Consider the following 50,206-nt stretch of genomic DNA (forward strand, 5'->3'; position numbering starts at 1 on the left):
GCAGGGAGGTGGGCGGGCTTCGCCTGGGGCTGTGGCCCCGGTGGGGCTTCGGTGTGGCCGTTCGCTGGGTCGGCACACGGTGGTGCGTCGCCCGGCTGTCTCAGGGGCCTCTGGGAGCGCCCGCCGACCTGCCTCGCCTGGGAGGGAGCCGGGCGCCCTCCGAAGGAAGGCGCCGGCCGGGTGCCCCTCGGGAAGTCCCGAGGGGCGGCGCGGACGAGGGGTCAGTCGGTTTCCGGGGAAGCGCCCGGGTCGTCGGGGCCGGCGGCGAGGGCGCCGCCGATGGCGCCGATGGTGTGGGTGAGGCGGACGCCGGAGCCGTCGCGGCGCCCGATCTCGTCCGGGAGCGGCACCGGCTTGCCGACCGAGGAGACGGCCTTGGCCGGGGCCGGCCCGGCCCAGGCGAGCAGCAGGACGTCCTCGCCCTTGAGGAAGCGCTGGGCGCGCACGCCGCCCGTGGCCCGCCCCTTGGCGGGGAACTCGGCGTAGTCGGACACCTTGCCGCCACCCACCTGGGTGCCCGGCAGCGCGGTGGAGGAGCCGGCGACGGTGACCACCTGGCCGGGCCGGGACGGGTCGACGACGCCGAACCAGATCACCCGGGCCCCGCCGTCGAGCCGGATGCCCGCCATGCCGCCCGCGGGCCGCCCCTGGGGCCGTACGTGCGCCGCCTGGTAGCGCAGGAGCTGGGCGTCGGAGCTGATGAACACCAGGTCGTGATCCTCGGACTCGAGCTCGGCCGCGCCCACCACGAGGTCGCCGTCCTTGAGGGTGATCACCTCGAAGTCGTCGCGGTTGGCCGGATAGTCGGGCACCACCCGTTTCACCACGCCCTGGGCGGTGCCCAGCGCCAGCCCGGGGCCATCGGGATCGAGGGAGCCCAGGCCGACCACGGTCTCGTCGGGCTGGAGGGACACGTACTCGGCGACGGGATGCCCGCCCGACAGCGACGGCGGGCTGGCCGACGGCGGGAGGGTGGGCAGGTCGACCACCTGGACGCGGATGAGCCGGCCCAGCGACGTGACGACACCCACCTCGCCCCTGACGGTCGTGCGCACCACGGAGACCAGCACGTCGTGCGCGGTGCGGTCACCGGTGGCGGGCAGCGGGTCGGCGGCGGAGGTGCGGGCCAGCAGGCCCGTGGACGACAGCAGCGCCAGGCACGGGTCGTCGGCCACCTGCAGCTCGACCGTCGCGGTGCGGGTGACGCCGGACGCCTCCAGCAGCACCGTGCGGCGCGGCGTGGCGTATTTCTTGGCCACGTCGGCCAGCTCGGCGGAGACGACCTGACGCAGCCGGGTCTCCGACGACAGGATGCCCGTCAGCTCGGCGATCTCGTCGGTCAGCGTCTCCTTCTCGCGGTCGAGCTCCAGCTTGTCGTAGCGGGTCAGGCGGCGCAGCGGGGTGTCGAGGATGTAGGCGGCCTGGATGTCGGTCAGGTCGAAGACCTCCATCAGGCGCGCGCGGGCCTGCCCGGAGTCGTCGGAGGTGCGGATGACCTGGATGACCTCGTCGATGTTGAGCAGCGCGACGATGAGGCCGTCGACCAGGTGGAGGCGGTCCTCGCGCTTGCGGCGCCGGTATTCGGAGCGGCGGCGGACGACCTCGATGCGGTGGTTGACGTAGACCTGCAGCAGCTCGCGCAGGCCCAGCGTGCGCGGTTCGCCGTCGACCAGCGCGACGTTGTTGATGCCGAAGGTCTCCTCCATCGGCGTCAGCCGGTAGAGCTCGTCGAGCACCGCCTCGGGGATGAAGCCGTTCTTGATCTCGATGACCAGGCGCAGGCCCTTGTGCCGGTCGGTGAGGTCCTTGAGGTCGGCGATGCCCTGCAGCTTCTTGCTGGTCACCAACTCTTTGATCTTGGTGACCACGCGCTCGGGGCCCACGTTGTAGGGCAGCTCGGTGACGATGATGCCCTTGCGGCGCGGCGTGATCTGCTCGACCGCGCACTTGGCCCGCATCCGGAACGTGCCGCGTCCGCTCTCGTAGGCGTCACGCACCCCCTGCAGGCCGATGATCGTGCCGCCGGTCGGCAGGTCGGGCCCGGGCACGAACTTCATCAGCTCGTCGAGGGTGGCGTCGGGCTTCTTGATCAGATGACGCGCGGCGGCCACGACCTCGGCCAGGTTGTGCGGGGCCATGTTGGTCGCCATGCCGACCGCGATGCCTGTCGTGCCGTTGACCAGCAGGTTGGGGAACGCCGACGGCATGACCGTGGGCTCGGTCTCCTGGCCGTCGTAGTTGGGCTTGAAGTCGACGGTGTCCTCGTCGAGCGACTCCACCATGAGCATCGCGGCCGGGGCCAGCCTGGCCTCGGTGTAACGCATGGCGGCGGGCAGGTCGTCGGGCGAGCCGAAGTTGCCGTGCCCGTCGACCAGCGGCAGCCGCATCGAGAACGGCTGCGCCAGGCGCACCACCGCGTCGTAGATGGCGGTGTCGCCGTGCGGATGGAGCTTGCCCATCACGTCTCCGACGACCCGGGAGGACTTGACGTGCCCCCGGTCGGGGCGCAGGCCCATCTCGCTCATCGAGTAGAGGATGCGCCGCTGCACCGGCTTGAGACCGTCACGGGCGTCGGGCAGCGCACGCTGGTAGATCACCGAATACGCGTACTCGAGGAAGCTCGTGCGCATCTCCGAGGAGACGTCGATGTCGACGATCCGCTCTTCGAAATCCTCAGTCGGGGGTGCAGGGGTACGTCGGGCCATGTCGAACATTGTGCCGAAGAGACGTGGGTGCCCGCGACTTCATCGCGGGTTGGCGTGCGGATCGGGCGGCGACATGATCACTTTTATGGCTGATCTTGGGACGAATCGCCCGCGTCTCGCGCGCGATCAGCGCCCGCGAGCCCTCGCGGAAGCGCGTCCGCAGGCGCGAACCGTCGGGGAAACCTGGTAACAAGGACACATGATTGACGCCCCCGACGCCGCGATGCTGCGCGAAGAGGCCGAGGCCAAACTGCGCGCGCTGGCCGGCGAGCACGCCCGCCTCCGCGACGACCAGTGGAAGGCCATCGAGGCGCTGGTCGTCGACCGGCGGCGGGTGCTCGTGGTGCAGCGCACCGGCTGGGGCAAGTCGGCCGTCTACTTCGTGGCCACCGCCCTGCTGCGCGAGCTCGGCGAGGGGCCGACCGTCATCGTGTCGCCGCTGCTGGCCCTCATGCGCAACCAGATCGCCGCCGCCGAGCGCGCCGGCATCCGCGCCGTGACCATCAACTCGGCCAACCCCGAGGCGTGGGAGGAGGTCTACGGCCAGGTCGCCGACGGCCTCGTCGACGTGCTGCTGGTCAGCCCCGAACGGCTCAACAACCCCGACTTCCGCGACAACGTGCTGCCCGAGCTGGCCGAGAGCGCCGGGCTGGTGGTCGTCGACGAGGCCCACTGCATCTCCGACTGGGGCCACGACTTCCGGCCCGACTACCGCAGGCTGGCCACCCTCTTCGAGGAGCTGCCGCCCGGCATCCCGGTGCTGGCCACCACCGCCACGGCCAACGCCCGCGTCACCCGCGACGTGGCCGAGCAGATGGGCGAGGACACCCTGGTGCTGCGCGGCCCGCTGGAGCGCGAGAGCCTCCACCTGGGCGTCGTGCGGCTCCCGTCGGCCGAGCAGCGGCTGGCCTGGCTGGCGCAGACGCTGCGCGAGCTGCCCGGCTCCGGCATCGTCTACACGCTCACCGTGGCCGCCGCCCACGAGATCGCGAGCTACCTGCGTGAGCAGGGTCACGAGGTGGCCGCCTACTCCGGCCAGACCGACCCGGCCGAGCGGCTGGCGGCCGAGGAGGCGCTGCTCAACAACAAGATCAAGGCGCTGGTCGCCACCAGCGCGCTCGGGATGGGGTTCGACAAGCCCGACCTGGGGTTCGTCGTGCACGTGGGCGCGCCGCAGTCGCCGGTCGCCTACTACCAGCAGGTCGGCCGCGCCGGGCGCGGGGTGGAGCGGGCCGAGGTCATCCTGCTGCCCGGCACCGAGGACCGCGACATCTGGGCCTACTTCACGTCGCTGGCGTTCCCGCCGGAGCCGGTGGTGCGCACCGTGCTGGAGACGCTGGCCGAGCGGGGCGTCATGTCCACCCAGGCCCTGGAGACCGCCGTCGACCTCAGCCGCAGCCGGCTGGAGATGATGCTCAAGGTCCTCGACGTCGACGGCGCGGTGCGCAGGGTCAAGGGCGGCTGGGAGGCCACCGGCGAGGAGTGGGCCTACGACGCCGAGCGCTACGCCCGCATCGCCGCCGAGCGCAAGGCCGAGCAGGACGCCATGCTCGGCTACCTCACCACCACCGACTGCCGCGAGGAATACCTGCGCAGGCGGCTCGACGACGAGGCCGCCCGGCCGTGCGGGCGCTGCGACAACTGCACCGGGCGGCACCGCTCACCGGAGATCGCCGCCGGGGCCGTCGAGACCGCCCGTGAGCGGCTGAGCAGGCCCGGCGTCGACATCGAGGCCCGCAAGCAGTGGCCGACCGGGCTGGCCGACCTGTCCGGCCGGATCAAGCCCGAGCTGGGCGCCGAGCCGGGCCGGGCGCTGGGCCGGCTCACCGACATCGGCTGGGGCAACCGGCTGCGCGAGCTGTTCGCCGGGGCCGACGGGCCGATGGCCGACGACATGTTCGCGGCCGTGATCAAGGTCCTGTCCGCCTGGGAGTGGCGCGAGCGGCCGGTGGCCGTGGTCAGCCTGCCGTCGGCGTCGCGGCCGCTGCTGGTACGCGGCTTCGCCGAGCGGCTCGCGCAGGTGGGGCGGCTGTCCTACCTGGGTGAGCTCGGCTACCGGTCGGGGCCGCCGGGGCAGCAGTTCAACAGCGCCAAGCGGGTGCAGGCCGTCCGGGCGACGCTGGCCATGCCGCGCGAGGTGGGCGCCGCCGTGGCCGCCTGCGGCGGGCCGGTGCTGCTGATCGACGACCGGGTCGACACCGGCTGGACGATGACGCTGGCCGCAGCCCTGGTGCGTCACGCGGGCGCGCCCGCCGTCCTCCCGCTCGTCCTGGCCACCACGTCCTGACCCGTCCGGCACCGGAAGGCAGCTCCGGGCCCGCAAGCCCGGCGCGGGCTAGAGGCGGAGGCGGGCGCCGAGGTGCACGATCGCCTTGGCGGCCAGGGCACAGCCGGCCCCCAGCGACTCCGCCGGCGGCTTGCCCGCCAGCCAGGCCGGCAGGAACCCGGCGCAGAACGCGTCACCCGCGCCCGTGCCGTCGACGATCCGGTCGACCGGCTCGGCCGGCACATGGACCGGCTCGGGCCGCCCGTTGCCGAACCACAGCGCGCCCTCGGCGGTCATCTTGATGACCACCTGCGGGAACCACGCCGTGAGCACCTTGGCCGCGGCCTCCGGATCGTCACGCCCGGTCAGCACCTTGGCCTGGTCGATGTTGGCGAACAGCAGCTTGGCGCCGTTGGTCCACTCCAGGAACGGCTCGGCCCCCGTACGCTCCAGAGGCGCTGACGAGGCGCAGTCGACGGAGATCGACATCCCCGAGCGGCGGGCCATGTCGAGCGCGGCGAGGCCCGCGTCACGCGAGCCCTCGTTGATCAGCGTGTAGCCCGACAGGTGCAGGTGGCCGCCGCCGTTGAACAGGTCACGCGGCAGGTCCTCCGGCGACAGGGCGGCGTTGGCGCCCGGGTCGGACAGCATGGTGCGCTCGCCCTTGTGCGTGACGAGCACCACGCAGGTGCCGGTCGGCCGCTCAGGGTCCATGACGAGCCGGGCGTCGACGCCGTAGCCCATCAGCTCCATGTCGCGGTTGCGCCCCGTGATGTCGGCGCCCCGGCGGCCGATGAAGGCCACCTCCGCGCCCTCGACGGCTAGCCACGAGGCGATGTTGGCCCCGGAGCCGCCACCGTGCATCGTGACGATCGCCGGGGTGTCGCTCGCCCTGGCGAGCGCATAACGGGCGCGCGCCACCGCGTCGGTCATGAGATCGCCCACCACGACGACCCGCGTCATGATGCCACCACCTTGCTGCCTACAGATCGAGCCTGGCCACGGCAAAACTAACAGCTTCCAGCCGGTTCGTGTGGCGGACCCCCGACACCGGGCCTGAGTCGATGCACAAGCGTTGCCCAACTTCTTGGGATGTGGGACGCGGGTTTACGCTCGGGACTGTGGAGGCACAGTATCCGGCCCATTGGGAAGCCGACGTCGTCCTGGCCGACGGAGGCACCGCGCACGTGCGCCCGATCAGGCCCGCGGACGCAGACCGGTTGCGCGCCTTCTACTCGCGGCTGTCGGCGGAGTCGATCTACTTCCGGTTCTTCGGGCCGCGGCCCCGGCTGTCGGACCGGGAGGTCGCCTGGTTCACCACCGTCGACTACGAGAGCCGCGTCGCCCTGATCGCCACGATCGGGACGGAGATGGTGGCGGTCATCCGTTACGACCGCACCGGCCCGGGCGAGGCCGAGGTGGCCTTCCTCGTCGAGGACGCCCACCAGGGCAGGGGAGTGGCCTCCGTGCTGCTCGAACACCTGGCCGCCACCGCCCGCGAACGCGGCATCGAGCGTTTCGTCGCCGACGTGCTGCCCGCCAACATGAAGATGATGGGCGTGCTGCGCCAGGCCGGCTACACCGCCGAGAGCAGCTTCGCGGACGGCGTCGTGCGCATGACGCTCGACCTCACCCCGACCGAGACCGCCACCGAGGTCACCGCCGCCCGCGAGCACCGCGCCGAGGCCCGCTCGATCGCCCGGCTGCTCACGCCCGGCTCGGTCGCCGTCATCGGCGCCTCCCGCGAGCCGGGCGGCGTCGGCCAGACCGTGCTGCGCAACCTGCTCGCCGCCGACTTCACCGGGCCCGTCTACCCCGTGCACCGCGAGGTCCGCGCGATGGCCGGGGTGCGCGCCTACCCGAGCGTGTCCGCCATCGACGACGAGGTGGACCTCGCCATCGTCGCCGTGCCCGCCGAGAGCGTCCTCGACGTGGTCAAGGAGTGCGCCGAGAAGGGCGTGCACGGCCTCGTCGTGGTGTCGTCCGGGTTCGGCGAGACCGGCAGCCGGGGCCGGGCCAGGCAGGACGAGCTCGCCCGCATCGCCCGCTCCTACGGCCTGCGCGTGGTCGGCCCCAACTGCCTGGGCATCGCCAACACCGACCCCGCCGTCAAGCTGAACGCCACCCTCGCCGCCACCGTACCCGGCCGAGGGCGGGTCGGCTTCTTCAGCCAGTCGGGCGCCCTCGGCACCGCGCTCCTGCAGCGCGTCAAGCAGCGCGGCATGGGCATCTCGTCGTTCGTCTCGGCGGGCAACCGGGCCGACGTGTCGGGCAACGACCTGCTCCAGTACTGGGAGGAGGACGAGGCGACCGAGGTGATCCTGCTCTACCTGGAGTCCCTGGGCAACCCGCGCAAGTTCACCCGCCTGGCGCGGCGCATCGCGCGCACCAAGCCCATCGTCGTGGTCAAGAGCGGCGGCACCCCGGCCGGCCACTCCGCCGAGGAGCTCGGGCTGCCCGACTCCGCCGTCAGCTCGCTGTTCGAGCAGGCCGGGCTGATCCGGGTCGCCGACCTCATCGAGCTCTTCGACGTCGGCCAGCTCCTGGCCTACCAGCCGCTGCCCGCGGGGCCGCGCGTCGCCCTGGTCACCAACTCCGACGCGCTCGGCCTGCTCGCCGCCGACGCCTGCGTCGCCGCCGGCCTCGCGCCGCGCCCCCCGGCCAACCTCGGGCCCGCCGCCGGGGCCGCCGAATTCGGTACGGCTCTCGCGGCGGAGCTGGCCTCACCCGAGGTGGACGCGGCGGTCGTGATCTACATGCCGCCCATCCCCGGTGACGCCGCCGGGATCGCGGCCCGGCTCCTGGAGGTTTCGCAGGGTTCGGCCAAGCCCGTCCTCGCCACCTTCCAGGGGCATCTCGGCATGCACTCCTGCCTGCGGACCGGCCCGGTCCCCTCGCGCGGCTCCATCCCCTCCTACGCGGCCCCGGAGGAGGCGGTACGCGCCCTGTCCCACGCGGTCCGCTACGCGGCCTGGCGCGCCCGCCCCGCAGTCCCCCCGACGGACCTGGAGGACATCGACACCGCCCGCGCCCAAGCCCTCGTCCACCGCACCCTCAGCCCCGAGCCGGGCGGCACCGAGAAGACCACCCCCGCAGAGCCCGCCGCCGGGTCGCCTTACGGCGCCGCGTCTCCGGGCGGCTCCCCCCGCGATCCGGGCCCGTCCGGTCAGGCAGCAGGGGCGGAGGTGGGGGCCTTCGCGGAGGCCGGGCCGCCGGTGCAGGCCGACGCGGCCGAACTGCTCGCCTGTTACGGGCTAGGCGTGTGGCCGGCCGAGGTGGTGCGGTCGCCGGACGAGGCCGTGGCCGCCGCCGAGCGCCTCGGGTGGCCGGTGGTGCTCAAGGTCGCCGACCCCGGCGCGTCCCGCCGGGCCGGGACCGTACGCCTCGGCCTGTCCACCGCCGGGAGCGTGCGGCACGCGTACACCGAGTTCGCCCGGCAGTTCGGCGACGCCACGGAGCTGGCCGTGCAGCGGATGGCCCCGCAGCCCGCCGTGCCCACGGTCGTGAGCGTCGTCGAGGACCCGGCGTTCGGGCCCGTCGTGTCGTTCGGGCTGGGCGAGGTGACCGCGCGCCTCCTCCTCGACCAGGGGTTCCGGCTCGCGCCGCTCACCCGCGAGGACGCCGCCGGCCTGGTGCGCTCCGTACGTGCCGCGCCGCTGCTCTTCGGCGAGTACGGCTACCCGCCGGTCGCCGTCGACGCCCTGGAGGATCTCCTGGTCAGGGTGGGCCGCCTCGCGCACGACCTGCCGGAGCTGGCCAGGCTGGACCTGGACCAGGTCCTGGTCGGCGAGAGCGGCGTCATCGTCCTCGGCGCCCGGGCGATCCTCCGCACCCCCCCCGGTCCCCGGCTCGACGGCGGCCCGCGCCGCCTGGGCTGACCCGCTCGTCCCGCCCGGGAACCCCCGGTCACGCGCTCCTGCCCCGGCCGATGAGGCGAAATATCAGTATTGAAGACGTTATAGAGCGTTATATCTGGCGGGTGAGTGCACTGCGAGGCCCTGGCAAACTGGATCCATGAGGGAAACCCGAGTCTCAGCCGCGGGCCTGCGTGAAGCGATCGAACGCAGCGGCTATTATCCCGACCTCGTCACCGATGCGGTCGAATCCGCGCTGGGCAAGGAGGCCGTGACCGCGTTCGTGGTCCATCACGAGGCCACCTTCGATCCCGCGATGGAGGTGCGCCGGCACGTCACCGTGCTGGTGCTCACGGGCACGAGGCTGCTGGTGTGCCACACCGACGAGCACCCGGCGGTGGAGGGGGTCTCGACGGCGCACGCGTCCACGACCACGGAGGCGGTGCGGCTGAGCCGGGTCCAGTCGGTCGCGGTGACCCGGGTGGTCCCCGACCCGGCCTCCTACGTCCCCGGCGTGCCGCCCACCGAGGCGACGCTCACCATCGGCTGGGGCGCCATCTCCCACGTCGACCTGGAGCCCGCCACGTGCGGCGACGAGAACTGCGAGGCCGACCACGGCTACACCGGCGCCATCACCGCCGACGACCTCTCCCTGCGCGTCAGCGAGGCCGCCGACGGCCCCGAGGCGGTCACCCACGTCCTCGCCTTCGCCAAGGCCCTGTCGGAGGCCACGGCCCGCGCCGCCGCCTGAGCCGCACGGCACGGCCGAGCCCTGGGTGGGCGGCGCCGCGGTGGCTAGGATCGGGGCATGCGACGCGTGCCGCTGGTGCCGGCCTACGGCGGGGCCTCCCTGCCGGATCTCGCCCGTTCCCTGCTGGCGGCGCTCGGCCTCGACGAGCCCAACCCGCTGGCGATCGCGCCCGCCACGCGCACCTGCCTGTTCCTCGTCGACGGCCTCGGCGCGGAGCTCCTGCGCGCCCACGCCGGCACCGCCCCCTTCCTCACAGCCGCCGCCGAATCAGCCGCAGCCAAGACAGCCGCGGCCGCCGCCGCACCCGCCCGTGCCGCCGGGACGGCCCTCGCGACGCCCGCCACCCTGACCGCCGGCTTTCCCGCGACGACCGTGACGAGCCTGTGCTCGCTGGGGACGGGGCTGCCGCCGGGCGAGCACGGCATGCTCGGCCTCACGCTCGCCGTGCCCGGCGCCGGACGGCTGTTCAACTGCCTGCGCTGGACCGGGATGCCGATGGACCCGGCCGAGTGGCAGCCGAGCCCCACCGTCTACCAGCGGGCCGCCGCGGCCGGGATCGAGCCGGCGTACGTGGCCCCCGCCGAGTTCGAGGGCAGCGGCCTGACCGGCGCCGTCTACCGGGGCGTCCGCTACGCGCCGGCCGAGACCGCGGACGACCGGGTCACCAGGGCCCTGGCGGAGCTGGCGAGGCCACGCGCCCACGTCACGGTCTACTACGGCGACCTCGACGCGGCCGGGCACCTGACCGGGTGGGGCAGCGACGAGTGGCTGCGCGAGCTGGCGATCGTCGACCGCATGGCGGCGCGGCTGGCCGAGGGCCTGCCCGACGGCGCCGCCCTGTACGTGACCGCCGACCACGGCATGGTCAACGCCACCGACAAGCTCGACGCCGAGGCGACACCGGAGCTGACCCGCGGCGTGGCGATGCTCGGCGGCGAGGCCCGCGCCCGGCACGTCTACGCCGAGCCGGGCGCCGCCGCGGACGTGCTCGACGCGTGGGAGGCGACGTTACGGGGGCGGGCCTGGGTGGTGCCGCGCGAGGAGGCGGTCGAGGCCGGCTGGTTCGGGCCGAAAGTGCGCGACGAGTGGCTCGGCCGCATCGGTGACGTGGTCGCCGTCCCCTACACTGACCTGGCGATCATCGCCCCGGCCGCGCATCGGATCGAGGCGCTCTTCACCGGTTACCACGGCTCCATGACCGCCGCCGAGCAACTCGTACCACTTGTGGAGGTATCCCGCCGATGAGCCCGCTGATCACTCCGCTGGTCACCCCGGAGGACCTGGCCGCGCTGGGCGGCACGGTGAGCGTGCTCGACGTGCGCTGGCGGCTCGGCGGCCCGCCCGGGATCGGGCTCTACCGTGAGGGCCACGTGCCCGGCGCCGTCTACTGCGACCTCGACGCCGACCTGGCCGGGCCGCCCGGCGCGGGCGGGCGGCACCCGCTGCCCGGCGCGGAGGAGTTCGGGCGGGCGATGCGGCGGCTCGGCGTGTCCGGCGGGCGGCCCGTGGTGGTGTACGACGACGCGGGCGCCACCGTGGCCGCGCGGGCCTGGTGGACGCTGCGTTACTTCGGCCACCCCGACGTGCGGGTGCTCGACGGCGGCCTGCCGGCCTGGATCGCGGCCGGGCTGCCGGTGACCAAGGACGAGCCCGGGCCGGAGCCCGGCGACTTCACCGCCACGCCGGGCGGGATGCCGGTGCTCGACGCCGACCAGGCCGCGGCGCTGGCCGGTTCCGGCGTGCTGCTCGACGCCCGGGCGGAGGAGCGCTACCGGGGCGAGACGGAGCCGATCGACCCGGTGGCCGGGCACATCCCCGGCGCCGTCAGCGCCCCGACCACCGCGAACGTCGGCCCCGACGGCCGCTTCCCAGCACCCGACGTGCTGCGGGTCCGCTTCGCCGGGCTGGGCGTGACCGCAGGCGTGCCGGTCGGCGCCTACTGCGGGTCCGGCGTGACGGCCGCCCACGAGGTGCTCGCCCTGGCCGTCGCCGGGATCGACGCCGCCCTCTACGTGGGCTCGTGGTCCAGCTGGGTCGCCGACCCCACCAGGCCCGTCGCCACCGGCTGACCGCCCCCACCGGCAGCCGCCCCGTCCAGCGCGGCCGGCGCGGCCCGCTCGTGCAGCGCGGCGGGCCGGACGAGTGGCTGGTGACCGGCGCCGAAGCAGACGAAGCCCGGCACCCCCGTCGCCGCCGAGGCGGAGGCCAGAGCCTCGGCGGGCGGACGACCGGTGGCGAGCAGCTCGTGGAAGCTCGTCATGAGCGCCAGCGCGTCCTCGTCGCCCACCGGCACCATCCCCGCCACCACGCAGGCGGCCCCCCGGGCCAGGAACGTGCCGGCCAGCCCGAGCGGCGCCCCGTCGGCGGGCGTGCGCGCCATCCCCGAGTCGCAGGACGACAGCACCACCAGCCTCGGCGCCCGCGTCACCTGCAGCAGGTCGTACGCCATGAGCGGGCCGTCCGCCAGCGTGATCCCGGACAGCAGCGGGCTGCGCGCGTGGAACACGCCGTGAGCGGCCAGGTGCAGCACGTCCGCGCCGGCCAGCGCCTCCAGCACGGCGTCCCGGCGCGCGGGCACCGGGCGGGCGCCGGGGTGGCGGGCGAGCACCCGCCGCACCTCCTCCTCGGCGTGCGCGAGCCCCGGCCCGGCCGCCGCGACCACGGACGGCGGCCCGCTCACGGCGGCCCGCCCGCTCGCCGCCAGCCACCCGGCCGCGCTCGCCGCCACGCTCACCGGACGTTCGCGCAGGTACGGCAACGCGCCCCAGGGCAGCGTGTGCAGCACCCCGGTCGGCACCAGGACGAGCGGCCGGTCACCGAGCTCGTCGGCGAGGGGCCCGAGCAGCTGACGTCCGAGCTCGGCCCCGATGGCGTCGATCGGCTGCGGCGGGCCGGCGCCGCCCTCGCGCAGGCTGGCGCGGCGCAGCGAGTAGCGCAGCCGGACGAGCGTCTCGGCCACGGCACGCAGCCCGCCGAGCCGCCGCAGCGTCACCCGCTCGCCGGTGACGACCACGGCCAGCAGCGTCCCCTCGTCGGTGACGTACTCCACCAGCGCGGCCCGGCCCAGCGCGCCGCGCAGCGGCCCGGGGCCGGTCAGCGGGCGGGCGTGCGCCGGCGCGGCCACCGCCCGCCACCGCTCGGCCCACTCGAACACCTCGTCGGCGCCGCCGTCGCGGACGGCCAGCCGCAGCCCGAACGCCGCCAGCCGCTCGCCCGAGCGGGCCGCGTGGGCGCGCAGCGACGGGTCGTCGAGGGTGTCCATCTGCCCGCCCATCTCGGCCAGGCCGTCCCGGATCGCGCGGAAGGCGCCCGGAACGTCCTCCTGCAGCGACGCCTCCAGAGCCAGCGCGTGCTGCCGCACCACGGCGGGCACCTGAGCCGCCTGCGCGAGCTGCCGGTCCTGCTGCTCACAGGACAGCGGCGTCAGCCGGGTGCCCGCCGGCATCCACCGCTCGCGCGGCCTGGCGTGCATGGTGAGCCGGGCGAGCTGGGCCGACGCCGTCGGATGGTCGTCGACGGCCAGCGCGGTCTCGGCCGCCACCAGCCGCAGCGCCGCCGCCCCGGCCAGGTGGGCGGCGTCGCGTTCCAGCTCACCCGCGCACCCGATCAGCTCGGTGAGCAGCTCGGGCGTCGGCGGCTCCAGCGTCAGCCTGGCCCGCAGCACGACCTCCCTGGCCAGCGGCAGCCACGTGTGCCGCTCCTGCTCCATGAGCTCACGGCCGGCCCGCTCGGCCACCGCGATCGCCTCGCGGGCATCGCCGGTCAGCAGCTCGACCTGCGCGAGCTTGAGCCGCGCCTCGGCCAGCGCCACGCGCCCGCCGGACTTCTCCAGGTCGGGCACGGCCAGGCTGAGCAGCGCCCGGGCCTCGCCGGGCAGGTGGGCGGCCAGCAGGGCGCCGGCGAAGTCGGCGCGCATCGTGGCCAGCCGCTCGGTGAAGCCGAACAGGGTGTCCTGGGCGGCGCGGTAATGGGCGAACGCCTCGCCGACGTCGCCGCGTCGTACGGCGAGAAAGGGGAGGTTGGCGGCGGCGAGCCGGGCCAGGTGGTGGAGCCCGGCGTGCCGGGCGATCTCCAGGCAGGCGCTGATGTCGCGCATCGCGTCGTCCCAGTCGCCCCGGTAGGCGTGCACCAGCCCCCGGTTGAGCAGCCCGCCCGCCAGGAACCTGCGGTCGTCGACCGTGCCGGGGGCGGCCACCAGCGCCCGCAGCGCCCGGTCGCAGGAGGCCACCGCCTCCTGGTAGCGGCCCAGGCACGCCAGCGCGACCGCCCGCTGCGTGTCGAGCTTGGCGCGGTCGAGCGGCGACAGGTAGGCCCACGCGAGCGCGGCGACGCGCAGCGCCTGCAGCGGGTGCCCGCGCTCGGTGCGCACCGTGACCAGCGAGAGCCGGGCCTGCGCGAGCCGCTCGCCGGGCGCCCCGACGGTGCCGATCGCCTGCCTGAGGTGCTCCTCGGCCGCCCGCAGGTCGCCGAGCTCGCGCTCGGCCAGCCCCATCGCCCGCAGCGCCACCACCGTCGCCTCGGCGCTGCCTGCCGTGGCCGCGGCCGTCTTCAGGATCGTACGGCCGGCGCGCAGGGCCTGCTCCGGGTCCACCACGGAACGCAGCACCGCCATCTCCGCCGCGCGCACGAGCATGGCGACGACCGGGGACGCGGCCCGCGGGTGGTCCGGTGTCGTCACGTCAGCCTCGGCGTTCAAGGGCGGATGCGGACCCACCGGGTCTGGATGGGGGCGTGACCGGGGCGGTGGCACACCACGCTGAGCCAGCCCGGCGGCAGCCCGGTGACCGCGAAGTGGCCGCCGTGCGCCAGCCGCCTGCTGAGCGTCAGATGCGGGGTGCGTACCTCGACGAGGGTGCCGTCGACGGGAGCCGGGCACACCTGCCCCGCCACGTCGATGAGCCCGTCGCCCACCGTCACCTCCAGGTCGAAGGTGAGCCCGGCGGCGACGAAGCGGACCATCTGCGGCCCCTCCGCCCCCCGCACGCCGCGCGTGGCGGCGCACTCGGCGGGGACGGCGGTGACCGCGCTGGGGACCCGGAGCCGGAAGAGGTCGCGGGCGGCCGCGCTCACGTGCCCCGGGATCGGATCGCTCCCGGCGGCCAGTCTGAGCGCCGCCAGGAAGTATTCGTCGTTGATCATTGCACCGTCTCCTGTAGTGAGATCAGGGTGCGCAGTTTTTCCAGGCAGCGCGCCCTCGTAGGGCCGACGCTGCCGATCGGGACGCCCAGGCGCTGGGCCATCTGCCGGCTGCCGAGATCGGTCGCGACCAGCCGGAGGAGGGTGCGGCAGGGCTCGTGCAGGGTGGAGACCGTCTGCCACAGCAGGCGGTTGCCGTCGGCCTCCAGCACGGCCGAGGCCGGGTCCGGGGCGGCCGGGGGCTCCGCGGCCGGGCTGTGCGGCGGCTTCCGGAGGAGCTGGAGCGCTTCGCGACGGGTCGTCGTGGCCAGCCACGCGCCCACCGCCGCGGGCTCCCTGATCGCGTGAAGGTGCTCCAGCAGGCGCAGCCACGCGCCCTGGACCACGTCCGCCGCGTCGCTGTCGCCGAGACCGCAGGAACGGGCCACCGCCCACATCCGCGGCCCGAACCGGAACACGAGCTGGTCCCAGGCTTGCTGGTCGCCGCCGGCCGCCGCCGCGAGCAGCTCCGCTGGATCGCGCGTGTCGTGCATACGGCCTCCTTCCCGACCTTGCCGGGGAGGCTTCCTGCCTCCACGTGATCGCCTGGGGACTGAGCGTAAACTCTACAGACTCGACGGGACGAGAACTCCCAGATCGGGAATTTGCCGGGTGGCCTGGGGATCCAGCACCAGCTTCGCCGCCTGGGCCGCCGGCATGTCGCGCGCGGCGTCCGCGATGGCCCCCGCGACCAGGGCCGCGGCGAACGACGTGCCGCTCCACGAGGCGTAGCCGGCGAACTCGCCCCGCTGCAGGAAGGCGCTGGTCAGCCACTCGCCGCGGGCGCAGGCGTCGACCCACTCGCCGTAGGCCGAGAACGGGGCGCGGCGCTGCTGGGTGTCGTCCACCGCGCCCACCGCCACCACGTGCCCGAGCGCGGCCGGGTAGAAGGGGCGGTCGGAGGCGGTGTTGCCGGCGCACGCGACCACGACCGTGCCGGGCAGCTCGCCCAGCGCGTCTGCCAGCAGCGGCGGCGGCCGGCCGTCGAAGGTGTGGCAGCCGAACGACAGGTTGAGCACGTCCGGCGGCCGGTCACGCAGCCGGTGCAGCGCCCGTACCACGGTGGCCTCGTCGCCCACGCCCGAGCCGTCGAGCACCCGGCTCACCCGCAGCGACACGCCCGGCGCCTGAAGCGTCAGCAGACCGGCCAGGAACGTTCCATGCCCCGCCTGGCAGCCCTCGGCCGCGTCGTCGTCATCGTCGCGCCGCCCGGCGTACCAGTCGCTCCCGGACCACCAGCGGTGCTCCGCGACGCCCGTGTCGAGCAGCGCGACCACCACCGGCGACCTGGTGCGGCCCGGGCGGTAGGCGATGGGCGGGGCGGGGAACGGCCGCGACGCCGGCCCGCCGAAGAACAGCGGCTGCCCCGCCAGCACGTGGTTGGGGGAGGCGCGGAAGCCGTGCTCGCGCAGGTCGGCGGTCAGTTCGCACGGGTCGACGCCGTCGGACAGATGGATCACGCAGACGCCGTCGGCTTCCGAGACGGCCTGCGTCCAGCGCGAGGCGGCGGACAGCGCGCTGCGGTCGGTCAGCAGCTGACCTGGGCGGATGAGCGCGTCGCCGACTTGTTGGATGTTCATGAGCGGGTATCTTTCCCCGTCGGCCGCGCTGTCACGTGCCACACGCGCACCAACTTGGTATGGCCCCCCTCTGGTGTCGGATTGCGACCGACGGTAGTCTCTCCCTAGTCACTTGTGATCATCCCGGGGCGAGGCCGTTGGGGAAGGCGCACCTCGTACCGAAACGGGAGGTCCGGTGTCTGCTCGTGGCGTGCTGTACGTCCACTCGGCTCAGCCCGCGCTGTGCCCTCATATCGAATGGGCAGTCGCGGGTGTCCTTGGCGTGCCCGTTGATCTTACCTGGACGCCGCAACCGGCCGCGCCCAATGTGGTGCGCGCGCAGGCCGAATGGGAAGGCCGGGCCGGCATCGCCGCCGCCATCGCCTCCTCCCTCATGGGCTGGCAGCGCCTCAGATTCGAGATCACCGAGGACGCCTCGCCGGGCGTCGACGGCACCCGGCATGCCTACACGCCGACGCTCGGCGCCTTCAGCGCGGTCATCGGCGCCGCGGGCGACATCATGATCCCCGAAGACCGGCTGCGCGCCGTGATGCTGACCGCCGGCCAGGGCCGCTGCGTGCTGGAGGAGGAGCTCGACAAGCTGCTCGGCAGACCGTGGGACGAGGAGCTTGAGCCGTTCCGCTACGCGGGCGACGGCGCCCCGGTCCGCTGGCTGCACGCGGCGGTGTGACACGCGCCGGCGTCCCGGCAGACACGAAGGGGCCCCGCACCGGTTCCGGTGCGGGGCCCCTTGACGCCTGGACTACAGCGGGATGTTCCCGTGCGCGCCCCTTGCAGGAGTGGCCTGGGCCAGGACCTTGATGATCGCGCCGCGAGTCTCCTCGGGCTTGATCACCTCGTCGACCACGCCCAGCTCCTGCGCGCGGGTGAGCCCGCCCGCGAGCTTCTCGTGCTCCCCGGCGAGCCGCTGCTCCAGCTCCGCGCGCTCCTCCTCGGGCGCGGCCGCGAGCTCGCGGCGCTTGAGGATGCGGACCGCGGCGACCGGGCCCATGACCGCGATCTCGGTCGTCGGCCAGGCGAACACCTTGGTCGCGCCGAGGGCGCGGGAGTTCATGGCGATGTAGGCGCCGCCGTAGGCCTTGCGGGTGTAGAGCGTGATCCGCGGCACCGACGCCTCGGCGAAGGCGTGCAGCAGCTTGGCGCCGCGGCGCACCACGCCGTCGTGCTCCTGGCCGACACCCGGCAGGTAACCCGGCACGTCCACCAGGACAACCAGCGGCACCCCGAAGGCGTCACACATGCGCACGAAGCGAGCGGCCTTCTCGGCGGACGTGGCGTCGAGGCAGCCGCCCAGCCGCATCGGGTTGTTGGCGATCACGCCGACGGTCCGGCCGCCGAGCCGGCCCAGCGACGTGACGATGTTGGGCGCCCACTTGGGGTGCAGCTCCAGGCCGGGCTCGTCGAGCAGCCCGTTGACCAGCGGCTTGACATCGTAGGCGCGGCGCGGCGAGTCAGGCAGCAACGTGGCGAAGTCGAGCTCCGCGACCTCGCCGATCTCCGACGAGCGCACCCGGCCCTGGTGGCCGAGCAGCACGGCGAGCTGGCGGGCCTTCAGCAGCGCGTCGGTCTCGTTCTTGGTGACGACGTGCACGACGCCGCTGCGCTTGCTGTGCGGCTCGGGGCCGCCCAGGGCGGCGCCGTCGACGTCCTCGCCGGTGACGCTGCGGACCACGTCGGGGCCGGTGACGAAGATGCGGCCGGAGTCGGCCAGGATCACCAGGTCGGTCAGCGCCGGGCCGTAGGCGGCGCCGCCGGCGGCCGGGCCGACGACCACGGAGATCTGCGGCACGACGCCCGACGCCTTGGTCATGGCGGCGAACACCCGGCCGACGGCGTGCAGCGACTCGACGCCTTCGGCGAGTCGCGCACCGCCGGAGTGCCAGATCCCGAGGATCGGCACCCGCTCACGGACGGCCACGTCATAGGCGTGCACGATGTGCTCGCAGCCTTCGCTGCCCATCGCGCCGCCCTGGAAACGGGCGTCACTGCAGAAGGCGACGACGGGGACACCCTCGACGCGGCCCATGGCGGCCAGCACGCCGCTCTTGTCCTCGGGGGTGATCAGCCGCACCGATCCCTCGTCGAGCAGGGCGGCGAGACGGATGGCGGGGTCGCGGGGATCGGCGGGCTCCTGTTCGGAACCCTCGGTCGCCACGCGGTTGTCGAGCACGGTCATTTAAGCCCCCTTGAACACGACGGTCACGTTGTGGCCGCCGAAGCCGAACGAGTTGTTGACCGCGGCGATGTCGCCCGCCGGCAGGGCGCGGTTGGCGCCGTGCACGAGATCCACCTCGATGCCGTCGTCGACGTTGTCGAGGTTGATGGTGGCGGGGACGACGCGCTCCTGCAGCGCCTTGACGGTGAAGACGGACTCGATGCCGCCGGCGCCGCCCAGGAGATGGCCGGTCATGGACTTGGTCGAGGTGACCAGCGGGTGGTTGCCGATGGCCTTGGCCATGGCCTGCACCTCGATGACGTCGCCTGCCGGGGTGGAGGTGGCGTGCGCGTTGACGTGCTTGACGTCCTGGCCGGTGAGGCCGGCGTCGGTGAGCGCCTGCGTCATCGCCATGATGATGCCCCGGCCCTCGGGCTCGGGCTGCGTGATGTGGTGGGAGTCGGCCGAGTAGCCGACACCCGAGGCATAGGCGTAGATGCGCGCCTCGCGGGCGCGGGCGTGCTCCTCCGACTCCAGGACGAGGATGCCGGCGCCCTCGCCCAGGACGAACCCGTCGCGGTCGCGGTCCCATGGCCGGGAGGCGCCCTGCGGGTCGTCGTTGCGGGTGGACATGGCACGGGCGGCGGCGAAGGCCGCCACGTTGAGCCCGTGGATGGCGGCCTCGGTGCCGCCGGCGATCACCACGTCGGCCCGGCCGGACCTGATCATGTCCATCGCGTATCCGATGGCCTCCGCGCCGGAGGCGCAGGCGGACACCGTGGCGTGCACCCCGGCCTGGGCGCCCCGGTCGAGACCGATCCAGGCGGCGGGGCCGTTGGGCATGAGCATCGGCACCGTGAAGGGCGACAGCCGGTTCCAGCCGCGCTCCTTGTAGGTGTCGTAGGCGGACAGGGTGGTGTTGATGCCGCCGATGCCGCTGGACACGACGACGCCCAGCCGCTCGGGCGCCACCTCGGGCGCGCCCGCGTCCTGCCACGCCTCACGCGCGGCGACCATCGCGAACTGCTCGCTGCGGTCGAGACGGCGGGACTCGGGCCGGGGCAGCACCTCGGTCGGGTCGACCGCGGCCGTCCCCGCGAAGGTCACGGGGACGGTGTCGATCCAGTCCTCGGTGAGCGTCCTTACACCCGACTGACCGGCGAGGAGAGCCGACCAGGACGAGGCGACGTCTCCACCGACGGGCGTCGTCGCGCCGAGCCCGGTGACGACGACACGTACCCGGTTTGCACTCACGTTTCGCACTCCTTGTCGATCAGGGGTATGGGCGTTCTAGTTCTGGATGAAGGTGAGGACGTCCTTGACCGTCTTCAGGTTCTTGAGCTGGTCGTCGGGGATCTCGACGCCGAACTCGTCCTGGGCGGCCACGGCGATCTCGACCATGGACAGGGAGTCGATGTCGAGGTCGTCCACGAAGCTCTTCTCGGGGGTGACCTCGGCGGCCGGGATGCCGGTGATCTCGTTGATGATCTTGCCGAGGCCCTCGAGGATGTCCTGCTCGGTGGCAGCCATGTCGCTAGTTCTCCTTAGTTTTCCTGAATCTGCACGGCTTCGCCGTACAAGCTTTTTCTTACGGGATCTCGATGACCTGACCCGCGTAGGTCAGACCGGCGCCGAAGCCCAGGATGAGCGCGAGCTCACCCGAGCGGACCTCGCCGCGCTCCAGCATGCGCGAGAGCGCGAGCGGGATGGAGGCTGCGGAGGTGTTGCCAGCGGTGACGATGTCGCGGGCCACGATCGCCTGCTCGGCACCCAGCCGGCGGGCGATCGACTCGATGATACGCAGGTTGGCCTGATGCGGGATGAACGCGGCCAGCTCGGAAGGGTCGACGCCGGCGCGCTCGCACGCCTGCTTGGCGACCGGGTGCAGCGCGGTGGTGGCCCACCGGAAGACCGTCTGGCCCTCCTGGTGGAGCGAGCTGTGGCGGTCGTCGATGCGGATGGCCTCGGACTTGTCACCGGAGCTGCCCCACACGACCGGGCCGATCCCGGGGGCGTCGGAGGGGCCGACGACCGCGGCGCCGGCGCCGTCGGCGAAGATCACCGCGGTGGAGCGGTCGGTCCAGTCGATCCACTGCGACAGCTTCTCGGCGCCGATGACCAGCACGTTGCGGGCCGAGCCGGCGCGGATGGCGGCGTCGGCGGTGCCGAGCGCGTAGCAGAAGCCGGCGCAGGCGGCGTTGACGTCGAAGGCGCCGGGGGCGTCGATGCCGAGCCGGTGCGCCACGACGGCGGCGGCGTTGGGGATCTGCGACTCCAGGGTGCAGGTCGCCACGATCACCAGGTCGATGTCGGTCGCGGCCAGGCCGCTGGCCGCCAGGGCCTTGCCGCCCGCCTGGGCCGCCATGTCCTCCAGCGTCTCGCCGTCGGGGGCGATCCGGCGCTCCTTGATGCCGACGCGGGACTGGATCCACTCGTCGCTGGTGTCCATGGTCTTGGTCAGGTCGTCGTTGGTGACGACGCGGGCCGGCTGGTAGTGGCCGAGGGCCAGCACCCTGGCGCCGGGGGCGGTGTCGAGGATCCTCACTTGATCAGCTCCCTGGCCGCGTCGAGATCGTCGGGGGTCTTGACCGCCACGGTCTTCACGCCCCGCAGCCCGCGCCTGGCGAGGCCGGTCAGCGTGCCGCCGGGCAGCAGCTCGATCATCCTGGTGACGCCCAGCTCCGCCATCGTGGCCATGCAGGAGTCCCAGCGCACGGGGTTGCTCACCTGGTCGACCAGGCGGCGCATGACCTCGGCGCCGCCGGTCACGACCTGGCCGTCGGCGTTCGACAGCAGCCGCACTCCCGGGTCGGCGGGCGTGACCTGGGCGGCCGCCTCGCGCAGCCGCTCGACCGCCGGGGCCATGTGGGCGGTGTGGAAGGCGCCGGCCACCGCCAGCGGGCGGAGCCGGGCGCCGGGCGGGCCGTCGTCGGCGAAGGCGGCGAGCTGCTCCAGCGTGCCGCCGGCGACGATCTGGCCGGAGCCGTTGATGTTGGCGGGGGTCAGGCCGTGCTTGTCGATGACGGCCAGCACGTCGCCCTCGTCGCCGCCGAGCACGGCGGTCATGCCGGTCTCGGTGACGGAGGCGGCCTCGGCCATGGCCCGGCCGCGCTCGCGGACCAGGGTCAGCGCCTGCTCGGGAGTGATCACCCCGGCCAGGGCGGCGGTGGCGAACTCGCCGACGCTGTGCCCGGCCAGCAGGTCGGGGGCCACGCCGAGCGCCTCGGCGCTGGCCAGCGCGGCCGCCACGAGCAGGGGCTGGGCGACGGCGGTGTCGCGGATCGCGTCGGCGTCCGCGGTGGTGCCGAACGCGATCAGGTCCAGCTCGGCGACCTCGGACCAGGCGGCGAGCCGGTCGGCCAGGCCGGGCAGCTCCAGCCACGGGGTGAGGAAACCTGGGGTTTGGGCGCCTTGGCCCGGCGCGACGACTACAAGCACGAAATCCACCATGCCCTGTAGAACTTCGACACGCCGATGAAGATCTGAACGAACTTTGTCCAGGCTGTTTTGTAGGAACCCCACAGTAGGGGTTTCGGGAAGATTACGTTAGGGCCCGCCACATTTCCGCGCTGTCCGAGAGCCGCCCCAGGATGAGCCCCACCTGCAGGGTGAAGGCCGAACGGCCCTCGGTGGGCTGGTAGCCGGTCAGTTCGGTGATCTTCTTGAGCCGGTAGCGGACGGTGTTGGGATGGACGAACAGCAGCCGCGCCGTCGCCTCCAGGGAGGTGCCCTGCTCCAGATAGGTCGCCAGCGTATCGAGGAGCGGGGTGCCCGCGAGGGGCAGATAGACGTTTTCGACGAGCTGCTCCCTGGCGTCCTCGTCGCCGTCGAGCGCCCGCTCGGCCAGCAGGTCCTCGGCGTGCACCGGGCGGGGCGCGTCGGGCCAGCCGGATGACGCCTTGAGCCCGGCCAGCGCGGCCCTGGCCGACCTGGCGGCCGCGTGCAGGTCGGGCACCTCGGGGCCGATCACGATCGGGCCCTCGCCGAACCGGGCGACGACCTGCCGGGCCGCGTCGTTCACGCTCTCCGCGCCGCCGACTATGACGATCAGCCGGTCGGCCTGGACGCCGGCGAGCAGATCCATGCCGATGCGGCGGCCTCGCTCGCGCAGCCCGTCGATGACGGCCCGCGGGTCGCCTTCGGGGGCGTGGCCCGCGATCACCACCACCGGCGAGGACGTCCAGCCGAGCGCGGCGGCCCAGGAGTGCAGCCCGTCGTCCACCTCGCCGCGCACCAGCGCGTCGACGATCAGCGCCTCCAGACGCGCGTCCCAGGAGCCTCTGGCCTCGGCCTCACGGGCGTAGACGTGCGCGGCGGCGAACGCCACGTCACGGGTGTAGCGGAGCATGGCCTGCTGGAGCTGGTCCTCGCCGCCGGGCGCCGCCAGCTCGTCGGTCTGCGCCTCGACGACCTGGACGACGACCCTGACGATGTCGACCGTCTGCTGCAGCGAGATCGAGCGCTTCAGCTCGCGCGGGGCGGTGCCGAAGAACTCGATGCTGGGCGTGGGCCGGTCCTCGCCCGCGTGCTGGAACCATTCGACGAACGCGGCGATGCCCGCCTGCGCCACCAGCCCCACCCAGGATCGGTCCTCGGCGCTGAGCGCGCGGAACCACGGCAACTGGTCGTCCATGCGCCCCATCGCCGCCGTGCCGAGCGCGCCCATCGCGCGCTCGAGCCTGCGTGTGGTGTCCTCCCGGGTCCGGTCTGTCACGTCTCCTAGAGTGCCAGGTGATTTCAGATGACCGCGACGGCGGTTATCAGGCCGATCGCAATGTGGGTGACGGCCAGCAGCCGGGCGCCCGGCTGCAGCTCGGGCTCCTTGACCAGGTCGCGTACGGAGATGCCGACCACCCGGTCGAACAGCAGCATCGCCAGCGTCTGCACCACGATGCCGACCAGGCCGAACACGGCGGTGCCCGCCAGCCCGTCGGTCAGCCGGCCCCCGGACCCCCAGATGGAGGCGGCCACGATCAGCCCGACCGCGGCCAGCGCGGAGGTGGCCAGCAGGGTCGCGTTGGGATTGCGTTCGGTGCGGATGACGTGGCTCAGCTTGCCCGGGGTGGCCAGGTCGATCACGTAGAAGCCGATGATCATCAGGATGACGCCGACCGCGGCGTAGGAGGCGATGGCGCCGGCGCCGCGGGCGAGGTGCTCCAGCAGGGTGGTGGTCACGGTCACTCGATTCGGTGAGGTACGAAGGAAGAGGTGTCGTCGGTGATCAGGCCGGTCGTCTCCCGGATGCCCAGGCCGGCCGGCTCGTCGGCGATGACCCAGGCGCCCAGGACCGGCCGCTGGCCGCCGAACTCCGGCAACGCCTCGAAGCCCTGATAGACATACCCCTCCTGGCCATAGGAACCGGGCGTCTCCAGGCCGCCCGACGGGGTGACGATCCGCATGGAGGCGCCCTCCCGGCCGAGCAGCGGCTTGGCGATGTACGAGCCGAGGTCACGGGGCCCGTCGAGGTAGGCGGGCAGCAGGTTGGGATGGCCGGGATACAGTTCCCACAGCACGGCCAGCAGCGCCTTGTTCGACAGCAGGGCCTTCCACAGCGGCTCGATCCAGGTCGCGTGGCGCACCGCGTGCCGGCCGAACGGCTCGGCGAGCATCCACTCCCACGGGTAGAGCTTGAAGGCCGAGCGGATCATCCGCTCCTCGACGTCGACGAAGCGGCGGTTGAGGGAGTCCCAGCCGATGTCCTCCATGGCGACGGCCACGGTCTCCAGCCCGGCCTGCTCGGCGGTCTCCTGCAGGTAGGCCAGGGTCATGGCCTCCTCGCCGGTCTCGTCGCCGCTGGTCCAGGCGAAGTGGGTGGGGCCGGGCGGCAGCCGCATCTCCCGCCAGCGGTCGATGAGCCGCTCGTGGATGGAGTTCCACTGGTCGCCGCCGGGATGGGTGTCCTGCAGCCAGAACCACTGCACCACCGACGACTCCAGCAGCGAGGTCGGCGTGTCGGCGTTGTACTCCAGCAGCTTGGCCGGCCCGGTGCCGTCGTAACGCAGGTCGAAGCGGGCGTAGAGGTGCGCGTCGCGCCGCTCCCAGGAGCGCGCCACCTCCTCCGCGGCCCAACCGGGGATGGCCAGATCGGCGAAGCGGCCGGTGGAGACCACGTGCTCGGCGGCCCGCAGGCACATCCCGTGCAGCTCCTCGACCTGCTCCTCCAGCGACTCCACCTCGTCCATGGAGAACACGTAGTGGACGGACTCGTCCCAGTAGGGCCTGCTCAGCCCCTCGGGGTGGGCCGCACGGTGGTAGGCCAGGCCCTGGCCCTCGATCGTCTTCTCCCAGCCGTCGCGGGGAGCGCCCCGCTCGCGCCGCACCGGTCAGCTCCCGCTGCTGCGGCCGCTGCCGAAGCCGCCGCGCTGGATCTCGCGGCCGGCACGGCTGGAGATGGTGACGTCGGAGGGACGCAGGCTGGTGCCGCCGCGCACCCGGGTGCCGTGCCTGGTGCCGCCGTAATACCAGTGGTAGGCGCCCCGGGAGCCGACGTAGTAGTGGGAGTGCCCGTCGTCGTCGCAGTAGTCTTCGTCGACGACCTGGTAGGAGCCGTCTTCCAGCTGCCGGCTCATGTCGACGCAGTCGGCGGTGACCTCGTCGTCGTCCTGGGTGGCCGCGCAGTAGCCCACCACCATGACCGAGACGACGCCGATGACGGTGAGAGTGATCACCTTCGACGAGCGCTGCTTCGCCGGGGGTGGGGACGGCTGGTGGGGCAATCGAGCTCCTTCGTGGGTCGCACAGCCTATCGGGGGTTCCGCCCGGCCATCAATTCCCCGTGATCGGACGGTGACATGCCCTTTGATATTCATGAACGTATGGAACCGGTCGAGGCGTTCCGCGAAATCGCCTTCTTGCTGGAGCGGGCCGGCGAGCCCGCCTATCGTGTGCGCGCCTTCCGCCGCGCGGCCTCCGTCGTGGCGGACCTGCCACGCGAGGAGCTGCTGCGGCGCGCGGAGTCGGGCGGGCTCGCCGACCTGCCCGGCATCGGCAAGGTGACCGCGCTGGTGGTCTCCGAGGCGCTGGCCGGTCAGGTGCCCACCTATCTGCGCCGGTTGCGCGCCACCGAGGGCGCCGACCTCGACGACGAGACGGCCGCGCTGCGGGCGGCGCTCAAGGGCGACCTGCACAGCCACTCCGACTGGTCGGACGGCGGCTCGCCGATCGAGGAGATGGCCGAGGCGGCCAAGTCGCTGGGCCACGAATACCTCGCCCTGACCGACCACTCGCCGCGGCTGACCGTCGCCCGCGGGCTGCCCGCGGCCCGGCTGCGCGAGCAGCTGGACGTGGTCGACGCGCTCAACCGGCGGCTGGCGCCGTTCCGGATCCTGACCGGCATCGAGGTCGACATCAACCTCGACGGCAGCCTCGACCAGGAGCCCGAGCTGCTGGAACGGCTCGACGTGGTGGTCGCCAGCGTGCACTCCAAGCTGCGCATGCCCGGCCCCGAGATGACCCGCCGGATGGTGACGGCCATCGCCAACCCGCTGGTGGACGTGCTCGGCCACTGCACCGGCCGGGTCGTGCGGGCCGGGGGAGCGCGTGGCTCCCGCAGGCCGGAGTCGGAGTTCGAGGCCGACCTGGTCTTCGAGGCGTGCCGCCGGTTCGGGGTGGCCGTCGAGATCAACTCGCGGCCGGACCGGCTCGACCCGCCCAAGCGGCTGCTGCGCCAGGCCTACGAGCAGGGGTGCGTGTTCGCGATCGACTCCGACGCGCACGCCCCGGGCCAGCTCGACTGGCAGCGCTTCGGCTGCGAGCGGGCGGCCCGGTGCGGCGTCGAGGCGGACCGGATCGTCAACACCTGGCCGCTGGAGAGGCTGCTCGACTGGGCCCGCTGACCATTTCGGCGGGCCGGAATCCCCTGCGCACTGGGGATTGTCGGTGCCCGCGCGTAGCGTCGCGGGTGTGAACCGTACCGACCGGCTCTACGCGCTCGTCGAGGACCTGCGCGCCATCGCGCCCCGCTGCCGCTCGGCCCGCGAGCTGGCCGGCAGGTTCGAGGTGAGCGTGCGCACGATCGAGCGCGACATCACCGCCCTGCAGGAGTCCGGGGTGCCGATCTACGCCGAGACGGGGCGCAAGGGCGGCTACGCGATCGACAAGAAGATGTCCCTGCCACCGCTCAACTTCACCCCGGCCGAGGCGGTGGCCATCGCGGTCGCGCTCAGCCGGGCCGGTGACCAGCCGTTCGGCAGGCAGGCGCGCAGCGCGTTGCGCAAGGTCGTCGCCGCCATGCCCGGCCGCGAGGGCGAGCTGGCCAGGGAGCTGGCGCGGCGGGTGGTGCACGTGTCCGAGCCGGCCGAGCCCGGCGACGGCATCCGGCCGCTCGGCGGCGAGGGCATCTCCCGGGCCATCGAGGAGGCGCTGCTGCGCCGGCGGGTGCTCCGGCTCGACTACGCCGACGCCAAGGGCGCGCTGACCTCCCGCGACGTCGAGCCCGGGGTGTTCCTGGGCGGCCGCGGCGGGTTCTGGTATCTGGTGGCGTGGTGCCGGCTCCGCGACGACGTGCGCGTCTTCCGGCTCGACCGCATCGCCACCGCCTCGGTCACCGCCGAGCGCTGTCCCGACCGTCCGCTGGAGGGCTACGCCACCGACGTCCCGGAGATGCTCGTGCACGGCACTGTGCTCGATTAGTCAAGCGAAAACACCGACATAGGGTTGTCGCCCTGCCGTTAGATCGTTGTCTTGTTCGAAAACATTGAGGAGCTGGCGATGCAAGACAACACGGTCAACTGGTTCGAGGTGGCGACCGACGACCCGGAGAGCGCCGAGCGCTTCTACGGCGAGCTGTTCGGCTGGACCTTCGCTCCGGAGGACGACGGCGGCCTCGACTACCGGCTGATCCGCTATCCCGGCGGCGAGCCCGTCGGCGGCCTGTTCGGCACCAAGGGGGAGCTTCCCGCGCACGCGGTGTTCCACGTGCAGGTGGCCGACGTGGAGGAGACCTGCCGGCGCGGGGAGGAGCTGGGCGGCAAGGTCCTGACGAAGGTCGTCGGCGACGCGCCGGGCACCGACTTCGCCTATGTGCGCGACCAGTCGGGCAGCGTCTTCGGCGTCTACCGGCGGCGCCAGTGATCCCCCATGAGCCTGCTGTGACTCCTCTGTGATCGTCGCGGGCCGGGAGCCGCCTTCCCCGCGCCCCGGTCCCGCGCGGGCCGCTCAGCCGAGCGGCCACCCCTGCCCTGGACACGCCGCCGACCGCCGAGTGGCGGCGCGTCCAGGGCGCGTCCAGGGCGCGTACGTCAGGCTGCCGGGCAGGAGGCGCCGCGCTCCGGCACGTCGCCCTTGAGCAGATAGCCGTCCACCAGCTCGGCGACGCACTTGCTGCCCGACAGGTAGGCGCCGTGCCCCTCGCCCTCGTAGCTGACCAGCGTGGCCGTCTTGAGCTGCGCCGTCAGCCTGGGCGCCCACTCGTACGGGGTGGCGGGGTCGTTCTTGCCGCCCACCACGAGGATCGGCGCCGAGCCGGTGGCGTTCACCTTCCTGGCCTCGTCACTGCCCTTGACCGGCCACACGTCGCACAGCGCGCCCGAGCCCGCGCCGCCGAACAGCGGCGAGATCTTCAGCGAGGCCGTCTCGGTGCGCCGCAGCGTGGCCTCGTCGGGACGTTCGGCCGTGTCGACGCAGGTGACCGCCGGGAAGCTGGTCGTCTGCGTGGTGTAGGAGCCGTCCTCGCCGCGGCCGGTGTAGGTGTCGGCCAGGTAGAGCAGCGCCGCCCCGTTGCCCTTGAGCGCCTGGCCGAGCGCGCTCTCCAGGAACGGCCACGTCAGCTCCGAGTACAGCGCGGCCGCGACGCCGGTGGCGGCCAGCCCCTGGGTGAGCTCGCGCCGGAAGACCTTGAGCGGTCGGGCGGCGAGCTGGTTCATCAGCTTCTCGACGTTCGCGCCGGCGGCGGCGACGTCCTCGCCGACCTCGCACTTGTCCTTCACGCAGTCCTTCAGGAAGCTCTCGTACGCCCGCTGGAAGCCCTTGGTCTGGGCCAGCGTGCGTTCCTCGAAGGTGACGGTCGGGTCCAGGGGCGCGTCGAGCACCATCCGGCCCACGTTCTCCGGGAACTGCGTGGCGTACACGGCGCCGAGCTGGGTGCCGTACGACATGCCGACGTAGTTGAGCTTCTCGTCGCCCAGGGCGGCGCGGATGCGGTCCATGTCGCGGGCGGCGTTGACGGTGCCGACGTAGGGCAGGATCTTGCCGGAGTCGCGCCCGCAGAGCTCGGCGAAGCGCCGGTTGGCGGCCTCGATCTCGCCGCGGGTCCGCGCGTTGGCGGGCAGCGTGTCGAGCGAGGTGAAGCGGTCGAGGTCGGCGGTGCCGCCGCAGCGCACGCCGGAGCTGCGCTCGACGCCGCGCGGGTCGAAGCTGATCAGGTCGTAGCGGGTGCGCAGCGTGCCGAGCGACTTGCCCGCCTGGTCGAGGGTGTCGACGCCGGACGCGCCGGGGCCGCCGAAGTTGAACAGCAGCGAGCCGATCCGCTTCTTCTGGTCCGTGGCCGCCAGTTTGATCAGCGCGAGCTCGATCTTCTCCCCGGCGGGTTCGGCGTAGTTCAGCGGGACGCTGAGCTTGCCGCAGCGGACCGTCGCGTCCTGCTCGGCGGGCGGTTCCCCGTCCGGGCGGGCCACGTCCGTGCAGGGCCCCCACACGATCTTGTCTGTTTCCGGAATCACATCGGTGGCGGGCTTGGCCGTGCTGACACAGCCCGTGGTTGCGGCGGTCAGGACTGCGGCGGCCAGTACGCGGCGCATGCGACATTTCCCCTCGTCAGCTCAGGGGGAAGTAGTGCCCACAATACGTGACGCTTCACCGGAACCGGCGAGGCGGCGCGTACCCCTCCCGACGCGCCGCCCCACGGCGAGCGCCCCCGCGACAGGTTCTTCGCGGGGGCGCTCCTGGTGGATGTCTCAGACGCCCATCGACTGGGTGTCGTTGCTCTCGGCGCCACCGGCCTCGGTCACGCCGTTCTTCAGGTGGTAGCGGGCGATCGCCTCGCGCAGCACCTCGCCGTCGAGCTCACCCCGCTTGACCAGGCTGGTCAGCACGGCCAGCGTGATCGAGGCGGCGTCGACATGGAAGTGGCGGCGCAGCGCCGAGCGGGTGTCGGACAGGCCGAACCCGTCGGTGCCCAGCGAGGACCAGTCACCCGGCACCCACTGCGCGATCTGGTCCTGGACGGCCTTCATGTAGTCGCTGACGCCCACGAACGGGCCCTGCGCCTGCGACAGCACCTCGGTCACGTACGGGACGCGCTGCTCGGCGTCGGGGTTGAGCAGGTTGTGCTCCTCGCACGCCAGAGCGTCGCGGCGCAGCTCGGTCCAGGACGTGGCCGACCACACGTCGGCCGACACGCCCCACTCCTCGGCCAGCAGTCGCTGGGCCTCCATCGCCCACGGGCCCGCGACGCCGGAGGACAGGATGTTGGCCTTCGGCCCCTGCGTCTGCGGCCCCTCGGCGAACCGGTAGAGGCCCTTGAGCAGGCCCTCCACGTCGACGTTCGCCGGCTGGGCCGGCTGCAGGTAGGGCTCGTTGTAGACGGTGAGGTAGTAGAACACGTCCTCCGGCTGCTCGCCGTACATGCGCCGCAGGCCGTCCTTGACGATGTGCGCGACCTCGAACGCCCACGACGGGTCGTAGGAGACCGCCGCCGGGTTGGTCGAGGCGATGAGCGGCGTGTGGCCGTCCTCGTGCTGCAGGCCCTCACCGTTGAGCGTGGTGCGGCCGGCCGTGGCGCCCAGCAGGAAGCCGCGCGTCATCTGGTCGGCCATCTGCCACATCTGGTCGCCGGTGCGCTGCCAGCCGAACATCGAGTAGAAGATGTAGATCGGGATCATGTGCTCGCCGTGCGTGGCGTACGAGGTGCCGGCGGCGATCGCCGATGCCATCGAGCCCGACTCGCTGATGCCCTCGTGCAGGATCTGCCCCTGCACCGACTCCTTGTACGACAGCAGCAGTTCCCTGTCGACGGCCTCGTACGTCTGGCCGTGCGGCGAGTAGATCTTCGCCGTCGGGAACATCGCGTCGAGGCCGAACGTACGCGCCTCGTCCGGGATGATCGGCACGAACCGGTGGCCGACCTCCTTGTCGCGCATGAGGTCCTTCAGCAGCCGGACGAACGCCATCGTGGTGGCGACCTGCTGCTTGCCGGAGCCCTTGGCGAAGGTCTGGTAGGCGGCGTCACCGGGCAGCTTGACGGGCTTGGCGCGCACCACGCGCTTGGGCAGCACGCCGCCGAGCGCCGCGCGGCGCTCCTTCATGTACGCGATCTCGGGGTCGTTCTCGCCCGGGTGGAAGTACGGGGGCAGGTCGCCCTCCAGCGCCGAGTCCGGGATCGGCAGGTAGAGCCGGTCGCGGAACTCCTTCAGCTCGGCCTTGGTGAGCTTCTTCATCTGGTGGGTGGCGTTGCGCGCCTCGAAGTCCTTGCCGAGCGTCCAGCCCTTGATGGTCTGGGCCAGGATGACCGTCGGCTGGCCGACGTGCTCGCGCGCGGACTTGAACGCCGCGTAGACCTTGTGGTAGTCGTGCCCGCCGCGCGACAGCTTGCGGATTTCGTCGTCGGTCAGGTGCTCGACCATCTTGCGCAGGCGCGGGTCGCCGCCGAAGAAGTTCTCCCGGATGTAGCCGCCCGACTCGACCGAGTAGGTCTGGAACTGGCCGTCGGGGGTGGTGTTCATCTGGTTGACCAGCACGCCGTCGACGTCGGCCGCGAGAAGCGGGTCCCAGTCGCGGCCCCAGACGACCTTGATGACGTTCCAGCCGGCGCCGCGGAAGTAGGACTCCAGCTCCTGAATGATCTTGCCGTTGCCGCGCACCGGGCCGTCGAGCCGCTGCAGGTTGCAGTTGATGACGAAGGTGAGGTTGTCGAGCTCCTCGCGCGCGGCCACGCCGATGGCGCCCAGCGACTCGGGCTCGTCCATCTCGCCGTCGCCCAGGAACGCCCATACGTGGCTGCGGCTGGTGTCCTTGATCTGGCGGTTGAGCAGGTAGCGGTTGAACCGCGCCTGATAGATCGCCCCGATCGGCCCCAGACCCATCGAGACCGTGGGGAACTCCCAGAAGTCCGGCATGAGCCGCGGATGCGGGTAGGACGGCAGGCCGTGGAAGCCGTGCGACAGCTCCTGGCGGAAGGCGTCGAGCTGGGCCTCGTTGAGGCGGCCCTCCAGGAAGGCGCGGGCGTAGATGCCCGGCGCGGCGTGCCCCTGGAAGAAGACCTGGTCGCCCGACTCGCCGTGGTCCTTGCCGCGGAAGAAGTGATTGAAACCGACCTCGTACAGGGACGCGGCCGAGGCGTAGGTGGCGATGTGGCCGCCCACGTTGGTGCGGGCGTTCGCGCGCGACACCATGATCGCCGCGTTCCAGCGGATGTAGGCCCGGATGCGCCGCTCGACGTGCTCGTCGCCGGGGAACCAGGGCTCACGCTCCGGCGGGATCGTGTTGATGTAGTCGGTGCTGCGCAGGCCCGGCACGCCGACCTGGTGCTCGCGCGCCCGCTCCAGCATGCGGAGCATCAGGTAGCGGGCTCTGGTGCGGCCCTCCGTCTTGACGACGTTGTCGAGGGACTCGAGCCACTCGTTGGTCTCACTGGGGTCGACATCAGGCAGCTGGCTGGGTAGGCCGTCGCTGATGATCGAGAAACGCTGGCGTCCGGAAGCCACTGGGTCTCGCCTTCCGAGGATGACTGATGTCTGGTCTGGGTCGCTTTCCATCCTGGTCGCTCGGAGTGGAAAGTGCATCTCTACTCACGGGTAACCAGGGTGTCGCTGCTGGCAGGGGTGCTACAGGTGGCCTAGACCACCGATGGTAGGACGAATCAAACGCATAGGTTACATCCGTCCCGCATTTTAACAAGACGGGAAAAGCTACGAATTTTTGCCTTCCGCCCCTGAGTATCCCCCGGGGAGGCGGATGCGTCACTCCCGGGGGCGGCGGAGGCGCCGCGCGGAGTCTAACGGCAGCGATCCGGGGCCTTCGCGCGGGCCGTTCTCAGCGAACTCTCAGGTAACGGTTCGGTCATGATTGCGGCGGCTGTCCCGCCACTCCGGCCGATCCCCTCTTTTCGAACGGCGCTGTCCGTACGAGGCTGTAGCTATGAATGCGACGGTAGGAGACCGGCTCCTCGTGCACGGGAATACCGTTGGCGAAAGGGACCGGAGCGGAGTGATCACCGAGGTCCAGGGCGTGGACGGCGGGCCCCCGTACATCGTGCGCTTCGACGACGGGCACACCGGGCTGGTGTTTCCCGGCCCTGATGCGGTCATTGTGCCTCAGTAGAATTTCCCCGTGAGATCAGAACTCATCTCGGTGGCCACCGGTTCACGCGAGACGGTGCACGACATCACCGGGGAATGCGCCGAATTCGTCCGCGCGCGTGGTGGGGACGGGCTGCTGCACGTCTTCGTCCCGCACGCGACGGCCGGCGTGGCGCTGCTGGAGCTGGGCTCGGGCAGCGACGACGACCTGCTGTCCGCGCTGCGTGACCTGCTGCCGTCCGACGACCGGTGGCGGCACGCCCACGGCTCGCGCGGGCACGGCAGGTCACACGTCATGCCGGCGCTGATCCCGCCGTACGCCACGGTTCCCGTGCTCGGCGGCAGATTGGCGCTGGGCACCTGGCAGTCCATAGCGCTGGTGGACCTCAACGTCGACAACCCGCAACGTCAGGTTCGCCTGTCATTTTTGTCTGATTGATTCTGGCCGAGTACGGCCGTACCCGTGGCGACCGTTGACGACTGAGGGTCACAGCGTGTGGACTGTCCCGAAGCGATAAACCGCATATGCGGGGCCACTCAAGCAGGAGGGATAAACGTGAGCGCGACCGCGGGTCAGGCGCAGGGCGAACGCGGCCTGGCCGAACGACTCGGCCTCAAGCCGGGTCAGGTGGTGCAGGAGATCGGCTGGGACGAGGACGTCGATGACGAGCTTCGCGACTCCATCGAGAACCTGACCGGCAACGAACTGCTGGACGAAGACACCGACGACGTCGTCGACGTGGTGCTGCTGTGGTGGCGCGACGGCGACGGGGACCTGTTCGACGTCCTGAGCGGCGACGCCATGCGAGCACTCGCCGACGGTGGCCAGATCTGGTTGCTGACTCCGAAGGCGGGGCGTGACGGCCACGTGGAGCCGAGCGACATCGGGGAGGATGCCACCACCGCCGGTCTCTCGCAGACCAGCAGCATCTCCGCGGCCCCCGACTGGTCGGGGACGAGGCTCGTCGCCCCGAAGGGCCGGCGATAGGAAGCACGGACACCAGCCGTACGGCAGGATGGAAGCGTGAACGGGCATCCTGCCGGCGTCGGCGCCCCGGCTCCCGGCTTCGAGCTACGGGACCAGCACGGCACTCCGGTGAGACTCACTCAGTTCCGGGGCAGGAAGGTCGTGCTGGTCTTCTACCCGCTGGCCTTCAGCGGGGTCTGTCATCGCGAGCTGTCGGAGCTGCGCGACTTCTCCGCCGGCGACGCACAGATCCTCACCGTCTCGGTCGACTCGATGTTCACGCATCGTGCCTGGGCGGACCAGGAGGGTTACATTTTTCCCCTGCTCTCCGATTTCTGGCCACATGGACAGGTGGCCCGGGCGTACGGTGTGTTCGACGAGACGAAGGGCGTCGCACGGCGGGGCAGCTTCGTCATCGACGGCGAGGGTGTGATCCGCTGGTCGGTGGTCAATCCGGCCGGTGAGGCGCGCGACGTCGCCGACTACGCCAAGGCACTCGCCGACATCTCGTAACGGAGGAAACGATGCCCTGCTACCGCTGCGGGGCCCGGCAGACCGACCCCGTGCGCGGGGCCAGTCCCTGGAAGCGCGCGGTGCGCCGGGAGACGCAGGTGCTGATCTGCCCGGACTGCCAGCGCCTGCACGATCTCGACCTGGAGGCGTGCGGCTCCTGCGGGTCCACGACGCTGATCTGCCGGCTCGGCGAGGTCGAGTGCCGCTCCTGCGGCGCCGTGCGGACGGCCCGGACCCTGGTCGACCCCGAGGCCCTGATCGGCTCGGGCGCCCCGCCGGGGCTCTCCGCGGAGGTCGAGGCGGCACTCAATCGAGTGCTCGGCCGCGCTTGATCTTGCAGGACTTTTCCAGACATTTGCTGAGCTGCGCTATCGTTCCTTTTCGTGTCCTCAACTAGTTCGTTCGTCGTCGCGCTGGACGTCGGTGGCACGTCCATGAAGGGCGGCCTGGTCAGCGAGACCGGCGCGGTGCTGCTGAGCGAGCGTCGCTCCACCCCGCGCGCCGAGGGTCCCGAGGCGGTCGTGGCCGCCATCCGCGCCTTCATCGGCCACCTGGCCGCCTCCGGCGACGGCACGCCCGCGGGCGTCGGCCTGGCCGTGCCCGGTCTGGTCTCCGAGGACACCGCCCTCTACGCCGCCAACCTCGGCTGGCGCGACGTGCCCGCCACCGACTTCACCGAGCTCGACGTCCCGGTCATCCTCGGCCACGACGTCCGCACCGGCGGCCTCGCCGAGAGCGTCCTCGGCGCCGGCCGCGGCGTGCCGGACTTCCTCTTCCTCCCCATCGGCACCGGCATCGCCGGCGCCATGATCATCCATGGCGAGCCGTACGGCGGCGCGTCCGGCTGGGGCGGCGAGATCGGCCACATCCCCGTCTTCCCCGACGGCGAGCAGTGCGCCTGCGGCCAGTTCGGCTGCCTGGAGACCTACGCCTCCGCCGCCTCGGTCGGCCGCCGTTACAGCCTGCGCGCCGGCCTGGAGGACGTACGCGCCGAGCAGGTCGTCGCCTCCGACGACCCCCTGGCCATCGAGGTCTGGGACGACGCCGTCGAGGCCCTCTCCCTCGCCCTGGCCACGTACACGCTCCTGCTGGACCCCTCGATGATCGTCCTGGGCGGCGGTCTCGCCGAGGCGGGCCCCGCCCTCTTCGACCCGGTCCGCACCCGCCTCGTCAAACGCCTCACCTTCCGCGACGCCCCGCCGCTCCTGCCGGCCGCCCTGGGTGTCGACGCGGGCATGCTCGGCGCCGCCCTCCTCGGCTGGCGCGCCGCCGGCCGCCCGGACCTGGGCCCCGGGTGGGAAGTGGATGTGCGATCGGCTCCGTTGGTGTCGTAAGGTGTAGTGCCGATCAGGGGCGGTTAGCTCAGCGGTAGAGCACTCGCCTTACAAGCGAGGGGTCACTGGTTCGAACCCAGTACCGCCCACCAGCGAAAAGAAGCCCGGTAGCGATCTTGCTGCCGGGCTTCGTGCCGTTAGCGTGCCATTAGCTCACGCGGGTAGCGCTCCCGAAGATTCATCGTCATCGTCCGGGTTGCTCTCGGTGATCTTGGCGTTCGTGGCGTCTGCGATCCCTCCGCCGCGCCGTGCTGGTACATCATCGCGGCGATCGTGTTCTCGCCCGCTTGGCCATGCGGAGGCACTCGGCCGCAGGAAGCTCGTACGACGAAACGTAGGCGTCGCTAAACATCACTGCGTCATACATTTCAACCGGAGTGCCGTCGGTGGCGCAGCGGTGCGTACCAAATGGAACACTGGCACACCGGGAGCGAGAGGTTACCCGACTCTTCGGGGCCGGGATTGAGCAGTTCGGCCACCGATGCCGATGACATCACTTCGGTGATCTCGCTGAACCCCACGGACGGCTTTCCGCTCGCCCCTTCCGTCTCGGCCATGAACGGCCGCCTTGCCTTGATCACGATGGCGATGCGTGAACCCGATGGTCGCGTTCGATCACCTGATGCGGGTGATCGGCGCGCTGGTGGAAGACGGCCCGGTCACTCCTCGGGTCCAGGCCCGGCAAAGTGAGCGATTCGGACACTGGCCAACCCCTCTGCTCGTACATACGTGTACTACCGTCTTGCGCATCGCGGAGGCAGGCTGCTGCAGCACCATGACGCGCACTCTGTCAGCGTGGCATGCGTGATCACCGATAACCAAGGACGCGTACTGCTCACCGAGCCTCGCGACAACGGCCATGGGGAAGCGCTGGGCGGAGTGTCGGACCTGTCCGAAGACATCGCCACGGGCCTCCTGCATGAGGTAGAGGATGAGACCGGCCTTCAGGTTGAACCCATCGTTCTGACCGGTGTCTGCAAGAATATTCAGCACGGCGTCGTGGTTCTGGTCTTCCGCTGCAAAAACGCAGGTGGCAGGCTCACCAATCCGACGAGACCCGCGCTTGCCGCTGGGCACCACCGACGAAGCCCGTGCGCTCGCGTCCGAGGCGTGCGCTGCCCGAGCCCTGGACGACGCCATGAGCTTCCGCAATCCGCCGGCAACTGAGGTCACAGTCCATACATGCTAAGAAGCTGTTGGCTGTTGTCATCCGGGCTGGGCTTATGTTCGTGTTGATAGGCGGAGGCGTACTTATTGCGCTGGGCACAGCGGCTACCGACTTCGCCGGCGCCTCCTCCGGGAAGATCCTTGCGCTTGTCGGCATCGCCGTGATTCTGGTGATCCTGATCTGTTGCGCGCTTCTGGCGGGCCTCACCATGCGGCTTTCGAGGTGGCTTCTTGAGCGCTACATCAAGGCGGACGACGGGGAGGGCTGACCTATGCACTCCGGGCTCCGCAGTGTCGGCCTGTTCGGCGCGTAGCCTGCTGAATCGCCACGGTGAGTATCAAGGCGGAAGCATGCGGCGCATGCCACGTCCGGGGATACCCAAGCAGAGAGCCAAGGCCCTTCTTCCCGGGGGGGGCGGGCTCCAGCCTTGCCCTCGGGCCCTTGGCCTGCTTGCGCTCCGGGTGCGCCCCGCGTGGGCCTGGTCGGCCCTGCGTACCGCACTCGGTTGACGACCTGCCATGAGCCGCGAAGAGCCAGCCCCGATCTCCGGAACTGGCTTTGCGGCTGGGTGGGAGCCTGCGGATGAGTTCAGTGGCCGACGCCACCGAGTCGGATCGCCCATCATGTGGCCTGTTCTCGATGCAGTTCGGGCAAGCGGTCTGCATCTTGAGTGGACTATAGTCACGCCGCGTGGGGCTGATCTTCAACGCTGTTGCCGGCGAACTCCCGCTGGTGCAGCGGGTGTGGTCGGCGAGCTGCGATGCCACGACCGGTTTCAGCTCGGCGGTCAAATCCTCAACCATGATCGCGTTTGCGCGGGGCGGCGACGCATTGACCGTGCACGTGAAGGGGCCGGAGACGAGGGGCACCTCGATGACGTGCCCGGAGGGCTCGGAGTTTTTCGGCGTGGAGTTGCGGCTCGGTGCATATCTGCCGCTGTATCCGCCCTCCGGTCTGTCCGACCTCAGGGATGCGTTGCTGCCGACGCTGCCGGGCGGCCGGATCTTGCTGGACAACCAGGGCTGGGAGATGCCGACCGCGCAGAACGTCGAGGTCTTCGTCGATCGGCTGGTGCGCGCGGGATTGTTGTTCTTCGACCCTCTGGTCGACGAGATCCGGCACGGCGAACGGCCACGCGGCATGTCGGAACGGATCGCGCAGATCCGGTTCCGCCGGGCCGTCGGGATCTCGCACCGCAAGCTCGCCAGCATCGAGCAGGCACGGCACGCCGCGCAACTCCTCACGGCGGGGAGATCGATCACCGACGTGGTCGCCGCCGGCGGCTATTACGATCAGTCGCAACTCGCGCGGGCGATGCGGTGGGCGACCGGTCACACCCCGGGCGAGCTGAGGTCCGGTATCCCGTTCCTGGCGTTGTGACACGGGTTCGGTTCGATACAAGACGAACCGGTCAGCTGGATGGTTGACTCCCGGGCGTGCGAAAACTGATCGAATACGACCACCTCTCGATCGACGGGAGGATGTCCGGCGACGCCTGGTGGGCGGGGCAGGCGAAGGTCGTCCCCAACGACAACCACTTCGCCTATCAGCTCCGGCTGTTGTCCTCGGCGGTCGGTCTCGTACTCGGCCGGGTGACTTATGAGGGCTTCGCCCAAACCTGGCCGACCATGACCGGCGATGTCGCGGACAAGATCAACTCTCTACCCAAGTACGTGGCCTCCACCACGTTGTCCGAGACCACGTGGAACGCGGAAGTGCTGGCCGGCGATCCGGTCGACGCGGTCGCCCGGCTCAAGGAGGCCGGCGACGGGACATTGGTGAAGTATGGCAACGGCCCGTTCAGCCGGGCGCTGGTCGAGGCTGGTCTGCTCGACGAGCTGCATCTGAGCATCTCCCCATTCGTCGCCGGGTCCGGCGAGTCGCTGCTGTCCGGCATCCGTACTACCGCCATGGATCTGGCGAAGGTGACCGAGCTCGGCAACGGCACAGTGGTGCTGACTTACACGCCGAGTCGGTAGAAATCGACGAGGGGATCGACATGACTCAAGGTGCGTACGCCTCGGTGAACGGCATCGACCTCTACTACGAGGTTCTGGGCGCTGATCAGCCCGGCCCGCCGCTGATCATGCTGCACGGCGGCGCGTACACGTTCCGGCTGAGCTTCGACTCGCTGCTGCCTGTGTTGACCGCTGAGCGGAAGGTGATCGGTGTCGAGCTGCAGGGGCACGGGCACACCGCCGACAGCGACCGGCCGTTCTCCATCAGGCAGTGCGCCGAGGACGTGATCGCGCTGCTCGATCATCTCGGCGTCGAGCGGGCCGACCTGTTCGGCTACAGCTTGGGCGGGCTGGTCTCCACCGAGGTCGCCGTCTCGGCCCCGGATCGGGTCGGCCGGGTCGTGCTGGCGGCCTCGCACTTCCGGTCGACCCGATCCGAGGCGTATTACCCCGAGATCACGGCGTTGGAGCTGTACTCGCCTCGGATGCCGACCGAGGAGGAGTCCGTGGCGATGCAACGCGCCTATGAGGAGGTGGCGCCGAATCCCGAGGACTTCTTCCCGGTCGTGATGAAGATCCAGCCGGCCGTGCACGACTTCGCAGGATGGACCGACGAACAGCTGGCCCGGCTGACGATGCCGGTTCTGATCATCATCGGCGACACCGACTTCGTCCGGCTCGAGCACGGCGTCGAGATGAAGCAACTGCTGCCGGACGCGCAACTGGCCATCCTGCCGGACACGAAGCACCTGCAGGTCATCCGGCCCGACCTGGTGCTGCCGATGGTCACCGCGTTCCTGCGCCGGTGACCAGAGCCGGGCAGGACTGCGGGGTCGGTCAGCCGGTGCTGCATCAGGGGGTCCCGCTCCCTGCGTGAGAGCGGCGAGGAGCGTCGGGGACACAGTGGTGGTCAAGCCCGGGGCTGCGGGCGCCGGAGGGCTCGCCGGATCGTTCCGTCCGGGGAGGCGATGACCTGCACGTCATTCCGTGTATGCGGTGCTTGCGCGAGGAAGGCGGCCGGTCGGCACGCGGCCTCTCTTCGGGAGGAATGGCAAATCATAGGGTTACGCCATGCTTCTCGACAGGTCGCCGGGATGGCGGTTCTTGGCGGCGCTCGGGGTCGCGGCCTTTCTCGGATTGGGCTGGCACAGCGTTGCGATCCCTTACAGCGAAGCGGAGATCTTCGTCGTACTGGTCTGGGGTGGCTTCGCCGTCGTCTGGCTGATCGGGTTCGGTGCGGCGATGTGGCAGGCGCGGCACGTGCTCACGGCGGATCGACTAGCACGCCGGCTGCCGGCGCCGCTCATTCTCTTCGGCGAGCCTCGCGTCCGGGGAGGAAATCAGGACGGGGTGCGAGCAGGTGGGCCTGTACCGGGTGTGCGGGAATTACTCGGGGGAGGCCGAGGCCATTCCAGGAGGGGCGAGATTCCTCGTACATGATTGGCCGTGGGCCGCGTCAAGAGGGTTCATGCGGCTACCGGGAGGCAAGGTGCCCACCGGCAGCATTCCCGCAACGGGAGGGGGAGTCGCTTGGTGGCCAATGTGTATATCCCGGAGGCGGCAACGATGCAGCCGAGCCCGAGTAAGACTGCCCATGTCGCTGTGAGATCCACTTGGATCAGCTCCTGGGGGCGCGGGGGCGGGTTTCCCGCTTCCTGGTCATCCTGCCGGACAGCTTCGATGAAGATCAAGCGGAACGCACTGTCGTACGGCCGCTCGGATCGGGTGAGGGGCGGCCGGCACGCCTGGGAAACGGTACGTGTCTCGGCGCCGCCCTCGAAGTCCTGTCTGCGCGGGGCGGATCATCGATCGACAGCGAGAATGATCGCTTCGTCGGGCCGCTCCTCCGAGCACAGCCGGTCCTCAAGTCGCGTTACTGCGGCGGCGACCTGAAGAAATGCGGCGGCTTCTTCGCGAAACCCATTGGTCAGTTTCGACTCGATCGACAGGAGAACTGCGGTGACGCGGACAAGCCGAGCAAGTGACGCGTCCAGGCGTTCGTGGCGCAGGAAAATGCCTTCGATCGCGGGCAGGAAATGTTGGAGCGTCGCCCGGGGCCATCCGTTGGACGCGGCTCTGCGCACCAGGTTGTCCGATGCCGCGCGAACGAGGCGCAACATTTCCTCAGGCAGTGGGAAGTGAAGGTCGTGATCAATTTTGGCTCGTCGCATCACATCTGTACAGATGGCGGTGAGATATAGGCTGCGGCGATCTCGGCTTCTGCCGGTGCAGGCGTGGATCCACGCTTTACTCATGGCCTCGCTGTAAGCATGCCCCATGATCTGTCGTAGTGCGAGGTTCATGCCGTACTCGTCGTTGAAGTCCATGACCAGGGGATGTGAGATGTCGCTTCTCACTCTTCTCCTTCTGCCTGTCCGTTCTGTCGACTGGGCGATGTAATTGATGATCGCCGCACTTACGCGATCGTGATTGAGGTTGATCGCTTCGTACGGGTCGGTGTTGAACGTCTTTCCGATGAATGGGAGTTTCGAGCCGATGTACCCATCGCCCGACGCATTGCGCAGCATCACTCCCAGTGGCCGCTCGAACGGCGCGATGGTCTTGCTCGACTCTGATGCTATGAGGGATGCGAGACCCAATAGCTTGTCGAAGGCCCGCTCCGGGTCGGTGGATCGGGAGAAATGCTCGATGACGACTGCCCGTAGATTTTGGTCGACGCACCCGGCGGCTGCGGCGGTTCGCGCCAGGGCTGCCTGGAAGTGCCAGCCAAGGCTTTCGAAAATGTCCGCCCTGAGCCGGCGGGAAAGGTCATCCTTGGGCAGGAAATTCGTCTCCCGTGCGTTTCCGCGCACGCACAGTACGGGCCTGCCGTCCTTGGGCTGGAGCCATACATGGCGTGGCAGGAGCGTGCCTATTTTACCAGCGGTGATGTCACGTATGTCGTCATTCGTTGGCAGGCGATAGGTCGGATCACCCGAGAGCGCGTTTATCCAGGTGACGAGCGCTAGGGCGTCCTCGGCTCGAACGCCGAGCGCCGGCTTGTCCATGTCCGTATCCGTATCGTATGAGGGATCATCCGGTCGCCGGGCATGGGCGCCATCGGCCAGGTCGGCGGCGAAAAGACGGTACATGGCTTTGGAAACCGGATGTACGCAGATGCGGGCGCCGGAGCTCAGCTTCACCGTGCCTCGAAGTTTTCTCGTGACGAAGACCCTGGCCATCAGGTGGCGCATCTCCGAGGCGGATTCGTCGCTGAAGGCGCGATCGAGCAACGAATCCAGTTCTCTGCGGAGTGATGGGTCCAGCTCGGTTGCCTGCTCGCTGCAGTCGAAGGCCAATGCCAGGGCTGTGGCGGTTCCCGACTCCAGGCATGCTCGCACGATGTGGTCCGCGTTGTTGCGGGCGGTGTACAGGAGTATAGTTTCTCGCCACCACGTGTCGTTCACGGCGTGCTGGAGTGCGTCGGCAATACCTTTGTCGCGGATGTAGACGGCGGACAGATATTCTTGGAACGTCTGATGCGCGAACGAATAGAGGCCGCGTTCTCGTTCGATCAGGATGCCGCAGGAAGTGATGCTTTCGACGAACAGCTCGACCCGGACCAGCCCCGGGAAGCGGGCCAGCAGCGGGCGCAACAGCGCAGATGCCTCCGCGAGTGAAAGGTCCCGGACGTTACGGATCATCATCTCGTATGCCAGCCTGCGCAGGGCTCCTTCCGTGCTGTCGCCAGGAAACTGAAGGACGATGTTCTTCGCTTCCTGGCGACGCCAGAGCATCACTTCGCATATGTCGCGATACAGATCTACGCGACTCGCCGGCAATGCTCCACGGAAGCGGTGCACATTGGCGACCATGGTGAGCAGGAGCGGGTTCGCGGTCAGCTCGTACAGTGTGGGCATCGACCTGAGACGCCTGAGAAGATCGTCGGCGCCTTCCTGTGCGCGCATGCGCACCGCGACGTTGTCCGCTCCGGTGCTGATGCGTTCGATAGCGCTGTACCAGCCATTGATGAATCGCAGCACCTGTTCGTCGTCGAAACGGCGGGTCTGCAGGACTGTCGCACCGTTGATCGGGGCTGCCTGATAGCCGTGCGGTCTCGACGTGATGACGAAGTCGTTCTCGGGATACTGGCTGATCTGTCTCTCCACCCAATAGGACACACGACGTCGATTTTCGTCGTTCGCCACTTCGTCGAGCCCGTCCAGGAGAACCACGCAGTCGCCCGCCGACAGCCGATCCTTGAACCATCCTTCTGGTTCGTCCTGGCCGAACTGGCCCAGAGAATCGCGTACCGTCGAAGAAAGATCTGCGGCTCTGGAAGACGTGATGGATTCGACATGATCTCGAAGGTGAAGAAGTACGGGAACCTTTCTGGTGGCGCGTCGGGGATTTCGGGATATGTCCCGTGCTACATGCCTCAATAGAGTGGTCTTCCCGCTTCCCGGCGCACCTATGATGGCCAGGATCGCAGGGCGTTCCTGGTTGATCAGGTCGACTATCGATCGTCTTTCCACGGCATCGACATAGGAATCGGATAGCGCATCGGATGGTATCTGGTGCGCCGGCCGATGCATCAGACTCACGTCTACGAACACATCGTCCAGCTCGGGGGTGTAGAAGCCGACCGTGGGCAGCCCCTTCTGGTCGATGTAGCGGAGATTGGAAAGAATGTAGCTCCGATAGTGTCGACCGAACCGAGACGTCGCATGAAGAGAGAAGCGATCCAGCCTGACCACGGCTCGGTCTCGCCATCTGTCCGCGAGCCGGGCCGCGATCGGAAGAACGAACCTGGCGAGGGCCAGCCCCAGCCAATAGATCGAAATGATGCATGCCGCCAGAAGTGGTCGTTCGGCAAAGAATGCACGTAAGGCGTCGTTGACGCCGGCCGTCAGGGGGGCGACCGCCGCCGTCAGCCATACTGCTTTGGGCAGCCAGGGTGAACTTGAATCTTGGCTTTTATTCTGCATTGCCTGTTTGACCTTATGAGCGACCAGCCGACGGGGGGTCGGCGCTTGCGGGCAGCTTACGCGCTGCCAACTCGTCGATTAGTCGCTTCCGGCAACGCTTCGGTATCACGGCACGCGCGATTCGCGTTCTCGGTATTTCGTAGATTATGTCGGGATTTGTTGGCACTACTGCCGCTGCCGGTCTGCGTTGGGACTGGGTCCGTATCTGTCGCTATTGGTTGTTTTATGCGTTTTCCAGTGTCGCGCCCATGGAGGTGTCGGCACGCCAGTGATCAAGTGCGAGGCATTTATGCCGACCTTTCCGCTGTGTGGCGGTGAGGAGTGGCGCGTCGGGCTCGGGCTCGGTGTACTGGTTGAGGCGCGTACGGGGAGTAGAATGATCGATCCGGGATCGCGGCCGGCTGCACGCGGGCGCCGAGAGTGCGAGGTTCGGGTGCCCTTTGTTCGCGCGGGTCAACGCCCGGGGTGAGGCGGCACACCGCCGTCCTCACGGTCTTTTGCGGTATGCGCGTAGGCGGGCGGCTCACTGGGGTCGATGAGATCCGCGAAGTGGGTGAGCTCGGGTCTGAGGTGTTCGCCGTCCGAGGTCGGGACGCCAAGAACTGATCCGGCCGTCAGCAGTACGGGAGTACTGGGAGTGCGGGAGCGCGATGGTGAACGTCTGCTCGTCGCGTGGCTTGTCGATGTGCCGGTGCGTGGATCAGGGTGACGTAGCCGCGCGCCCGCGGCGGCTCCCGTCTTGGCGTATGGTCTGGGGTTCTCGTACGGCGTGTCAGGGGGGGTGCCGCCGCGCCGAATCCATCCGAACGCGGCGGTCGAGGACCGCAAGGGCGGGTTTCAGCCGTCTTCGTCGTGCAGCCCCATGGCCTCGGGGAAAGTGACCACGAACTCGCGGAACTCGGATTCGGGCTCGGCTTCTGCTCTTTCACGGACCAGCGCGATCAGCCTGGACCGATCCTTGGCGGGCAACAGGCTGAGTTTGTGGCTGATCCACTCCAGTTGCTTCACCGCGTCGTCCAGGTCGACGACCGAGTCATCGCCTGATTCCAGGAACCATGCCAGATCCACAACCAGCTCGGCCAGTGTCCGGACCGGCGCCTCGTCCTCCTGCATGCGGCGATCATGCCCCATGGCGGCTTGAGGGACAATGCGCCACCGGAGGTGGCGGTCCGGCTCCGGGGTGATCGTCGTGCCGGGAAGCTGGGGCCGTAGACGGCGGAGGTGAAAGGCTGCCGGCCCCTCGGGCAAGCCCGGGCCCTCGGGACAAGCTCGGCGGACCTGGGGTGCGAGGCAGGCGCAATGGCCGGACGGGGGTACGCGTTCCGCCTGCCGGTGCACGGTCGCCATGTGGGCGTATGGCGAGAATCGCGGCTCGGCGGCTGCGAATGCTCACCGACATGGGGACCTGCGCGCCCGGGCGAGCACGACAGCCAGTTGCCGGGACGCCGATGGTTGACCAGGCCGCGCTCCAGGTGTCGGAACGCGGCGACCGTACGCCATCGCAACCTCGGGAAGGACGCCGGCGGGGTCGGCACGTGGAGCCTCCGTCCGGCAGGAAGATCTGAGCTGCGGTCGTTCCTCCTGCGGAGGCTGCCGCCCGTCACCACGTTGACTGGCCCAGGCTGTCCGCGATCCAGCGCACGGCCTGGCTGGAACGGGCCGGGCGGATCCGGCGGCGGTGGCCCGGTCGGTCATGAGGGCCGCGGTGCGGGAGACGGACAGACGAAGGCAAGGCGCCCGCCGGAGGGCGCCGATACCGAGCGGCCCACGCGGACCGCGCCCGGCGCGGACCGGTCAGGGGCACAGGCGGCCAAGCCCGGGCCGGCCAGGCCGATCCGGCGCGGCCGCTGCCGGGGCGCATTGTGCGCAGCGATATAGCCGAAGTATAGCGGCCCGGAGAATTCTTCCTCCATCGATGTTTATGGAGGAAGAATGACGGAGCTAAGTGCGGCTGCCGGCCTTGATGCGGAGCAGCGCGGCCAGATCAAAGAAATAGTCTGCGAGATTCTCGAGATCGACCCCGAGGAAATCACGGACGACAGCCTCTTCAAAGAGGACCACGATGCCGACTCGCTGCGCGCCATCGAGATTCTCGCCGCGATCGAGCGAGCCTGCAAGGTCACCATCGACCAGGCCGAACTGTCCAGGATGACCAGCCTGAACGGCGTGTACGCCGTCGTCGCTGAGGCCTAGGGGCAGACGAAATCCGCGGAGGCGTTGAGATGCGCAGGGTGGTCATCACCGGCATCGGAGTGGTTACCAGTATCGGGATCGGCGTCGGGGAATTCCTCTCCGGCATCAGGTCGGGGCGCAGCGGGGTCAAGCCGATCAGCGCATTCGATACGACGGGGTTCGAATACGGCAATGCCTGCGAGGTCGCGGGATTCGATCCGGAAGCGTATATCGAACGGGTCGCGCCGGCCGACCTCGGGCGGGCCAGCCAGTTGTCCGTGGCGGCGGCCGGGATGGCCGTCGGCGACGCCGGGATCTCGCTCGCGGAGCTGCGCTCGCGGCGTTCCCTGGTGTCGGTGGGGACGACCAACGGCGAAGGGCGCGACTTCGACGTCCTGACCGGTCAGGGGCTCGAGTCGGGCATGGACGGGCTCGACCCGGCCCTCGCCGGCCGTATCGGCGCCGGGCGGCTGTCCTCCAGCATCGCGCGGGAGCTGGGCCTGACGGACACCGAGGCCGTCACGCTGCCGACCGCGTGCGCGGCTGGCAACTACGCCATCGGTTACGGGTTCGACGCCGTACGCAGCGGCGATGTGGAGGTGGCGCTGTGCGGCGGCGCAGACGCGCTCTGCCGCAAGACCTTCGCCGGCTTCTACCGCCTCGGGACCATCGCGCCCAGCGTGTGCCAGCCCTTCGACCGGGACCGCAAGGGCATCCTGACCGGTGAGGGCGCCGGGATCCTCCTCATGGAGAGCCTGGACAGCGCCCTGGCGCGCGGAGCCAGGATCTACGCGGAGGTCCTGGGCTTCGGGCTCAACTGCGACGCCCACCACCCGGTGGCTCCCGAACGTGACAGCATCGCCTCCTGCATGCGGCTGGCCCACCAGGACGCGGGGATCAAGCCGTCGGAGGTGGACTTCATCTCGGCGCACGGCACCGGCACCAAGGCCAACGACGTCACCGAGGCGCAGGCCATTCACCAGGTGTTCGGCGCCGGCCCGCCGCCGACGGTGTCCATCAAGTCGATGCTCGGGCACTCGATGGGCGCGGCCAGCGCGCTCGCCGCGGCGGCCTGCGCCCTGGCGCTCACCGAGGGCTTCATCCCGCCGACGATCAATCACGTCGAGACGGATCCGGAGTGCGCCGTCGACTGTGTGCCGAACGAGGAGCGGATCGCCGACCTGCGCGTGGTGCAGAACAACGCGCTGGCCTTCGGCGGCAACAACGCGGTGCTCATCCTCGGCAAGTACGAGGTGGGCTGATGCCGGGTGTAGCCATCTGCGGTGCGGGGGCCGTGGCGAGCGTCGGCTCCAGCCTCGGCGAGATGTTCGAGGCCCTGTGCGCGGGCCGCAGCGGGATGGGCAGGCCGAACGGGTTCGATCTCGCCAAGTACCGCACCGGGCTCTCCTTCGAGATCGACGACCGGCCCGAGCGCGGGCGGGACGTCCCCCTGCGGTCGACGAAGTGGCTGGAGCACGTCATCGAGGTCGCGGCGGCCGAGGCGGAGCTGACGGACCTGCGGGACGTGCCCATCCTGATCGGCACGACGCTGCGCGAGCTGCGCTCGGTCGAGCTGCGCTGGCGCGACGGCATCGCCTTCGACCTGGAGGAGCTGCACTTCGGGCCCGCGCTCCGGCGGCGGTTCGGCGCGGTGCGGGTCTCCACCGTCGCCAACGCCTGCGCCGCCTCGCTGTACGCGCTGGCGCTGGGTTCCGACCTGATCGAGGCCGGGGCGGCGGACACGGTGATCGTGGCCGGGGTCGACAACATCTCCGAGAGCACCTACGGGCTGCTGGACCGCTGCTACCCCGAGGCGCCGGACGCGCTGCGGCCCTTCGACAAGGCGCGCAAGGGGATGCTGCAGGGCGAGGGGGCCGCGGCGGTCGTGCTGCGCCGGGCGGAGACCTCCCGTCACGGGTGGGTGCGTTCGGTCGCGGTCAACTGCGACGCGCACCACCCCTCGGCGCCGGACGCCAAGAGCATCGCGATCGCGATGCGGCAGGCACACGCCCGGGCCGGGGTCGTCCCGGCCGACATCGACCTCATGATGCTGCACGGCACCGGGACCCCGCTCAACGACGAGGCGGAGGCCAGGAGCGTCGGGGACGTGTTCGGCGGGACGGACCCGTCGCCGTGGATGACCGCGATCAAGTCGATGACCGGCCACACCGCCGGCGCGTCCGGGCTGCACAGCCTGCTGGTGGCGGTGGAGTCCATGCGCACGGGGAAGGTCCCGCCGGTGGTCGGCGTGCGGGAGGTCATGGAGGAGATGGCCGAGGTGCGGCTGGTGCGTGATGAGGCGATCAGCGCCGACCTGCGCCTGGCGCAGATCAACGCGTTCGGGTTCGGCGGGCTGAACGCCGTGGCCGTGGTGGAGCGTCCATGCTGATCACCGGAGTGGGTACGGCCATCAGGGGAGTCGCGGGTCCGGCCGACCTGCTGCGGCCCGCCGTACAAGAGGGATCCCCCGATCCGACGGCGACGCTCACCGGGCGGGGACTTCGCTACAAGGACCGAGCCACCAAGCTGGCGCTGTGCGCCGGGCGTGACGCGCTGGCGGACGCCGGGCTCCTGCTCGACCCCGGCCTCACGGTCCCGGGGGAGAGCGTGGGCGTCGTCGTCAGCTCCAACTACGGCAACCTCGACACCGTCTGCGACACGGTGTCGGCCATCGCCGGCCAGGACTACACCGCGACCAGCCCCATGTCCCTGCCGGGCACGGCCAGCAACGTCACCGCCTCGTGGGTGGCGATCTCGTACGGGCTGCGCGGCGTCAACCTGACCCTGTGCGACGGGGCGAACTCGGGGCTCGACGCGGTCTCCTGGGCCAGCGTCATGATCCAGGCGCGGCGGGTGCGCCACATGCTCGTGATCGGCGTGGAGCCGGCCAACCCGGTGGTCGACGCGCTCGTGGGGCCGACCTTCGACGGAGCGGCCGCGCTGGTGCTGGAGTCGGCCGAGACCGCGCGGGAGCGTGGCGCCAGGGCGATGGCCAGACTGGGACGGCACGCCAGGCGGGAGAGCCACGCGCGGGCCGTCGGCGACGTGCTCGAAGAGCCGGTGGACCTGTGGTGCCGCCCGGACACGACGCCCGGGCACCCGGTGGAGAGCGCGCGCGAGCACGACCTCACCGCCCTGCTCGGGCCGGCCTCGGGCGCGCTGGGCGTCGTGCAGTGCGTGGCCGCGGCCTCCTGGCTGGAGACGAGTGACGGCGGCACCGTGCTGGCCAGCACCCACGGCGTGGACGCGGCCTCGGCCGTCGTCCTCACCGGAGCCGGCCGATGAGACTGCGCAGGCAAGGGCTGTCGGAGCCGGCGATCCGGGTGGCGCTGCTGCACGGGCTCGGCGGCGGCCCCTCCACCTGGAACTCCTTCGCCGCGCTCGCCCCCGCCCATTTGGAGCTGTGGGAGGCCGACCTGCCCTGGTCGGCGGTGGGGTCGCGGGAGTGGAGCCATGAACCCGACCCCGGCCGCCGGCTGGACCGGGCCGTCGACGGAGCCGAGGTCGTCGTCGCCCACTCCTTCGCCGCCAACCTGCTCCTGGAGTCGCTGGCCCGCGGGACGAAGGTCGGCGCGGCCGTCCTGGTCTCGCCGTTCTACCGGTCCAGCCCGGGTGAGTTCGACTGGGCGACCATCGAGAGCTACCTGGCCGGCTTCTACGGGATTCTCGACCACGGTCTGCGCGTGACCTCCAGCGACCGGTTGTCCCCTGGCACCCGCCACGACATGGCGGTGAAGCTCCGGGAGCGGCTCGGCCCCTACAGCTGGATGCGCTTCTTCGACGCGTACCTGCGCTCACCCATGCTGGACACCTCGGCGGTCACCGCTCCCTGCCTGGTGATCAGCGGACGGGACGACCCCGCGGCGCCGCCCCGCGACGGGCGGGCGCTGGCCGGGGCCCTGCCACGGGCGCGCTTCGAAACCCTGGCGGCGGGTCACCTGCCGATGATCGAGCAAGCACAAGCCTTCGCCGAGCTGGTCGGCGACTTCGCTACCGCGCACACCTGGGAGACCACGTGAACACCATCCGGCTCAGGCCTCGATACGAAGGCGCCAACGTCGGCACCTGGATCGGTTTCAAACACCTGAACTACCTGGTGGAAGAGGCTGTCCTAGAGCACCTGCGCGGTGCGGGGCACCGGGTCACCGACCTGTACCACGACCACGGCCTGTGTGTGGACCTGGTGGACATCGACACCAGGATCCTGCGCGCGCTGCGGGTGGACGACGTGGCGGTGGCGGAGGTGGCGGCCGACGGGATGTCGTACCGCGTGAAGATCACCGCCGAGGGGGACGCGCGCAAGGCGATCGACGCGCGGGCCACCGTGGCGTTGCGGTTCGACCCGCGCGATGAGGACGTCAAGGACACTCCCCCCCAGCTCACGCCGTACGTGGTGAAGCGGCTGGGGGGGAGTGTCCTTGACGTCCTCATCGCGCGGGTCGAACC

General features: G+C 70.8%; 46 protein-coding genes and 1 tRNA gene. 27 read left to right on the top strand and 20 right to left on the bottom strand.

All coding sequences use genetic code 11. The annotated features are described in order from the left end of the window. Nucleotides 1-221 precede the first annotated feature (221 nt). Complete coding sequence (locus ADY59_RS23625) at nt 222-2,705, bottom strand: DNA gyrase/topoisomerase IV subunit A (RefSeq protein WP_231618851.1); 2,484 nt, start codon at nt 2,703-2,705, stop codon at nt 222-224. A gap of 199 nt (nt 2,706-2,904) precedes the next feature. Between ADY59_RS23625 and ADY59_RS23630 the strand changes: the two genes are divergently transcribed. After that, complete coding sequence (locus ADY59_RS23630; protein WP_049565630.1) at nt 2,905-4,992, top strand: RecQ family ATP-dependent DNA helicase; 2,088 nt, start codon at nt 2,905-2,907, stop codon at nt 4,990-4,992. A 48-nt stretch (nt 4,993-5,040) separates the two neighbouring features. Here the strand turns inward: ADY59_RS23630 and ADY59_RS23635 are convergent, their stop codons facing one another. Beyond that, complete coding sequence (locus ADY59_RS23635; protein ID WP_049565633.1) at nt 5,041-5,934, bottom strand: carbohydrate kinase family protein; 894 nt, start codon at nt 5,932-5,934, stop codon at nt 5,041-5,043. A gap of 101 nt (nt 5,935-6,035) precedes the next feature. Here ADY59_RS23635 and ADY59_RS23640 point away from each other — a divergent pair, with 101 nt between their 5' ends. From ADY59_RS23640 to ADY59_RS23655, 4 genes are all read left to right on the top strand, one after another. After that, nucleotides 6,036-8,849 (top strand): bifunctional GNAT family N-acetyltransferase/acetate--CoA ligase family protein, encoded by a 2,814-nt coding sequence (locus ADY59_RS23640; protein WP_082310347.1) that lies wholly within the window; start codon nt 6,036-6,038, stop codon nt 8,847-8,849. 136 nt (nt 8,850-8,985) lie between these two features. Then, nucleotides 8,986-9,576, top strand: a complete 591-nt coding sequence (locus ADY59_RS23645; RefSeq protein WP_049565639.1) for a DUF5998 family protein — start codon at nt 8,986-8,988, stop codon at nt 9,574-9,576. A gap of 57 nt (nt 9,577-9,633) precedes the next feature. Beyond that, entirely contained in the window at nt 9,634-10,821 is a 1,188-nt protein-coding gene (locus ADY59_RS23650) for an alkaline phosphatase family protein (protein ID WP_049565642.1), read from the top strand. Further along, nucleotides 10,818-11,645: a sulfurtransferase gene (locus ADY59_RS23655; protein ID WP_049565645.1), complete on the top strand. Its 828-nt coding sequence runs from the start codon at nt 10,818-10,820 to the stop codon at nt 11,643-11,645. The genes ADY59_RS23650 and ADY59_RS23655 overlap by 4 nt, the downstream gene beginning before the upstream one ends. Here the strand turns inward: ADY59_RS23655 and ADY59_RS23660 are convergent. From ADY59_RS23660 to ADY59_RS23675, 4 genes are all read right to left on the bottom strand, one after another. Further along, nucleotides 11,585-14,272, bottom strand: coding sequence for a CHAT domain-containing protein (locus ADY59_RS23660; RefSeq protein WP_156325685.1), 2,688 nt, complete (start codon nt 14,270-14,272; stop codon nt 11,585-11,587). The genes ADY59_RS23655 and ADY59_RS23660 overlap by 61 nt on opposite strands. Further along, a complete protein-coding gene (locus tag ADY59_RS23665; protein WP_049565650.1) occupies nt 14,269-14,715 on the bottom strand; it encodes a hypothetical protein in 447 nt (148 codons plus the stop codon). Before ADY59_RS23665 ends, ADY59_RS23660 begins: the two co-directional genes overlap by 4 nt. After that, the gene (locus tag ADY59_RS23670) at nt 14,712-15,245 is read right to left on the bottom strand and encodes an RNA polymerase sigma factor (protein WP_049565654.1); all 534 of its coding nucleotides are present in this window, start codon (nt 15,243-15,245) and stop codon (nt 14,712-14,714) included. Before ADY59_RS23670 ends, ADY59_RS23665 begins: the two co-directional genes overlap by 4 nt. A gap of 72 nt (nt 15,246-15,317) precedes the next feature. After that, a complete protein-coding gene (locus ADY59_RS23675; RefSeq protein WP_049565657.1) occupies nt 15,318-16,331 on the bottom strand; it encodes a S8 family peptidase in 1,014 nt (337 codons plus the stop codon). A 175-nt stretch (nt 16,332-16,506) separates the two neighbouring features. On the opposite strand from ADY59_RS23675, the gene ADY59_RS23680 reads away from it, so the two are divergent. Continuing rightward, complete coding sequence (locus tag ADY59_RS23680; RefSeq protein WP_049565660.1) at nt 16,507-17,001, top strand: DUF3145 domain-containing protein; 495 nt, start codon at nt 16,507-16,509, stop codon at nt 16,999-17,001. Between the two features lie 72 nt (nt 17,002-17,073). On the opposite strand, the gene ADY59_RS23685 is transcribed toward ADY59_RS23680, so the two are convergent. From ADY59_RS23685 to ADY59_RS23725, 9 genes are all read right to left on the bottom strand, one after another. After that, nucleotides 17,074-18,507 (bottom strand): acyl-CoA carboxylase subunit beta, encoded by a 1,434-nt coding sequence (locus ADY59_RS23685; protein ID WP_049565662.1) that lies wholly within the window; start codon nt 18,505-18,507, stop codon nt 17,074-17,076. Next, entirely contained in the window at nt 18,508-19,740 is a 1,233-nt protein-coding gene (gene fabF, locus ADY59_RS23690) for a beta-ketoacyl-ACP synthase II (protein ID WP_049565665.1), read from the bottom strand. A gap of 36 nt (nt 19,741-19,776) precedes the next feature. Beyond that, nucleotides 19,777-20,016: an acyl carrier protein gene (locus tag ADY59_RS23695; RefSeq protein WP_049565669.1), complete on the bottom strand. Its 240-nt coding sequence runs from the start codon at nt 20,014-20,016 to the stop codon at nt 19,777-19,779. 58 nt (nt 20,017-20,074) lie between these two features. Then, entirely contained in the window at nt 20,075-21,031 is a 957-nt protein-coding gene (locus ADY59_RS23700) for a beta-ketoacyl-ACP synthase III (RefSeq protein WP_049565672.1), read from the bottom strand. Beyond that, a complete protein-coding gene (locus ADY59_RS23705; RefSeq protein WP_049565738.1) occupies nt 21,028-21,924 on the bottom strand; it encodes an ACP S-malonyltransferase in 897 nt (298 codons plus the stop codon). The genes ADY59_RS23700 and ADY59_RS23705 overlap by 4 nt, the downstream gene beginning before the upstream one ends. 103 nt (nt 21,925-22,027) lie before the next feature. After that, complete coding sequence (locus tag ADY59_RS23710) at nt 22,028-23,152, bottom strand: PucR family transcriptional regulator (RefSeq protein ID WP_049565675.1); 1,125 nt, start codon at nt 23,150-23,152, stop codon at nt 22,028-22,030. A 71-nt stretch (nt 23,153-23,223) separates the two neighbouring features. Beyond that, entirely contained in the window at nt 23,224-23,661 is a 438-nt protein-coding gene (locus ADY59_RS23715; RefSeq protein ID WP_082310352.1) for a DUF350 domain-containing protein, read from the bottom strand. Nucleotides 23,662-23,663: 2 nt separating this feature from the next. Further along, the gene (locus tag ADY59_RS23720) at nt 23,664-24,806 is read right to left on the bottom strand and encodes a glutathionylspermidine synthase family protein (RefSeq protein WP_049565680.1); all 1,143 of its coding nucleotides are present in this window, start codon (nt 24,804-24,806) and stop codon (nt 23,664-23,666) included. A 3-nt stretch (nt 24,807-24,809) separates the two neighbouring features. Next, entirely contained in the window at nt 24,810-25,154 is a 345-nt protein-coding gene (locus ADY59_RS23725) for a hypothetical protein (RefSeq protein WP_231618852.1), read from the bottom strand. Nucleotides 25,155-25,301: 147 nt separating this feature from the next. On the opposite strand from ADY59_RS23725, the gene ADY59_RS23730 reads away from it, so the two are divergent. From ADY59_RS23730 to ADY59_RS23740, 3 genes are all read left to right on the top strand, one after another. After that, the gene (locus tag ADY59_RS23730; RefSeq protein ID WP_049565685.1) at nt 25,302-26,321 is read left to right on the top strand and encodes a PHP domain-containing protein; all 1,020 of its coding nucleotides are present in this window, start codon (nt 25,302-25,304) and stop codon (nt 26,319-26,321) included. 67 nt (nt 26,322-26,388) lie between these two features. Then, complete coding sequence (locus tag ADY59_RS23735) at nt 26,389-27,117, top strand: helix-turn-helix transcriptional regulator (protein ID WP_049565688.1); 729 nt, start codon at nt 26,389-26,391, stop codon at nt 27,115-27,117. Nucleotides 27,118-27,195: 78 nt separating this feature from the next. After that, a complete protein-coding gene (locus tag ADY59_RS23740) occupies nt 27,196-27,558 on the top strand; it encodes a VOC family protein (protein WP_049565691.1) in 363 nt (120 codons plus the stop codon). A 167-nt stretch (nt 27,559-27,725) separates the two neighbouring features. Here ADY59_RS23740 and ADY59_RS23745 read toward each other — a convergent pair whose 3' ends face one another. Together ADY59_RS23745 and aceE are read right to left on the bottom strand one after the other, a co-directional pair. Then, nucleotides 27,726-29,222 (bottom strand): alpha/beta hydrolase, encoded by a 1,497-nt coding sequence (locus ADY59_RS23745; protein ID WP_049565694.1) that lies wholly within the window; start codon nt 29,220-29,222, stop codon nt 27,726-27,728. Between the two features lie 156 nt (nt 29,223-29,378). Beyond that, on the bottom strand, nt 29,379-32,126 hold the full coding sequence (aceE, locus tag ADY59_RS23750) for a pyruvate dehydrogenase (acetyl-transferring), homodimeric type (protein WP_049565697.1): 2,748 nt from the start codon (nt 32,124-32,126) through the stop codon (nt 29,379-29,381). A gap of 433 nt (nt 32,127-32,559) precedes the next feature. Here aceE and ADY59_RS23755 point away from each other — a divergent pair, with 433 nt between their 5' ends. From ADY59_RS23755 to ADY59_RS23785, 7 genes are all read left to right on the top strand, one after another. Next, the gene (locus ADY59_RS23755; RefSeq protein WP_049565700.1) at nt 32,560-32,742 is read left to right on the top strand and encodes a DUF1918 domain-containing protein; all 183 of its coding nucleotides are present in this window, start codon (nt 32,560-32,562) and stop codon (nt 32,740-32,742) included. Nucleotides 32,743-32,751: 9 nt separating this feature from the next. After that, the gene (locus ADY59_RS23760) at nt 32,752-33,159 is read left to right on the top strand and encodes a secondary thiamine-phosphate synthase enzyme YjbQ (protein WP_049565703.1); all 408 of its coding nucleotides are present in this window, start codon (nt 32,752-32,754) and stop codon (nt 33,157-33,159) included. Nucleotides 33,160-33,276: 117 nt separating this feature from the next. Further along, nucleotides 33,277-33,708 (top strand): DUF3052 domain-containing protein, encoded by a 432-nt coding sequence (locus ADY59_RS23765; protein WP_049565706.1) that lies wholly within the window; start codon nt 33,277-33,279, stop codon nt 33,706-33,708. 36 nt (nt 33,709-33,744) lie between these two features. Continuing rightward, nucleotides 33,745-34,200: a peroxiredoxin gene (locus ADY59_RS23770; RefSeq protein ID WP_049565708.1), complete on the top strand. Its 456-nt coding sequence runs from the start codon at nt 33,745-33,747 to the stop codon at nt 34,198-34,200. Between the two features lie 11 nt (nt 34,201-34,211). After that, nucleotides 34,212-34,532, top strand: coding sequence for a hypothetical protein (locus ADY59_RS23775; protein ID WP_049565711.1), 321 nt, complete (start codon nt 34,212-34,214; stop codon nt 34,530-34,532). A gap of 51 nt (nt 34,533-34,583) precedes the next feature. After that, a complete protein-coding gene (locus ADY59_RS23780) occupies nt 34,584-35,534 on the top strand; it encodes an ROK family protein (protein WP_063780754.1) in 951 nt (316 codons plus the stop codon). Nucleotides 35,535-35,551: 17 nt separating this feature from the next. Continuing rightward, nucleotides 35,552-35,626 (top strand) — tRNA-Val (locus ADY59_RS23785). A gap of 276 nt (nt 35,627-35,902) precedes the next feature. Here ADY59_RS23785 and ADY59_RS50215 read toward each other — a convergent pair. Beyond that, a complete protein-coding gene (locus ADY59_RS50215) occupies nt 35,903-36,091 on the bottom strand; it encodes a hypothetical protein (RefSeq protein ID WP_156325686.1) in 189 nt (62 codons plus the stop codon). 247 nt (nt 36,092-36,338) lie between these two features. On the opposite strand from ADY59_RS50215, the gene ADY59_RS48935 reads away from it, so the two are divergent. The 5 genes from ADY59_RS48935 (at nt 36,339) to ADY59_RS23805 (ending at nt 39,469) form a co-directional block, all read left to right on the top strand. Further along, entirely contained in the window at nt 36,339-36,701 is a 363-nt protein-coding gene (locus tag ADY59_RS48935; protein WP_197093815.1) for an NUDIX hydrolase, read from the top strand. A 29-nt stretch (nt 36,702-36,730) separates the two neighbouring features. Further along, nucleotides 36,731-36,970 (top strand): hypothetical protein, encoded by a 240-nt coding sequence (locus tag ADY59_RS23790; protein WP_049565715.1) that lies wholly within the window; start codon nt 36,731-36,733, stop codon nt 36,968-36,970. 422 nt (nt 36,971-37,392) lie between these two features. Next, nucleotides 37,393-38,082 (top strand): helix-turn-helix domain-containing protein, encoded by a 690-nt coding sequence (locus ADY59_RS23795; RefSeq protein ID WP_049565717.1) that lies wholly within the window; start codon nt 37,393-37,395, stop codon nt 38,080-38,082. Nucleotides 38,083-38,138: 56 nt separating this feature from the next. Further along, nucleotides 38,139-38,681, top strand: coding sequence for a dihydrofolate reductase family protein (locus tag ADY59_RS23800; protein ID WP_049565718.1), 543 nt, complete (start codon nt 38,139-38,141; stop codon nt 38,679-38,681). A gap of 20 nt (nt 38,682-38,701) precedes the next feature. Beyond that, nucleotides 38,702-39,469, top strand: coding sequence for an alpha/beta fold hydrolase (locus ADY59_RS23805; RefSeq protein ID WP_063780755.1), 768 nt, complete (start codon nt 38,702-38,704; stop codon nt 39,467-39,469). 993 nt (nt 39,470-40,462) lie between these two features. Here the strand turns inward: ADY59_RS23805 and ADY59_RS23810 are convergent. Both ADY59_RS23810 and ADY59_RS23815 read right to left on the bottom strand, forming a co-directional pair. After that, on the bottom strand, nt 40,463-43,588 hold the full coding sequence (locus ADY59_RS23810) for an NACHT domain-containing protein (protein WP_082310349.1): 3,126 nt from the start codon (nt 43,586-43,588) through the stop codon (nt 40,463-40,465). An 837-nt stretch (nt 43,589-44,425) separates the two neighbouring features. Beyond that, complete coding sequence (locus tag ADY59_RS23815) at nt 44,426-44,701, bottom strand: hypothetical protein (protein WP_049565725.1); 276 nt, start codon at nt 44,699-44,701, stop codon at nt 44,426-44,428. Between the two features lie 819 nt (nt 44,702-45,520). Between ADY59_RS23815 and ADY59_RS23820 the strand changes: the two genes are divergently transcribed. The 6 genes from ADY59_RS23820 to ADY59_RS23845 form a co-directional block, all read left to right on the top strand. Then, nucleotides 45,521-45,781 (top strand): acyl carrier protein, encoded by a 261-nt coding sequence (locus ADY59_RS23820; RefSeq protein WP_049565728.1) that lies wholly within the window; start codon nt 45,521-45,523, stop codon nt 45,779-45,781. A 29-nt stretch (nt 45,782-45,810) separates the two neighbouring features. Next, complete coding sequence (locus ADY59_RS23825) at nt 45,811-47,022, top strand: beta-ketoacyl-[acyl-carrier-protein] synthase family protein (RefSeq protein WP_049565730.1); 1,212 nt, start codon at nt 45,811-45,813, stop codon at nt 47,020-47,022. After that, nucleotides 47,022-48,149, top strand: coding sequence for a beta-ketoacyl synthase N-terminal-like domain-containing protein (locus tag ADY59_RS23830; RefSeq protein ID WP_049565733.1), 1,128 nt, complete (start codon nt 47,022-47,024; stop codon nt 48,147-48,149). The genes ADY59_RS23825 and ADY59_RS23830 overlap by 1 nt, the downstream gene beginning before the upstream one ends. Then, nucleotides 48,143-49,045, top strand: coding sequence for a beta-ketoacyl synthase N-terminal-like domain-containing protein (locus ADY59_RS23835; protein WP_053175078.1), 903 nt, complete (start codon nt 48,143-48,145; stop codon nt 49,043-49,045). The genes ADY59_RS23830 and ADY59_RS23835 overlap by 7 nt, the downstream gene beginning before the upstream one ends. Further along, on the top strand, nt 49,042-49,779 hold the full coding sequence (locus tag ADY59_RS23840; RefSeq protein WP_049565735.1) for an alpha/beta fold hydrolase: 738 nt from the start codon (nt 49,042-49,044) through the stop codon (nt 49,777-49,779). The genes ADY59_RS23835 and ADY59_RS23840 overlap by 4 nt, the downstream gene beginning before the upstream one ends. Continuing rightward, on the top strand, nt 49,776-50,206 hold a 431-nt coding region (locus ADY59_RS23845), incomplete at its 3' end, for a hypothetical protein (protein WP_197093816.1). The genes ADY59_RS23840 and ADY59_RS23845, both read left to right, overlap by 4 nt.

The organism is Nonomuraea sp. SBT364 (assembly GCF_001083785.1).
Classification (GTDB): Bacteria; Actinomycetota; Actinomycetes; order Streptosporangiales; family Streptosporangiaceae; genus Nonomuraea.

Coding starts and splice junctions, on each gene's coding strand:
- ADY59_RS23830 (WP_049565733.1), top strand. CDS start 47,022: ATGCCGGGTGTAGCCATCTGCGGTGCGGGGGCCGTGGCGAGCGTCGGC.
- ADY59_RS23825 (WP_049565730.1), top strand. CDS start 45,811: ATGCGCAGGGTGGTCATCACCGGCATCGGAGTGGTTACCAGTATCGGG.
- ADY59_RS23685 (WP_049565662.1), bottom strand. CDS start 18,507: ATGACCGTGCTCGACAACCGCGTGGCGACCGAGGGTTCCGAACAGGAG.
- ADY59_RS23695 (WP_049565669.1), bottom strand. CDS start 20,016: ATGGCTGCCACCGAGCAGGACATCCTCGAGGGCCTCGGCAAGATCATC.
- ADY59_RS23805 (WP_063780755.1), top strand. CDS start 38,702: ATGACTCAAGGTGCGTACGCCTCGGTGAACGGCATCGACCTCTACTAC.
- ADY59_RS23635 (WP_049565633.1), bottom strand. CDS start 5,934: ATGACGCGGGTCGTCGTGGTGGGCGATCTCATGACCGACGCGGTGGCG.
- ADY59_RS23820 (WP_049565728.1), top strand. CDS start 45,521: ATGACGGAGCTAAGTGCGGCTGCCGGCCTTGATGCGGAGCAGCGCGGC.
- ADY59_RS23655 (WP_049565645.1), top strand. CDS start 10,818: ATGAGCCCGCTGATCACTCCGCTGGTCACCCCGGAGGACCTGGCCGCG.
- ADY59_RS23810 (WP_082310349.1), bottom strand. CDS start 43,588: ATGCAGAATAAAAGCCAAGATTCAAGTTCACCCTGGCTGCCCAAAGCA.
- ADY59_RS50215 (WP_156325686.1), bottom strand. CDS start 36,091: ATGGCCGAGACGGAAGGGGCGAGCGGAAAGCCGTCCGTGGGGTTCAGC.
- ADY59_RS23640 (WP_082310347.1), top strand. CDS start 6,036: ATGCACAAGCGTTGCCCAACTTCTTGGGATGTGGGACGCGGGTTTACG.
- ADY59_RS23645 (WP_049565639.1), top strand. CDS start 8,986: ATGAGGGAAACCCGAGTCTCAGCCGCGGGCCTGCGTGAAGCGATCGAA.
- ADY59_RS23625 (WP_231618851.1), bottom strand. CDS start 2,705: ATGGCCCGACGTACCCCTGCACCCCCGACTGAGGATTTCGAAGAGCGG.
- ADY59_RS23840 (WP_049565735.1), top strand. CDS start 49,042: ATGAGACTGCGCAGGCAAGGGCTGTCGGAGCCGGCGATCCGGGTGGCG.
- ADY59_RS23650 (WP_049565642.1), top strand. CDS start 9,634: ATGCGACGCGTGCCGCTGGTGCCGGCCTACGGCGGGGCCTCCCTGCCG.
- ADY59_RS23745 (WP_049565694.1), bottom strand. CDS start 29,222: ATGCGCCGCGTACTGGCCGCCGCAGTCCTGACCGCCGCAACCACGGGC.
- ADY59_RS23740 (WP_049565691.1), top strand. CDS start 27,196: ATGCAAGACAACACGGTCAACTGGTTCGAGGTGGCGACCGACGACCCG.
- ADY59_RS23835 (WP_053175078.1), top strand. CDS start 48,143: ATGCTGATCACCGGAGTGGGTACGGCCATCAGGGGAGTCGCGGGTCCG.
- ADY59_RS23730 (WP_049565685.1), top strand. CDS start 25,302: ATGGAACCGGTCGAGGCGTTCCGCGAAATCGCCTTCTTGCTGGAGCGG.
- ADY59_RS23755 (WP_049565700.1), top strand. CDS start 32,560: ATGAATGCGACGGTAGGAGACCGGCTCCTCGTGCACGGGAATACCGTT.
- ADY59_RS23815 (WP_049565725.1), bottom strand. CDS start 44,701: ATGCAGGAGGACGAGGCGCCGGTCCGGACACTGGCCGAGCTGGTTGTG.
- ADY59_RS23675 (WP_049565657.1), bottom strand. CDS start 16,331: ATGAACATCCAACAAGTCGGCGACGCGCTCATCCGCCCAGGTCAGCTG.
- ADY59_RS23775 (WP_049565711.1), top strand. CDS start 34,212: ATGCCCTGCTACCGCTGCGGGGCCCGGCAGACCGACCCCGTGCGCGGG.
- ADY59_RS23630 (WP_049565630.1), top strand. CDS start 2,905: ATGATTGACGCCCCCGACGCCGCGATGCTGCGCGAAGAGGCCGAGGCC.
- ADY59_RS23710 (WP_049565675.1), bottom strand. CDS start 23,152: ATGGGCGCGCTCGGCACGGCGGCGATGGGGCGCATGGACGACCAGTTG.
- ADY59_RS23670 (WP_049565654.1), bottom strand. CDS start 15,245: ATGCACGACACGCGCGATCCAGCGGAGCTGCTCGCGGCGGCGGCCGGC.
- ADY59_RS23665 (WP_049565650.1), bottom strand. CDS start 14,715: ATGATCAACGACGAATACTTCCTGGCGGCGCTCAGACTGGCCGCCGGG.